Source organism: Exiguobacterium sp. TNDT2 (genome assembly GCF_003331145.1).
Lineage (GTDB): Bacteria > Bacillota > Bacilli > Exiguobacteriales > Exiguobacteriaceae > Exiguobacterium.
Window position 1 is genome coordinate 1 of sequence record NZ_QLVE01000005.1, and the last position, 57,671, is coordinate 57,671.

At 52.9% G+C, this 57,671-nt stretch carries 52 protein-coding genes (1 of these 52 running past the window's edge); 12 read left to right on the forward strand and 40 right to left on the reverse strand.

All coding sequences use genetic code 11. The features are described from left to right. Positions 1-106: 106 nt before the first annotated feature. Complete coding sequence (gene adhE, locus DPV68_RS04545; RefSeq protein WP_114165627.1) at positions 107-2,698, reverse strand: bifunctional acetaldehyde-CoA/alcohol dehydrogenase; 2,592 nt, start codon at positions 2,696-2,698, stop codon at positions 107-109. A gap of 385 nt (positions 2,699-3,083) precedes the next feature. Between adhE and DPV68_RS04550 the strand changes: the two genes are divergently transcribed. The 3 genes from DPV68_RS04550 (at position 3,084) to DPV68_RS04560 (ending at position 5,788) form a co-directional block, all read left to right on the forward strand. Next, a complete protein-coding gene (locus DPV68_RS04550; protein WP_114165628.1) occupies positions 3,084-3,530 on the forward strand; it encodes a MarR family winged helix-turn-helix transcriptional regulator in 447 nt (148 codons plus the stop codon). Positions 3,531-3,609: 79 nt separating this feature from the next. Beyond that, entirely contained in the window at positions 3,610-4,323 is a 714-nt protein-coding gene (locus DPV68_RS04555) for a YebC/PmpR family DNA-binding transcriptional regulator (protein WP_114165629.1), read from the forward strand. A 145-nt stretch (positions 4,324-4,468) separates the two neighbouring features. Continuing rightward, complete coding sequence (locus DPV68_RS04560) at positions 4,469-5,788, forward strand: Na+/H+ antiporter family protein (protein ID WP_114165630.1); 1,320 nt, start codon at positions 4,469-4,471, stop codon at positions 5,786-5,788. 149 nt (positions 5,789-5,937) lie between these two features. On the opposite strand, the gene DPV68_RS04565 is transcribed toward DPV68_RS04560, so the two are convergent. The 6 genes from DPV68_RS04565 to DPV68_RS04590 form a co-directional block, all read right to left on the reverse strand. Then, positions 5,938-7,389: a glutamate synthase subunit beta gene (locus DPV68_RS04565; RefSeq protein WP_114165631.1), complete on the reverse strand. Its 1,452-nt coding sequence runs from the start codon at positions 7,387-7,389 to the stop codon at positions 5,938-5,940. Beyond that, positions 7,386-11,825 (reverse strand): glutamate synthase large subunit, encoded by a 4,440-nt coding sequence (gene gltB / locus DPV68_RS04570; RefSeq protein ID WP_114165632.1) that lies wholly within the window; start codon positions 11,823-11,825, stop codon positions 7,386-7,388. The genes DPV68_RS04565 and gltB overlap by 4 nt, the downstream gene beginning before the upstream one ends. A gap of 271 nt (positions 11,826-12,096) precedes the next feature. After that, entirely contained in the window at positions 12,097-12,846 is a 750-nt protein-coding gene (locus DPV68_RS04575) for a TspO/MBR family protein (RefSeq protein ID WP_114165633.1), read from the reverse strand. 223 nt (positions 12,847-13,069) lie between these two features. Further along, positions 13,070-13,882 (reverse strand): aldo/keto reductase, encoded by an 813-nt coding sequence (locus DPV68_RS04580; protein ID WP_114165634.1) that lies wholly within the window; start codon positions 13,880-13,882, stop codon positions 13,070-13,072. Positions 13,883-13,948: 66 nt separating this feature from the next. Continuing rightward, complete coding sequence (locus DPV68_RS04585; protein ID WP_114165635.1) at positions 13,949-14,746, reverse strand: ABC transporter permease subunit; 798 nt, start codon at positions 14,744-14,746, stop codon at positions 13,949-13,951. Next, positions 14,747-15,619, reverse strand: coding sequence for an ABC transporter ATP-binding protein (locus tag DPV68_RS04590; protein WP_114165636.1), 873 nt, complete (start codon positions 15,617-15,619; stop codon positions 14,747-14,749). Positions 15,620-15,740: 121 nt separating this feature from the next. On the opposite strand from DPV68_RS04590, the gene DPV68_RS04595 reads away from it, so the two are divergent. Beyond that, the gene (locus tag DPV68_RS04595) at positions 15,741-16,304 is read left to right on the forward strand and encodes a TetR/AcrR family transcriptional regulator (RefSeq protein WP_114165637.1); all 564 of its coding nucleotides are present in this window, start codon (positions 15,741-15,743) and stop codon (positions 16,302-16,304) included. A gap of 42 nt (positions 16,305-16,346) precedes the next feature. Here the strand turns inward: DPV68_RS04595 and DPV68_RS04600 are convergent, their stop codons facing one another. The 4 genes from DPV68_RS04600 to DPV68_RS04615 all read right to left on the reverse strand — a co-directional run bounded on the left by DPV68_RS04600 (position 16,347) and on the right by DPV68_RS04615 (position 19,839). Next, entirely contained in the window at positions 16,347-17,456 is a 1,110-nt protein-coding gene (locus DPV68_RS04600) for an NAD(P)/FAD-dependent oxidoreductase (protein WP_114165638.1), read from the reverse strand. Between the two features lie 80 nt (positions 17,457-17,536). Then, positions 17,537-18,271, reverse strand: a complete 735-nt coding sequence (locus DPV68_RS04605) for a Bax inhibitor-1/YccA family protein (RefSeq protein WP_114165639.1) — start codon at positions 18,269-18,271, stop codon at positions 17,537-17,539. Positions 18,272-18,297: 26 nt separating this feature from the next. Beyond that, positions 18,298-18,822 (reverse strand): type 1 glutamine amidotransferase domain-containing protein, encoded by a 525-nt coding sequence (locus DPV68_RS04610; protein ID WP_114165640.1) that lies wholly within the window; start codon positions 18,820-18,822, stop codon positions 18,298-18,300. A 96-nt stretch (positions 18,823-18,918) separates the two neighbouring features. Then, the gene (locus DPV68_RS04615) at positions 18,919-19,839 is read right to left on the reverse strand and encodes an NAD(P)-dependent alcohol dehydrogenase (protein ID WP_114165641.1); all 921 of its coding nucleotides are present in this window, start codon (positions 19,837-19,839) and stop codon (positions 18,919-18,921) included. A gap of 240 nt (positions 19,840-20,079) precedes the next feature. On the opposite strand from DPV68_RS04615, the gene DPV68_RS04620 reads away from it, so the two are divergent. Then, positions 20,080-20,874 carry a thymidylate synthase gene (locus DPV68_RS04620; RefSeq protein WP_114165642.1) on the forward strand — a complete coding sequence of 265 codons (795 nt, stop codon included), beginning with the start codon at positions 20,080-20,082 and terminating at the stop codon, positions 20,872-20,874. Further along, a complete protein-coding gene (locus tag DPV68_RS04625) occupies positions 20,871-21,350 on the forward strand; it encodes a dihydrofolate reductase (RefSeq protein ID WP_114165643.1) in 480 nt (159 codons plus the stop codon). Before DPV68_RS04620 ends, DPV68_RS04625 begins: the two co-directional genes overlap by 4 nt. A 15-nt stretch (positions 21,351-21,365) precedes the next feature. Here the strand turns inward: DPV68_RS04625 and DPV68_RS04630 are convergent, their stop codons facing one another. The 6 genes from DPV68_RS04630 to DPV68_RS04655 form a co-directional block, all read right to left on the reverse strand. Beyond that, positions 21,366-22,856 carry a GGDEF domain-containing protein gene (locus DPV68_RS04630; protein ID WP_114165644.1) on the reverse strand — a complete coding sequence of 497 codons (1,491 nt, stop codon included), beginning with the start codon at positions 22,854-22,856 and terminating at the stop codon, positions 21,366-21,368. Between the two features lie 169 nt (positions 22,857-23,025). Next, the gene (gene fumC, locus DPV68_RS04635; RefSeq protein WP_114165645.1) at positions 23,026-24,426 is read right to left on the reverse strand and encodes a class II fumarate hydratase; all 1,401 of its coding nucleotides are present in this window, start codon (positions 24,424-24,426) and stop codon (positions 23,026-23,028) included. 106 nt (positions 24,427-24,532) lie between these two features. Continuing rightward, positions 24,533-24,922 carry a reverse transcriptase-like protein gene (locus DPV68_RS04640; RefSeq protein WP_114165646.1) on the reverse strand — a complete coding sequence of 130 codons (390 nt, stop codon included), beginning with the start codon at positions 24,920-24,922 and terminating at the stop codon, positions 24,533-24,535. Continuing rightward, positions 24,903-25,685 (reverse strand): 5'-3' exonuclease, encoded by a 783-nt coding sequence (locus tag DPV68_RS04645; RefSeq protein ID WP_114165647.1) that lies wholly within the window; start codon positions 25,683-25,685, stop codon positions 24,903-24,905. The genes DPV68_RS04640 and DPV68_RS04645 overlap by 20 nt, the downstream gene beginning before the upstream one ends. Further along, a complete protein-coding gene (locus DPV68_RS04650) occupies positions 25,685-26,617 on the reverse strand; it encodes a CobW family GTP-binding protein (protein WP_114165648.1) in 933 nt (310 codons plus the stop codon). Before DPV68_RS04650 ends, DPV68_RS04645 begins: the two co-directional genes overlap by 1 nt. Before the next feature lie 15 nt (positions 26,618-26,632). Further along, positions 26,633-27,811 (reverse strand): DNA-binding protein, encoded by a 1,179-nt coding sequence (locus tag DPV68_RS04655; RefSeq protein WP_114165649.1) that lies wholly within the window; start codon positions 27,809-27,811, stop codon positions 26,633-26,635. 156 nt (positions 27,812-27,967) lie between these two features. Between DPV68_RS04655 and DPV68_RS04660 the strand changes: the two genes are divergently transcribed. Further along, complete coding sequence (locus DPV68_RS04660; protein ID WP_114165650.1) at positions 27,968-28,480, forward strand: hypothetical protein; 513 nt, start codon at positions 27,968-27,970, stop codon at positions 28,478-28,480. Positions 28,481-28,521: 41 nt separating this feature from the next. Here DPV68_RS04660 and hfq read toward each other — a convergent pair whose 3' ends face one another. The 7 genes from hfq to DPV68_RS04695 all read right to left on the reverse strand — a co-directional run bounded on the left by hfq (position 28,522) and on the right by DPV68_RS04695 (position 35,269). Continuing rightward, positions 28,522-28,770 carry an RNA chaperone Hfq gene (gene hfq, locus DPV68_RS04665; protein WP_021067304.1) on the reverse strand — a complete coding sequence of 83 codons (249 nt, stop codon included), beginning with the start codon at positions 28,768-28,770 and terminating at the stop codon, positions 28,522-28,524. A gap of 12 nt (positions 28,771-28,782) precedes the next feature. After that, positions 28,783-29,733 (reverse strand): tRNA (adenosine(37)-N6)-dimethylallyltransferase MiaA, encoded by a 951-nt coding sequence (gene miaA / locus DPV68_RS04670; protein WP_114165651.1) that lies wholly within the window; start codon positions 29,731-29,733, stop codon positions 28,783-28,785. Positions 29,734-29,970: 237 nt separating this feature from the next. Continuing rightward, positions 29,971-30,570, reverse strand: a complete 600-nt coding sequence (locus DPV68_RS04675; protein ID WP_232819503.1) for an AmiS/UreI family transporter — start codon at positions 30,568-30,570, stop codon at positions 29,971-29,973. A gap of 105 nt (positions 30,571-30,675) precedes the next feature. After that, positions 30,676-31,536 carry a PPK2 family polyphosphate kinase gene (locus tag DPV68_RS04680; RefSeq protein WP_114165653.1) on the reverse strand — a complete coding sequence of 287 codons (861 nt, stop codon included), beginning with the start codon at positions 31,534-31,536 and terminating at the stop codon, positions 30,676-30,678. A gap of 112 nt (positions 31,537-31,648) precedes the next feature. Next, positions 31,649-33,178: a M4 family metallopeptidase gene (locus DPV68_RS04685; RefSeq protein WP_114165654.1), complete on the reverse strand. Its 1,530-nt coding sequence runs from the start codon at positions 33,176-33,178 to the stop codon at positions 31,649-31,651. Positions 33,179-33,357: 179 nt separating this feature from the next. Beyond that, complete coding sequence (locus DPV68_RS04690) at positions 33,358-34,356, reverse strand: ABC transporter permease (RefSeq protein WP_114165655.1); 999 nt, start codon at positions 34,354-34,356, stop codon at positions 33,358-33,360. After that, on the reverse strand, positions 34,349-35,269 hold the full coding sequence (locus tag DPV68_RS04695) for an ABC transporter ATP-binding protein (protein ID WP_114165719.1): 921 nt from the start codon (positions 35,267-35,269) through the stop codon (positions 34,349-34,351). The genes DPV68_RS04690 and DPV68_RS04695 overlap by 8 nt, the downstream gene beginning before the upstream one ends. 117 nt (positions 35,270-35,386) lie before the next feature. Between DPV68_RS04695 and DPV68_RS04700 the strand changes: the two genes are divergently transcribed. Further along, complete coding sequence (locus tag DPV68_RS04700) at positions 35,387-36,136, forward strand: GDSL-type esterase/lipase family protein (RefSeq protein WP_114165656.1); 750 nt, start codon at positions 35,387-35,389, stop codon at positions 36,134-36,136. A gap of 35 nt (positions 36,137-36,171) precedes the next feature. Here the strand turns inward: DPV68_RS04700 and DPV68_RS04705 are convergent, their stop codons facing one another. Next, entirely contained in the window at positions 36,172-36,843 is a 672-nt protein-coding gene (locus DPV68_RS04705) for a hypothetical protein (RefSeq protein WP_114165657.1), read from the reverse strand. Continuing rightward, the gene (locus tag DPV68_RS04710) at positions 36,830-37,960 is read right to left on the reverse strand and encodes a mandelate racemase/muconate lactonizing enzyme family protein (RefSeq protein ID WP_114165658.1); all 1,131 of its coding nucleotides are present in this window, start codon (positions 37,958-37,960) and stop codon (positions 36,830-36,832) included. The genes DPV68_RS04705 and DPV68_RS04710 overlap by 14 nt, the downstream gene beginning before the upstream one ends. A gap of 78 nt (positions 37,961-38,038) precedes the next feature. Between DPV68_RS04710 and DPV68_RS04715 the strand changes: the two genes are divergently transcribed. After that, positions 38,039-39,229: an HTH domain-containing protein gene (locus DPV68_RS04715; RefSeq protein WP_114165659.1), complete on the forward strand. Its 1,191-nt coding sequence runs from the start codon at positions 38,039-38,041 to the stop codon at positions 39,227-39,229. A 17-nt stretch (positions 39,230-39,246) separates the two neighbouring features. On the opposite strand, the gene nhaC is transcribed toward DPV68_RS04715, so the two are convergent. The 14 genes from nhaC to DPV68_RS04785 all read right to left on the reverse strand — a co-directional run bounded on the left by nhaC (position 39,247) and on the right by DPV68_RS04785 (position 55,764). Then, positions 39,247-40,647: a Na+/H+ antiporter NhaC gene (gene nhaC, locus DPV68_RS04720; RefSeq protein WP_198662243.1), complete on the reverse strand. Its 1,401-nt coding sequence runs from the start codon at positions 40,645-40,647 to the stop codon at positions 39,247-39,249. Between the two features lie 161 nt (positions 40,648-40,808). Next, positions 40,809-41,906: an amidohydrolase gene (locus DPV68_RS04725; RefSeq protein ID WP_114165661.1), complete on the reverse strand. Its 1,098-nt coding sequence runs from the start codon at positions 41,904-41,906 to the stop codon at positions 40,809-40,811. A 20-nt stretch (positions 41,907-41,926) separates the two neighbouring features. Then, positions 41,927-42,271 carry a DoxX family protein gene (locus DPV68_RS04730; protein ID WP_198662240.1) on the reverse strand — a complete coding sequence of 115 codons (345 nt, stop codon included), beginning with the start codon at positions 42,269-42,271 and terminating at the stop codon, positions 41,927-41,929. A gap of 55 nt (positions 42,272-42,326) precedes the next feature. Next, positions 42,327-43,589 (reverse strand): S1C family serine protease, encoded by a 1,263-nt coding sequence (locus DPV68_RS04735; RefSeq protein WP_114165662.1) that lies wholly within the window; start codon positions 43,587-43,589, stop codon positions 42,327-42,329. Positions 43,590-43,710: 121 nt separating this feature from the next. Continuing rightward, a complete protein-coding gene (locus DPV68_RS04740) occupies positions 43,711-44,529 on the reverse strand; it encodes a fumarylacetoacetate hydrolase family protein (RefSeq protein ID WP_114165663.1) in 819 nt (272 codons plus the stop codon). Positions 44,530-44,583: 54 nt separating this feature from the next. Then, the gene (gene nrdG / locus DPV68_RS04745; protein WP_114165664.1) at positions 44,584-45,039 is read right to left on the reverse strand and encodes an anaerobic ribonucleoside-triphosphate reductase activating protein; all 456 of its coding nucleotides are present in this window, start codon (positions 45,037-45,039) and stop codon (positions 44,584-44,586) included. Beyond that, on the reverse strand, positions 45,017-46,861 hold the full coding sequence (locus DPV68_RS04750; RefSeq protein WP_114165665.1) for an anaerobic ribonucleoside triphosphate reductase: 1,845 nt from the start codon (positions 46,859-46,861) through the stop codon (positions 45,017-45,019). Before DPV68_RS04750 ends, nrdG begins: the two co-directional genes overlap by 23 nt. A gap of 189 nt (positions 46,862-47,050) precedes the next feature. Continuing rightward, positions 47,051-47,893 carry a formate/nitrite transporter family protein gene (locus DPV68_RS04755; RefSeq protein ID WP_114165721.1) on the reverse strand — a complete coding sequence of 281 codons (843 nt, stop codon included), beginning with the start codon at positions 47,891-47,893 and terminating at the stop codon, positions 47,051-47,053. Between the two features lie 210 nt (positions 47,894-48,103). Next, complete coding sequence (locus tag DPV68_RS04760) at positions 48,104-48,772, reverse strand: 50S ribosomal protein L25/general stress protein Ctc (RefSeq protein WP_114165666.1); 669 nt, start codon at positions 48,770-48,772, stop codon at positions 48,104-48,106. Between the two features lie 163 nt (positions 48,773-48,935). Continuing rightward, positions 48,936-50,738, reverse strand: coding sequence for a DNA mismatch repair endonuclease MutL (gene mutL, locus DPV68_RS04765; protein WP_114165667.1), 1,803 nt, complete (start codon positions 50,736-50,738; stop codon positions 48,936-48,938). A gap of 4 nt (positions 50,739-50,742) precedes the next feature. After that, positions 50,743-53,268 carry a DNA mismatch repair protein MutS gene (gene mutS / locus DPV68_RS04770; protein WP_114165668.1) on the reverse strand — a complete coding sequence of 842 codons (2,526 nt, stop codon included), beginning with the start codon at positions 53,266-53,268 and terminating at the stop codon, positions 50,743-50,745. Positions 53,269-53,322: 54 nt separating this feature from the next. After that, complete coding sequence (locus DPV68_RS04775) at positions 53,323-53,754, reverse strand: YlbF/YmcA family competence regulator (protein ID WP_114165669.1); 432 nt, start codon at positions 53,752-53,754, stop codon at positions 53,323-53,325. A 101-nt stretch (positions 53,755-53,855) separates the two neighbouring features. Further along, on the reverse strand, positions 53,856-54,284 hold the full coding sequence (locus tag DPV68_RS04780) for a GNAT family N-acetyltransferase (protein WP_114165670.1): 429 nt from the start codon (positions 54,282-54,284) through the stop codon (positions 53,856-53,858). 16 nt (positions 54,285-54,300) lie between these two features. After that, positions 54,301-55,764: a phytoene desaturase family protein gene (locus DPV68_RS04785; protein ID WP_114165671.1), complete on the reverse strand. Its 1,464-nt coding sequence runs from the start codon at positions 55,762-55,764 to the stop codon at positions 54,301-54,303. Between the two features lie 141 nt (positions 55,765-55,905). Between DPV68_RS04785 and DPV68_RS04790 the strand changes: the two genes are divergently transcribed. The 3 genes in view from DPV68_RS04790 to DPV68_RS04800 are tightly spaced (at most 27 nt apart) and all read left to right on the forward strand, a layout consistent with a single transcriptional unit that may run on beyond the window. Continuing rightward, on the forward strand, positions 55,906-56,406 hold the full coding sequence (locus tag DPV68_RS04790) for a hypothetical protein (RefSeq protein ID WP_114165672.1): 501 nt from the start codon (positions 55,906-55,908) through the stop codon (positions 56,404-56,406). A gap of 27 nt (positions 56,407-56,433) precedes the next feature. Then, positions 56,434-56,955 (forward strand): DNA topology modulation protein, encoded by a 522-nt coding sequence (locus DPV68_RS04795; protein WP_114165673.1) that lies wholly within the window; start codon positions 56,434-56,436, stop codon positions 56,953-56,955. Further along, positions 56,952-57,671 carry the 5' portion of a nucleotidyltransferase domain-containing protein gene (locus tag DPV68_RS04800; protein WP_114165674.1) on the forward strand. Its footprint extends 3 nt past the window's final position, so the window shows 720 of its 723 coding nt (coding positions 1-720); the start codon lies at positions 56,952-56,954; the stop codon falls past the right edge of the window. The genes DPV68_RS04795 and DPV68_RS04800 overlap by 4 nt, the downstream gene beginning before the upstream one ends.

Genomic DNA, 57,671 nt, shown 5'->3' on the forward strand with positions numbered 1-57,671 from the left:
TGGTTGTATTATCCTATTATATTAAGTGATCTGACAATTGTATATTTATTTTTCAAGAAAAAACGGCCTCCCTCTTAGGAGGGAAACCGTTTAGATATTGTAAGACTTATACGCCTTCGTATGCAGCGTACATGATCTCTTTCAATTCTTCGACGAGCGGCATTTTCGGGTTGGCCGTCGTACATTGGTCTTCGAACGCGTCGACTGCCATCTTGTCGATTTTCGCGTCGAGGTCCGCTTTCTTGATGCCTTGAGCTTTGAACGAAAGCTTGATGTTCAAGCGCTGACCGAGCTCGATGATCGCTTGGATGAGCGACTCGACGCCTTCTTCCGTCGTGCTTGCTGGAAGTCCGAGGTAGCGCGCGATTTCAGCGTAACGCTCGTCGGCGATGAATGACTCATATTTCGGGAACGCCGCGAGTTTCGATGGGCGTGTCGCGTTGTAACGGATGACGTGTGGCATAAGGATCGCGTTCGTCCGTCCGTGTGGGACGTGGAACTCGCCACCGATTTTGTGTGCGATCGAGTGGTTGATACCGAGGAACGCGTTCGCGAACGCCATACCCGCCATTGTCGATGCGTTGTGGACTTTCTGACGCGCTTCGGCGTCACTGCCGTTCTCATACGCTTTCGGGAGGTAATCGAAAATCATCTTCATCGAACGAAGCGCGAGTCCATCCGTGTAGTCGTTTGCCATGACCGAAACGTACGCTTCGATGGCGTGTGTCAACACGTCCATTCCTGTATCGGCCGTGATTGATGCTGGGACCGTCATGACGAATTCAGGGTCGACGATGGCGACGTCCGGTGTGATCGCGTAGTCAGCGATCGGGTATTTGACGTTACGTTTCTTATCCGTGATGACCGTGAACGGTGTCACTTCAGAACCCGTACCTGATGTTGTCGGGATGGCGACGAACATCGACTTGTTGCCGAGTGTCGGGAACTTGTACGTCCGCTTGCGGATATCCATGAATTTTTGGCGAAGGTTCGAGAACTTCTCTTCTGGGCGTTCGTAGAAGAGCCACATGCCTTTCGCGGCATCCATCGGTGATCCACCGCCGAGTGCGATAATCATGTCTGGTTGGAAGTGACGCATCGCTTCGGCACCACGCATGACCGTCTCGACCGATGGGTCTGGCTCGACTTGGTCGAAGATGCGATACTCGACGCCAGCCGGCAAGTTTTTGACGACTTTATCGGCAAATCCGAGTTTGACCATCATTTCATCCGTGACGATCATCGCCCGTTTTTTCGATGTGAGCGATTGAAGGTATTGGACCGAGTTTTTCTCAAAGTAAATCTTTTCAGGGACTTTAAACCATTGCATGTTCACGCGACGTCTCGCCACCTTTTTCACGTTGAGTAGATGTTTCGCCGTCACGTTCTCAGAGACGGAGTTTTTACCGTACGACCCACACCCGAGTGTGAGCGATGGTGTCATTTCGTTATAGAGGTCACCGATCCCGCCGTGTGCCGTTGGCGAGTTGACGATGATGCGGCAAGCTTTCATCCGGAGTCCGAATGCGAGGATGGCGTCGTCGTCTGTCGAGTGGATGGCTGCCGTATGACCGAGACCACCGATTTCAAGCATCTTCTCAGCGATCGCGAAACCTTCTTCACGCGATTGGACTTTGTAGGCTCCGAGTACTGGGCTAAGTTTCTCGTGTGAGAGTAGTTCTGTCGCGCCGACCGTCTCGAGTTCGGCGATCAAGATTTTCGTGTCGTCTGGAACGCTAAGTCCAGCTTTCTCGGCGATCCATGCTGCAGGCTTCCCGACGATTTCAGGGTTTACCGCACAAGAGTCTGTTTTAATGACGAGTGTCTCGAGTTTTGCTTTCTCTTCTGGTGAGCAGAAGTAGCAACCGAGCGCCGTCATTTCGGCTTTCACTTCTTCGTAAACTTCTTGGTCGACGATGATCGCTTGTTCAGATGCACAGATCATCCCGTTATCGAACGTTTTCGACAAGATGACGTCCGAGATGGCACGTTTTACTTTTGCCGTCTTGTCGATGTAGGCTGGAACGTTACCAGGACCGACACCGAGGGCCGGTTTACCAGTCGAATAGGCTGATTTGACCATCGCCGCACCGCCTGTTGCGAGGACCATGGCGACTCCTGGGTGGTTCATAAGCGCTTTCGTCGCGTCGAGTGACGGTTTTTCAACCCATTGGATCAAATGTTCTGGTGCGCCGGCTTCGATGGCTGCGTCACGAAGGATGCGGGCCGCTTCACTTGAACACTGTTGTGCCGACGGGTGGAAGCCGAAGATGATCGGGTTACGTGTTTTGATGGCGATGATTGCTTTGAACATCGTCGTTGATGTCGGGTTCGTGACCGGTGTGACCCCGGCGACGACACCGACTGGTTCCGCGATGTACGTGATGCCGTTTTGCTCATCGTCTTCGATAACGCCGACCGTCTTCTCACCACGGAGTGAGTTATAAATATATTCTGTCGCAAAGATGTTTTTGATCATCTTATCTTCAAACACACCGCGACCAGTTTCTTCATATGCATGTTTCGCGAGTGCGACGTGTTGTTCGAGACCGGCTAGCGCCATCGCTTGAACGATCGCATCGATTTTTTCTTGATCAAACGTCATTAACGTGTCGAGCGCTGTATGTGCTCGTGTGACGAGCGTGTCGACCATCTGTTCTGCTGATGTTTCCACTACTGCTTTCTCTTTAACTGCCATGTTGGGTTCCTCCTCATGAATGAGAGCTTATACTGTTGACTTGATGGAGAGCACGGGGCGATCAGTGGTTTGATAAGAGTTTGTGCTTTCCTTCACATTCATAGAATACAACGTTTCCGACAATTTGTGCGTGACAACAATGTGAATTCTTTCACAATATTTTTTTGAAGAATGAGGATAGGTCTTGCTTTTTGATAGGACGCTCAGTAAAATCGTATGCGTTTTCATGAAAAGATGAAGTCTTACAAATGTAAACGCTTACATATATTATGTCGGTCGTTTGTCCGATGTGCTGTGTGATTTGTCACGGGATGAGGATTGGTCGTCCACCCCGCTCTCGGTCGTGTATAATGAAGAAAGAATCTAATTAGGAAGTGACATGACTATGCCGAGACAAGACGCAGCCGATCAGTTCGTAAAACTGATCCCATTAATCCGCAGGAAGTTGTTACGCCGTTCCGACCTCCCGCAAATCCCAAACTTGAACTTTTCCCACTTTCATCTCCTCATGTTGATTGAGGATGAAGGCGCCGTGACGAACGGACACATCAGCGAGACGCTATCGATCGCCCCGCCAAACGTGACGCCGCTCATCACGAAGCTCGTCGATGAGGGCTATATCACCCGCGTCCCGGACGAACGCGATCGCCGCGTCATCTGGAATCAACTGACCGAAAAGGGCGAACTCGTCCTCCGCGAGCGTCGCGATTCGTTTCGTCGCCTGTTCGAGGACCGTCTCGCGTTTCTGAACGAGGAAGAGACGAATCGATTGATCGACAGTTTGAAGACGTTGACAGAGATCGTCGAGAAGATGGATAAGAGCGAGGGATGATTTTTACTCGTCAACATCTACGTCTTCTTATATAATCGAGGATGAATCAATCGAACAATGGAAAGAGAGATGACATGTAATGGGTCGTAAATGGAACAACATTAAAGAGAAAAAGGCGTCAAAAGACGCCAATACGAGTCGCATCTACGCGAAGTTCGGCCGTGAAATCTACGTAGCCGCCCGTCAAGGGGAACCAGATCCAGAATCAAACCAAGCGCTCAAATTCGTCGTTGAACGAGCGAAAACGTACAACGTCCCGCGCGCCATCATCGACCGCGCCATCGACAAAGCAAAGGGCGGCGACGAAGAGAACTTCGATGAGCTCCGTTACGAAGGGTTCGGGCCGAACGGCTCGATGCTCATCGTCGACACGCTCACGAACAACGTCAACCGGACGGCCTCTGAAGTTCGCGCCGCTTTCGGTAAAAACGGTGGCAACATGGGTGTCAGCGGGTCGGTCGCTTATATGTTCGACGCGACGGCTGTCATCGGTGTCAACGGCATGAGCGCCGACGACGTACTCGAACTCATGATGGAGCACGACCTCGACGTCCGTGATGTCATCGAAGAAGATGAGACGGTAATCGTCTATGCGGAGCCAGAAGCGTTCCATGCCGTGCAGACTGCTTTCAAAGCTGCAGGCATCGAGACGTTCGAAGTCGCCGAGTTGACGATGTTGCCACAAAACGAGATCGCCCTCGATGACGAGTCGAAAGAACAGTTTGAAAAACTACTCGACGTCCTCGAAGACCTCGAAGACGTGCGCCAGGTATACCATAACGTTGAAGGATAACGAACGAGCGATAACTTTTCGGAGTTATCGCTTTTTTTGAACAATCGATTTGACAACCCGAAACACGTATGTTAAATTTCAAAAGTCTTTATCATATTAAAGTGATAACATGAGAAAGAGTTTTGAAAGAAAGGTGTTGGAAATGATGAATGCTGTCTTATTAGCTGTTATCGTATTATTTGCTCTCGCAATCAGTCGAGTTCACATCGTCTTGTCGCTCATCCTCGCCGCAATCGTCGGCGGTCTCGTGGGAGGTCTCGGTTTCAACGACACGTTGACCGCCTTCAGTGACGGTCTTGGCGGAGGGGCTACCATCGCCCTCAGTTATGCGCTACTCGGCGCGTTCGCCGTCGGTCTATCAAAAACGGGGCTCCCAGACGTCCTGGCGGAAAAGTTGATCAGTATGTCAGGTCGCGACGTTACCGGTAAGAGCGTGGCGCGCGTCAAAGCGCTGTTGCTATCGTTCCTCTTATTACTAGCAATCAGTTCGCAGAACGCTTTACCGATTCACATCGCGTTCATCCCGATCGTCATCCCGCCGCTCCTCGTGCTGTTTAACGAGTTGAAGCTCGACCGCCGGCTCGTGGCGACGATTCTCACGTTCGGTCTTGTCACGCCGTATATGTTACTTCCGGTCGGATTTGGCGGCATTTACTTGAATGAGATTTTGTTGCCGAACGTGGAAACGAACGGCATGGCCGTCGGTGATGTCAATATTGTCAGCATCATGGCCATCCCGGCCCTCGGGATGCTCGTCGGTCTCGTCACCGCCTTCTTCCACTATCGGAAGCCGCGGACGTACGATACGATCCAACTCGGGCCTACTGATTACGAGATTCGGACGTTGAGCCCGCTCAAAATCTGGCTCACGGCTGCCGTCGTCCTCGTCGTCCTCATCGTACAGCTTCAGACCGAATCGATGATCGCATCGGCCGTCTCAGGACTCATCCTGTTGACACTGCTTCGCCTCATCCCTTGGTCAGAGGCAGACGACATCTTCACGAGCGGGATGCGCATGATGGCTTTCATCGGCTTCGTCATGATCGCGGCTAGCGGGTTTGCCGCCGTCATCCGCGCGACCGGTGCCATCGATCCGCTCGTCAATGGCGCAAGCGGCATCATGGGCGACTCACAATTTGTGGCCGCGCTCGTCATGCTCCTCGTCGGACTCGTGATCACGCTAGGAATCGGTTCGAGTTTCTCGACGATTCCAATCATCGCGGCCATCTTCGTCCCGCTTTGCATCCAATACGGTTTCTCGGTCGAGGCGACGATCGCCATCATCGGGACGGCCGGTGCGCTCGGTGACGCCGGTAGCCCAGCGAGTGACTCGACACTCGGACCGACGAGCGGTTTGAACGCCGACGGTCAACACGACCACTTGCGTGAGACGGTGTGGCCGACGTTCCTCCACTACAATATCCCGCTCATCATCTTCGGCTTGATTGCCGCCATGGTGTTGTAATCACTTCCGATTGCGCCGCGCGTAAATCGTGCCGAGCAAGACGAGCACGAGTAAAAACCAAATCCCGGTATACATGAGGATTTCGATAATCATTGCTGACTCCTCCTAAATATCCATCATAAAAAGGAGCGACATCGCGTCGCTCCTTTTTATGATGAAGTTTTTAGCTGTTGTTGACAAGTGTTCAAGTATCCGTCGACGGTATCCGCGACTTCGCGGCCTTCCCGGATCGCCCAAACGATCAAACTTTGTCCCCGTCTCGCATCCCCTGCGACAAACACACCTTCGACGTTCGACGTATAATCATGATTCGCTTCGATGCCGACTTTCCGGAGTTCACGTTCCGGTCGTTCGAACCCGATGGCGACAAGCACGAGATCGGCTGGATACGTCTCGATCGACCCGTCGACGACGAAGAATGTCGCCTGTCCGTCCGGTTTGACGATTTTCTCCATCCGTTCCGTCTCAATCCCGACGACACGGTCTCCATCTTTGATAACCCGGTTCGAACGAATCAAATATGTGCGCGGGTCGTGGTCGAAATGTTCAATCGCTTCCGCATAAGCGTAATCGGTCGATAACGTGTCCGGTTGGAGCGGCCATGGCCGCTCCGGCGCCCGGAACACACCTTTCTCCGGATGTTTCCCGAACTGCGTCACTGACTTGGCGCCTTGACGAATCGCCGTCGCCACGCAGTCCGCGCCTGTGTCCCCGCCACCGATGACGATGACGTCTTTTCCGTTCGCGTCATATCGAGCGTCGAGCGATTTCCCGCCGAGCGTACGCGTCGACTCCGTCAAATAATCCATCGCCGGCTCGACGCCTGTGGCATCATCCCCATCGATGCCGAGCGTCCGTTGTTTCTGTGCTCCCGTCGCGAGAATGACGGCATCGTACGTGTGACGGAGTGACTCGATGGTCACATCGGTCCCGACGTTGACGCCCGTCTTGAAACGGATCCCCTCCGCCTCGAGCAGACGTACACGACGCCGGACGACGTCTTTCTCCAGCTTCATGTTCGGGATGCCATAGAACAACAGCCCGCCCGCCTCGTCAGCTTTCTCATAAATCGTGACCGCATGGCCGAGCTGGTTCAATTGATCGGCCGCCGCGAGTCCGGCCGGCCCGCTACCGATGATGGCAACACGGTGTCCGGTCCGTTTCTTGATGTGACGAGGTTTGACCCATCCTTCCTCGAAGGCGCGGTCGATAATCGTCCGCTCGATCGATTTGATTGCGACCGGGTCCTCGCTGATGCCGAGCGTACACGAGCCTTCACACGGGGCTGGACAGACACGACCCGTGAACTCCGGGAAGTTATTCGTCTCCATCAACCGCTCATAGGCTCGATACCAGTCCTGATCCGAGACGAGCTTATTCCATTCGGGAATCAAGTTGTGAATCGGACAGCCGATCGTCTCTTGACCGATCATGTCCCCGACGTGACAGAACGGGGTGCCGCAATCCATGCAACGCTCGGCTTGTTTGACGATCGGTCCGTCTTCCATCCGTGAAGCGTATTCACTGTAATCATGAATCCGTTCGAGGACGGAACGTTCTGGCAATGTCTCCCGTGGGATATCGATAAATTTATGTCTCATGCTCCCCCTCCTTCAGTCACGACGCGAAATAGTTCGAGGGCGCGGTCGGCGTCACTCAATTCCGGACGCGTCGCCTCGATGTGACGCATGACGTCAAGTACGTTCGCATAGTCACGCGGTACGACTTTGACGAAGCGTTTTCGTTCTTGCTCGAACGCCTCGAGCACGGCTCGCGCTTTGACACTGTCCGTATGGAACTGGTGCATCTCGAGCAACGCGTAAATCTGTTCGGCATCCTCGTCGGTCAACTCACGGTCGACCGAGACAAGCTCTTCGTTGACGAGTTCCTCGTACGCTTGGTCCCCGTACAGGTAGGCGACCCCGCCCGACATCCCGGCCCCAAAGTTACGACCGACCGTACCGAGGACGACGACCGTCCCACCGGTCATGTACTCACAGCCGTGATCGCCGACGCCTTCAGTTACGGCGACCGCACCCGAGTTACGGACGGCAAATCGTTCTCCGACATGACCGTTGAAGAACGCCATCCCGGACGTCGCGCCGTAGAGACAGACGTTCCCCGCGATGACTTGTTCGCTCTCTTCAAACGGGGCATGTTTCTCGGCGATGACGGCGAGTTTTCCACCGCTCAAGCCTTTCCCGACATAATCGTTCGCGTCGCCGATGACCGAGATGGTGATCCCGTTCGGCAAAAACGCCCCTAAACTTTGGCCAGCCGATCCGCTGAGGCGAAGTGAAATCGTGTCCTCGGCGAGTCCGACGTTGCCATGCACTTTCGTCACTTCATGCCCGAGCATCGTCCCGACGGCTCGGTCCGTATTACGGACGCGGCCGACGAAAAACGTCGGTTGGAGCGACTTGATGGAACGTGAGACGGCCGGAATCAGTTTTCGGTGATCATATGACTGATAGGCCGGATGCGGTAGTTCCTCTTTTTCCGGCAACGCTGTCGGAATCGACAACATCGGAGTCAAGTCGAGCGTTTTTGCTTTCGGATGTTTTTGTTTCCATACGCTTTCCTCTAACAAGTCGGTCCGGCCGATGACGTCACGGAGCGATTTCGCACCGAGCGAGGCTAAAATCTCTCGCACGTCTTCGGCGAGGAACGTCATCAAGTTGACGACGTGTTCGGGTTTGCCCATGAACTTTGCGCGCAAGGCCGGGTCTTGTGTGGCGACACCGACCGGACACGTGTCAAGGTGACACGCCCGCATCATGATACACCCGAGCACGACGAGCGGCGCCGTCGCGAACGCGTATTCTTCGGCGCCGAAGATGGCGGCGAGGACGATATCACGCCCGGTCATGAGTTTACCGTCGGTCTCGAGCGTGACGCGACCCCGGAGTCCGTTCAAGGCGAGCGTCTGGTGCGTCTCGAGCAGACCGAGCTCCCATGGGAGTCCCGTATGCTTGATCGATGTCCGAGGTGACGCCCCGGTCCCACCGTCATAGCCGCTGATGACAATCGTGTCTGCGTTCGCCTTGGCGACACCGGCCGCGATCGTCCCGACACCTGATTTTGAGACGAGTTTGACGCTAATTTTCGCGTTCGGATTGACGTGCTTCAAGTCGAAGATCAGCTGCGCCAAGTCTTCAATCGAATAGATATCGTGGTGCGGCGGTGGCGAGATGAGTCCGACACCTGGGACGGAGCCGCGCACTTCGGCGACCCATGGATATACTTTGTTCCCCGGCAATTGTCCGCCCTCACCCGGCTTCGCCCCTTGCGCCATCTTGATTTGAATCTCATCGGCGTGATACAAATATTCGGCCGTCACGCCGAAACGACCGCTTGCGACTTGCTTGATGCGACTGACGCGTTCACTGCCGTCCTCATCAGGGGTGAACCGATTCCGGTCCTCCCCGCCTTCCCCGGAGTTGCTCTTGCCGCCGATTTGGTTCATGGCGATGGCGAGCGTCTCGTGCGCCTCTTTCGACAAGGAACCGAACGACATCGCTCCCGTCTTGAAGCGGCTGACGATCGAAGTGACCGACTCGACTTCATCAATCGAAATCGCATCTTGTTGTTTAAAGGCGAACAATTGACGTAAGAATTGGCCTGACGACTCGTGAAGTTTGACATAAGCGTCATAATACCGGCGCTCGTTCTCGCGGCAGGCCCGCTGGAGCAAATGAATCGTCTTCGGGTTAAAGGCGTGCTCTTCCCCGTCGGCGCGCCACTGAAAATCGGCTCCGGCCTCGAGCGGTCGTTCCCGCTTGTAGGCAGCTTCATGCTGGCGGCGCGACTCTTCTTCGAGTTCAGTGAAACCGACACCGGACAACTGTGATGTCGTCCCGCGGAAATGGCGTTCGATCAAGGCTCGGTCAATGCCGACCGCCTCAAAGATTTGGGCCCCACGGTAACTTTGTACGGTCGAGATCCCCATCTTCGACATGATTTTGACGATGCCATCGACCGATGCCGTCTGATAGCGGCGAACGGCTTCTGTGAACGAGTATGGCAGTTGACCGGCCTCGACCGCCTCGGCAATCGTCGCATAGGCGAGATACGGATAGACGGCGTCGGCGCCGTACCCAATCAAGGCGGCCGCTTGATGGACTTCACGCACTTCGCCACTCTCAGCGACGAGACTGCACGACGCGCGAAGATTGACGCGAATCAAATGTTGGTGGACGGCGCTCAAGACGAGGAGCGACGGCATCGCCAACAGGTTTTCGTTCATGTCACGATCCGACAAGACGATGACTTCAGCCCCGTCGCGGACGAGCCCTTCGACACGCTCGAACAATGTCTCAAGGGCAGCCTCGAGGTCGTGAACGTATGTCGTCTCGACCCGTTCGACGCGAAGCGTCTCGTTCACTTGTTCGACCGCGGCCGCATCGAGGAACGGATGTTTGAGCCAGACACGACGGGCGTGACCGCGACCGGTGTGGACCGGGTTCGCGAGTGGTCCGAGCCACGTGAACGTGGCCGTGACGATCTTCTCACGCAATGCATCGATTGGCGGGTTCGTGACTTGGGCGAAGTGCTGTTTGAAGTAATGGAACAATGAGCGTGGCCGTTCAGACAAGACCGCGACCGGTTGGTCATGACCCATCGAACCGATTGGATCTTTTTTCTCGAGGATGAGCGGGACGAGATATTGTTCGATATCTTCTTTCGTGTAACCGAACGCACGTTGCTTGCGATGCAGGTCGGCGACGAACGGCTCTTCGACCGGAGACTCTTCAAGCTTAGTCATCTGCTTCAGCCATTTACCGTATGGCTCGGCTCGCGCAATCGTCTGTTTGATTTCCGCGTCCGGGATGAGTCGCTTCGACTCCAGATCGATCAATAGGAGCTGGCCTGGGCGAAGTCGCTGTTTCGACTTCACGTTTTCGGCTTGTACGGGAATGACGCCGCTCTCAGACGACAAGATGAGTTCGCCATCAAGCGTCTCGATATAACGCATCGGTCGCAGTCCGTTCCGATCCAAGATGGCGCCGATTTGACGACCGTCCGTGAAGACGACGCCAGTCGGTCCATCCCAAGGCTCCATGATGGATGAATGATATTGGTAGAAGTCTTTTTTGAACGGATCTATTTTCACTTCTGTGAACGGCTCCGGGATGAGCATCATCGCCGTATGGGCGATGGAACGTCCGGTCCGTGTGAAGAACTCGAAGGCATTGTCGAGCATCGACGAGTCGCTGCCGGTCTCTTGAAGGACCGGGAACAGCTGATTGACGTCCTCGAACAAATCGGTCGACGTAACGCCTTCGCGGGCCCGCATCGCATCGATATTGCCGCGGAGCGTATTGATTTCCCCGTTATGCACGATCATGCGGTTCGGATGCGCCCGCTCCCATGATGGGAATGTGTTCGTCGAGAAACGAGAATGGACGATGCCGAACGTGCTCTTATAGGCCGGCGCCTGCAAATCGAGATAAAACCGCTCAATCTGTTCAGGCGTCAGCATCCCTTTATAAACGATCGTCTTCGTCGATAGACTCGGCATGTATAGATTCAAGTCCTCGGTCTTCTCAATCGTCCGTCTGAGTTGATAGAGTGTCCGCTCGTTCGAGTCGTAATCGGCGAACGGGCACGAGACGAACCATTGGTAGATGGTCGGTTGCGTCACCCGAGCATGCTCACCTATTGCGTTTGGATTGACCGGTACCTCACGCCAACTGATGGTCGAAAAGTCGAACTCGTCGGCGATCGCTTCCATTTGACGTTGCTTGTCCTGCAGTCTCGACTCATCCGGTTGGAAAAAGACCATTCCGACCGCATAGCGACCTGGCGTCGGCAAATTCATCGTCTGGAGGAACAGTTCGTGCGGTAGCTCGGTCATGATTCCCGCGCCGTCTCCGGCATCGATGACGCCTTGCCCGCCCCGGTGTTCTAGCTTACAGAGCATCGATAGCGATTTACTGACAATGTCGTGTTTCTTCTCTCCGTTTAGGTTGACATATAGCCCAATGCCACATGCGTCTTTTTCGAATCGTGAATCGTACAAGCCTGTTCGCTTCATCGAATCAACCCCTCTCTCTCGATCTTGTTTCGTAAATTTTATTTTGTTCTAAATATTCTGATAAATCAAGGGGGTTGTATACTATTCTGCATAATCCAACTCAGTGAATATCTTTTTGAAAACGTATTCATCAGCGTTATCAAGCAATTTTCAAAAACATGTTATAATGCATAAAGAATAATTATCCATAAAATATATTGGTATATAGGTTCATAAGAACTTAAATAAACTCACAAAAAAAGCGGTAGCCTATGAGCTACCGCTTCTGACCTTATTCAACCGTTTTTCGTGAGTGATGCAAGAATGCCCGTGGTTTTTTCCAAATAATCAAGCCGACATAACCAAGCGTGAGCAAAATCAAGGCACTGACGAGGACGACGTAGAGCGTCGCATTGTCAATTCGTGCGAAGATGGCGATGTATGCCCAGACGAAGACGAGCGGATAGATGAAGTCACGATGCCACCACATGAAGACGAGCGCGAGGACAACCCCGACCATGAGCATGAGCGATGTCCAAGCCAGTTCGTCGAGCCCGAGCACGGTCGTGACCCGTTCCCGATTCATGACGACGAACACGTTGACGATTGTCGCAACGGACACCCAGCCGATATAAATCGAGAATGGGAACCGGTCGAGCCAACTTGTCGACGTCCGGAAGGCGATGTAATAGAGCCAGGCGAGCGTCGCGAGAAATGCGACCATGACGACGAGCGAAGTGATGAACCACTCGTTCGTGAACGTGAGCAACCAGAGGCCGTTCAAGATACACGAGACGAGAAAGCCCGCTTTCATCCGGTTCGCCTGTCGGTTCGCAACCGACCCTTTCTTCAATTGCAAGACAAGCCAAACGGCGAGCGCGATATAAATCACGCCCCAAATCGAGAACGCGTAGCCGGCCGGTTTGAAGTAAATGTCGATTCGGTCCGACACGGCCGCGTTTTCGCCACTCGCAAAATAGTTGATGACGACCGTCGCTAAAAATGCCAGCCAGTTGATTAAAGGCCATTTTGATAAGTCCATAAGTAGGATCCTCCGAAGAAGACCTGACACCTCCTTTATTAACATAGTTTTCTATACCCATGTGCCAACGCTCATACACATCTTGACGAGCTCCTGCAGAAATCGCTGGACACATAACAAAACGACCCCGGCCTTAACCGGAGTCGTCTCGAAGAAGCGGCAGTGTCACCGCATTTGGTATTTTAGTCGTCCACCTAAGTAGATGGACGACAACATCAATTGTTTAGAAGTCGATCTCATCCGGGTCCGGACCAATGCGTTCATGAGTCGCCACGGCGTCGATCTTCGCCAAGTCGTCCGCATCGAGCGCGAAGTCAAAGACTTCGAAGTTCTCTTGAATGCGGTGCGGCGTAACCGATTTCGGAAGCGCGACGTTCCCCGTATCCAAATGCCAGCGAAGCACGACTTGAGCCGGCGTCTTGCCGTGTTTCTCCGCGACCTCAGCGAAAGTCGGGATATCGAGGAACTTCCCTTGCATGAGCGGGCTCCAAGCCTCGACTTGAATGCCCTCGTCTTGGCAATACTCGACGAGGTCCGGTTGCGGCAGTTGCGGGTGCAACTCGATTTGATTGATGAGCGGCGTCATGAGACCCGCTTCTTTCAACGTTTCGAGATGATGTTCTTTGAAGTTCGACACGCCGATCGCCTTGATTTTCCCGGCCTCATAGAGGTCAATCAAATCTTTCCATGCCTCGACGAACCCGTCGACTGGCCAGTGGAGCAGACAAAGATCTAAATAGTCAGTCTCGAGTCGAGCGAGTGATTCGTCAAACGCTTCTTTCGTTCGGCGCTGGCGGATATCTTCGTTCCAAATCTTCGACGTCAAAAAGATATCTCCGCGAGCGACGCCTGATGTTTGAATCCCTTTGGCGACGCCTTCTTCATTCTTATAGACGGCTGCCGTATCGATATGGCGATATCCGACTTTCAGGGCCTCGGCGACAGCCTGTGGCGCCTCCGTCTCGTTGTCGACTTGCCATACCCCAAAGCCGATCATTGGAATTTTGACACCGTTGCGTAACGTTGCGAGTTGCATACAATCATTCCCCTTTCCAAACTGTTCGAGCTGATTGTATCATACCCGTCATTCTATTTCGAAAAACTAAATCGTCAAATCTTTTCGGGTAAAACGTCCATAAGACAACAGCATTGCGACGATGAGAAGTCCCCCCAACCAGATGAAAGAACGTAACGCTGATTCCCCTTGGATTTGAGCGTTGGCGTCAAACAACGAGAAAATCGATAACGTATTCAACCAGTCGAGCTGGTCACTAAATCCCGAGAAGACGTTCGCCATCAAGAAGAGCGCGAAAATCCCACCTGTGACCATATAGGACCGTGTGCTATCGTCGAACAAGCTTGCGAGCACATAGGCGAGCGCCCCGAGGACGACTAAAATCAGTCCTGCGTTCAACTGAAGCGCCCACAATAAGCCGATGTCAATTTGTAAATCAAATAAGACGTTGGCGAGCATGAGACTGAGCCCGTTCAACCCGACGAGCATGCCGCTCGCGATCACAAGCAACACCATACTGGACGTCACGTAACCGCTGCGCGAAATCGGTGCGGCCAAATAAAGCATGACCTCGCCCGAGTCGACCGGTTTAGCCATGAGCCGTGAGGCGAACGTGAGCGCGAACAAGATGGCCAATACGTAAAAGATGAGCCCATAGTAATTGCCCGCGAGTAGATTGATGACGTTGTCCATCGCCAAGTTCGGGTCGATTTTGAACACTTCTAGCAACTCGGGTGGCAACGAATCCAACTTTCCTTCAATCAACCCCGTCTCTTGGATAGATGGGAACACCGCCGCCAAAAAGAACAAGTAGAGACTCGTCCCGAGCGAGTACCCGAGAATCCAGCTCCGGTTTTGTTTAAACAGTGCCGAGATGAGAACCATTTATTTCGCCTCCCCATAATATTGTATGAACAGGTGCTCGAGTTCGTCCGTGCCGCTCGACAACGACTGGACTTCGTGACGGGCGAGTCGATGAATCAAGTCGTTCAACTCTTCGACCGTCGATAAAGTGACGGTGACGACCACACCGTCACGCGAACCGATTTCTTCGCTCAACCGCATTGCTGCCGCCTCGTCCTTCAATTCGATCCGATACGTCTTCTGACTATGCCGTTTTAACTCTGACATCTCCGCTTCGATAATCATCCGGCCATCACGGATGAGTGCGGCCCGGTCACACGTCTTCTCCATCTCCGGGAAGTGGTGGGAACTCATCAAGACCGCCTTGCCAGCCGTTTTCTCAGCAATGACCCAATCGACGAACCGTTCCTGCATGAGCGGGTCGAGTCCGCTCGTCGGTTCATCGAGAATATAAACCGGCACATCTTTCATGAAGCAGGTGACGATGGCAAGTTTTTGTTTCATTCCTTTCGACATCTTGCGCACTTTGAGTGACGTATCGAAGGCGAACACGTCACGCAACGTCCGTTCGCGCTCCGCGCTCGTCACATGAAGTTTCCGAGTCAGTCGGATGACATCTTCCCCAGTCATGTCCTGTGGATAATTGATTTCGCCAGGCAAATAGCCGACAAGCGCCTTCACCGTCTCACTCTCGTTCCAGCAATCATGTCCCATGACGGTCGCGACACCAGATTCAGCGTGGAGCAACCCCATCAAGTGACGAATCGTCGTCGATTTCCCCGCCCCGTTCGGTCCGATAAAGCCGAACACGGTTCCCGGCTCGACCGTGAACGACACATCGAAAATACCGTGTGACGCATCGAACCGTTTCGTCAATCCTTTCAATTGAATCACCGATCTCACTCCTTAGTTTTGAAATATATTATACATATGATTACAAAACTAGTATATCACGTTATTTTTTGAAATGGAAATGGTATATTGATTACAAAACATCAGAGAAGCGAGGGTCATCATGGATGGATTCATAAAACGAACTGAAACGAAACGACGCGCAATCTTAGACGCAGCCTTTCGGCTAATGAACGAGAAGCAGTCCCGTTTCACGGTGAGTGAGCTCGCTCGCGCCGCCTCGGTCTCACCGGTATCGATTTATAATTATTTCGGCTCCAAAGAACAAGTGATTGTCGCCGTCTTGACCGAAATGACAGAGGAACAGATGCGTTGGATTGAGTCACAAATCGCTGACCATGTTCCGTTCGATCAATTGCTGATCGAGATTTTGTCTCGTAAAATCGAGACGGCTGCGCTGTTCGACGAGACGATTATGACGATGATTCAAGCGGACGCATCGTGGCAACAGTTGGCAGGACGAGGCTACGCCGCGTTCCGGCAACTGATCGAGTATGGGAAGACGAGCGGTGCCATCGACCCGGAGCTGTCGACCGATTCGTACTTACGGTACGTGCAACTCGTACAGCAGGCGATTTTGTCCGACCCGTCCTTCCCGTCAGGCGACATGGGCACATTGATGCAGGACTATTTTCATTTCTTCTTGAACGGAATCATGAGCCGTTGACGACAAACAAGCGACCACCGAAGAGGATGGTCGCTTGTTTTTTCATGTCAGATAGATGAAATCTTCAATCGGATAAAGCGACATGTCGAGCTCGCAGTCCCCTGTCAGAACAAGGTCGGCGAGCACTTTCCCGATGAACGGGCCGACCGTTAAACCGGATGACCCGAGCCCGTTGGCGACGAGCAACTGCTCCGCTCCCGGCACGCGGCCAAGAATCGGGATCGAGTTCGGGGTGACCGGACGGAAGCCGACCCGCGTCTCAATCAGTTCGGCCTCAGCGAGTCCCGGGGCCGATTCTAGCCCTTTCGAAAGCACTTCATGAATTCCGATCGCCGTCGGCCGTGCGTCGAACGCCTTGTCCCGCTCGTGCGTCGAGCCGATGACGATTCGTCCTTCTTCAAATCCGAGCAAATAGCGGCGCCGCGGCGGCATGACGACTGGCCAGTCGGACGCGTCCGTATCCGGGAGCTGTACGTGAACGATTTGCGCTTTCTCGCCAGCGACACGGGCCGTGTAGCCAATGGGCTCTATCAACTCGGGCAACCACGCCCCGCAAGCGAGCACGATCTCATCCGCCTCAAAACGGATACCGTCGCACTCGACATGATAACCATCCGCTTCAACGAGCACGGCCGAACCGTCAACCAAGGTCACGCCGCGTTTTACCGCGACCCGTTCAAGCGCCGCTCTTAACTTCTCCCCATCGACGCGTGCCCCGCCTTCGACGAGAAGAGCGTCATATTCGTCCGAGAGCGGCGGGAACAGTTCTTTCGCTTCTTGCGCCGTCAGTCGACTCAAGTCCCCGATTTCCGGTGCTTCCTCTCGGCGTAGCGCCGTCCGTTCTTGCATCTCATTCAACTTCTTCTCTTCATGTAAGGCGAGCGTGCCGACGCGTTTATAACCGGTCTCCGTCTCGCCTTCTCGCTTCAAGTCGTCGACGACGGTCGCATAGTAGTGCGCACCCCCTTTGGCGAGCGCGTACCATGCCTTGTTCCGGCGCTGGGCGATCCACGGGCAGACGATGCCCGCCGCCGCGTCGGTCGCACGTCCCTTCTCTTTCCGGTCGATAACAGTGACGTCGGCTTTCCCGGCCAAATGATACGCGGTCGAGATGCCGACGATTCCTGATCCAATCACAATCACTTTTTTCATAACTTTAGCGCCCTCATCGGTTCGATGACGGCTTCACATCCTTTCCTTTCATAAAAAATCACCGGCCCGAAGGCCGATGATCAGTCGCGCATGGCGAGGCGATACAATAAATCGAGTAGTTCAATATAGAGCCAAATGAGCGTCACGATCAACCCGAACGCCGCGACCCATTCGAGCTCTTTCGGAGCCCGACTCTCGACTTGACGAGCGATATAGTCGAAATCAAGCACGAGCGCGAGTGAGGCGATGATGACGATCACAAATTGCACGCCGATGGCGAGCGGTGACGAGCCCGTCATGAACGGGAGTCCTGAACCGAAGAAACTCATCCCGATTTGAACGAGATAAAGCAACATGACCGTAAAGATCGCGGCCGTGACACCGGCGCGGAACTTTTGCGTCACTTTGACGAGACCCGTCGAGTAGACGAACCACATCGCGAACGCGACGATGAACGTCGTCAAGACGGCACGGCCGACGATGCCCGGAAGCATTGCTTCGAAGAAGTACGAGATCAACCCGACGAACACTCCTTCGACAATGCCATAGAGTGGCGCGACGATCGGCGCCGTTCTCGGTTTGAACGTAATGACGAGCGCCAAAATTAAGCCGAGGATGAGCGAACCGATCATGAGCGGGAACAGCAATGCCTCCCCAATTGTCGGCACGAGCATCCACGTCGTTCCGGCGGCTGCCGTGACGAGCAAGAGTAGCGTGAACACTTTGGACCACGTGCCCGCTTTCGTCATCGGCGTGGCGCTATAAGCTGTTGACTCCATTGATTTACGGAGAACTGGGTTAGATTTTAAGTTCAACTGGGACTAGCTCCTTTATTTTGTTTTTAGTTTTTAGCCATGACTTTGATGAATTCTCGCATGTAGTCAGGCAGGTCAGGCGGACGGCGACTTGAGACGATATGGCCGTCGACGACGACCGGCTCATCATGCCAAATCGCACCCGCGTTTTCCATATCATCTTTAATGCCAGGAGTACTCGTGACATTGACGCCATCGAGAATATTGGCTGAAATCAATACCCAGCCGGCGTGACAGATTTGACCGATCGGCCGTTTCTCGTCATGCATATAACGGACGAACCCTTTTACCGAATCAAAGCGGCGCAACAAGTCGGGTGACCAGCCACCTGGGACGAGCAGCGCGTCGTATGATGAGATGTCGACGTCATCGAACGCGATGTCTGACTTGGCCGGAACGCCATATTTGCCGATATAAGCGTGATCCGCCTTCTCGCCGGCCAGGATGACGTTTGCGCCTTCCTCACGTAACCGATGGACCGGATACCATAGTTCTAAGTCTTCGAAGTCGTCGCTGACGATTTGCAAAATATTTTTACCTTGTAATTGCATCGAATCCCTCCCTTTATTTGTCTTTCACAAGTATACCCTATAAGCCACCGGGCGAAAACAGGGACGATAGACGAAACGCACGTCGCTTAACTTGAATCAATTTATTTGTGTCACAGTCACAATCACATTTCCAGCCTTTCCTCCGGCATCAACGTATCGGTGCGCCGCGACGATGTCCTCGAGCGGATAAATCGAATCGATGACGGCCTTTACTCGGCCGGCTTCAAACAGTTCGTTTAAGAAAGTCAGATCCTCTTTCCGTTCACTCGCAGGTCCTTGTCCGGCGACAGAACTAAATTTCCCGTGTTCGGCGACATGCTTCCGGGCCATCTGCTTATCGATTTTCCCGGCCGCATCGAATACGGCATCATACGTGGTCAGTTTCTTATCATAGCCTGCTTTCGTATAATCAATCACGACGTCTGCGCCAAGACTTCTGACGAGTTCGAAGTTTCGCTCTCGACAGACTGCCGTCACGTGTGCCCCGTAATATTTCGCGATTTGAACGGCCATCGAACCGACTGCCCCGGAAGCCCCGTAAATCAAGACGGTCTTCGCTTGTTCGATGTTCATTTTACGCAAAAAGTGAAGGGCCGTCGTCCCGCCGAACGGCAAGCTGGCCGCCTCGATAAAACTAGCGTTATTCGGCATGCGCTCGACACACTTACGCGCTCTGACACACGTATATTCGGCATAGCCGCCAAAGCGGATCCCGGTCAGCGCATAGACACGGTCACCGACCTTGAAGTCTTCAATGCGACTACCCGTCTCGACGACCTCCCCTGCCAAGACGACACCGAGAATCGGTTGGCGCGGCGCCTTGAAACCGATGACGACTCGCATCGGTAGCTTACCTAGAGTCGGTACATCGAGAGCCCGTAATCGACGGTCGCCTGAATGGACGGCAGAGGTGTGAACTTTGATCAACAATTCGTCCGATTTTGGCACAGGCTTGTCGACTTCTTGGAGCTGCAACACGTCAGGTGGTCCATATGCGGTACAAATCACTGCTTTCATCATGTACCTCCTCACAAAACCAGATCAGAACGATGGTATGCTGCCGCAAACGATTCTTACGCAAACGATTCTTACACGGTTATTTCTATTATTGTCCCATCTTCAACAAGTGAAACATCAGTGTTCTCAAATCGATATTTAGAAGACAACTCTGCTGAATGACCATCATTTTATCAATATATTGTGTTATAATGATGGCGTCTTTTTGTAAATTGTTGAACGAGAAAGGGGACTTCCCACATGAAACAATACCATGATTTATGCACCCATATCCTCGAGAACGGGGTCGTCAAAGAAGACCGCACCGGGACCGGGACGACGAGCGTGTTCGGCTACCAGATGCGGTTCAATCTTCAGGAAGGCTTCCCCCTGATTACGACGAAAAAATTACATACGCGCTCCATCATCCATGAACTGCTCTGGTTCATCACCGGCGATACGAACGTCAAATACCTTCAAGACAACGGGGTCCGCATTTGGAACGAATGGGCCGACGAGGACGGTAATCTCGGTCCTGTCTATGGGGCGCAGTGGCGCTCGTTCCCGAAACCGGACGGCACGAGTGTCGACCAGATCGCGCAAGTGATTGAGCAGATTAAGACGAACCCTGACTCGCGTCGACTCATCGTCTCGGCATGGAATCCAGGGCAACTCGAGGATATGGCGCTACCACCGTGCCACTTGTTGTTCCAATTTTATGTCGCGGACGGCAAACTATCATGCCAGCTCTATCAACGAAGCGCCGACACGTTTCTTGGTGTCCCGTTCAACATCGCGTCTTACGCCTTGCTCACACACATGGTCGCCCATGTGACGGGTATTGAAGTCGGAGACTTCGTCCATACGCTCGGCGACGCCCACATTTACCATAACCACCTCGAACAAGTGAACCTTCAATTGACACGTGAGCCACGCCCACTCCCGACATTGAACATCTTGCGTGATGTGACGTCCATCGAGGACTTCCGGTTTGAAGACTTCGAGATCGTCGGCTATGACCCGTACCCGCACATCAAAGGAGAAGTGAGCGTATGATCGTCCACGTCGTCGCCTTCGGAACGAATCGTGAAATCGGGAAAGATAACGCCTTGTTGTGGCGTCTGCCCGATGACTTGAAGCAGTTCAAAGCCATCACGACGGGCCAAACGGTCGTCATGGGTCGAAAGACGTTCGAATCAATCGGTCGACCGCTTCCGAACCGTCGCAATATCGTCGTCACGTCGGACCGTACCTTCTCCGCTGACGGGGTCGACATCTGGCACGACCTCGATTCAGTCAAGACTGAGACGACAGACCTTTACATCATCGGCGGCGCGACGCTCTATGAGCAGACGCTCTCGATGACGGACCGGTTTTATGTCACTGAAGTCGACGGCACGTTCGAGGCGGACACGTATTACCCGTCCCTTCCGGACGGCCTCGTCGTGACGGATGAACAGTTTCATCCGGCCGATGAGCGGCATGCCTATAGCTTCACTTTCCGCCAATACGACAAAACGGACATCGATTGAATCGATGTCCGTTTTTTAGTCCGGCAACTTCTCGAGCCACTGCTCGATTTTTTCAGTAATCGCGTCGTGATGGTCCTGCTCGGACAAGTCATCGCACAGCATCCCGAGCTCGAGCGCGTTTCGTTTCGAGACGGCCAAGATGTGGCTATATTTGCCACGTTGTTCTTTGACAGCCGATAAGGTCCCTCTCGTTTCGCTCGTGCCCGAGTCGTCAAGGATGAACATCTCCATATGGTCGTTGCAGGCATAAAGCTCGTAAGGGCGATAAATGATCTCGTAGCGCCTGTGTTGTTTCGGTAACCGTTCGGCAAGTAGCGCGTACTTCTCAGGGCTCATCGTCACATACGCGAGACGTTTCTCTTCCCGGACGGCGGTTGAGTATCGGATAATTCGATTACGTCCGTCACGTTTTGCCTTATAGAGCGCCTCATCCGCGTAGGCACACCATTCCCCGAGCGTCATCCCAACCTCGCAGACACGTGTATATCCAATTGATACGGTAACGTGATGCTCATATGTAAACGCCATCTCTTCAATGCGACTGCGGACGCGTTCGAGCACCGCATCGACAATATGACGATCTGACACGTTAAGAATGATCAGAAATTCTTCGCCACCATAACGAATCAGTTCATCACTCGAGCGAATCGCCAAACGTATCTCCTCGGCGACGCGATGTAACACCTCGTCCCCATAAGCATGACCGAACGTATCATTTAACTGTTTGAAATGGTCGATGTCGAGCAGGGCAAGCGTAAAGCTCTCACCCGAACGCTCAAGCCGAGACATGAATCGACTGAACGTCGCTTTCAAGTATTTTCGATTGAAAGCGCCCGTCAATTCGTCGACAAGGAGCGCGTTTGAGACAAGCCGCGCCTTCTCGATATGATGGCCAAGACGAACGAGCCGTTCCTCCATCGGCACCCACTCTTCCCAATAGTCGTCAAACCCATAAGAATAGGCTGCTAGACGATAATGTTCGTTCGTTCCGATCACGATGAGCGGGACGTATAACTTTTTCATCTTACTGACGAACGATTGAATCGCCCGCTCCGGGAAGCGGGCCCATAGCTCGACGTCCATGATGATGGCTTTCGGGACATCTTCATAGTCATATTCGACGGCCTCTTCTAACGTCTGCAAAAAGACAGGTCGTGCCCCGAGTTTTTCGACACGCGGCTTATAACGGCTAAACGTTGAAAAACTATTCGATAACACTAAGACGAGATCTTCATCTTCTTGCTCGATACCTAGAATCGTGTGAATATAACGTTTTACTGGGGCAATTAAAGCCATGGCCTCCGCTTGTGTCAAGACTGGTGGCAACTCACGGACGTCTGATTCCACACGGCTGAAAATCTCAAGCAAATGCATCAATCGACGACGTTTTACTTCGTGCTTCATCCAATCTAATAAAAACTCGATTTCAGTTGTTTGAATCTGTCTCGCGTTCGTGATTTGCGTTAAGATGCTATGTATACGATCTGTGAGTTGCTGTTGCTTCATTCCCGACCCCCCAGTTTCGCTCTCCCTTTGTTCTCTTCTGCTTATGATTATGCGACTTCCTTTTCAAAAATACAACTATTTACTTATTTATTGCCTATTGTTTGCCAGTAAGATGGTCCTTACGGCCTATTAGACAACAGTAAAAGAGCGGTCAAAGACCGCCCTTTCCTTATTTTCCAACTTTTAGGTTAGGTGAAGTCATCTCTTCTGGACGAATCCACTCATCGAATTGTTCTTCCGTCAATAACCCTGTCTCGAGCGCCGCTTCTTTTAACGACGTCCCATTCTTATGTGCTAGTTTTGCGATTTTAGCCGCATTCTCGTAGCCGATATGCGGGTTGAGCGCTGTCACGAGCATGAGCGAGCGATCGACGTTGTGCGCGATGACGTCCAAGTCTGGTTCGATGCCGACGGCGCAATGCACGTCGAACGAATGAAGGCTGTCCGTCAACAGGCGGCACGTCTGGAGGAAGTTGTACATGATGACCGGTTTGAACACGTTCAACTCGAAGTTTCCTTGGCTCGCCCCGAATCCGATTGTCGCATCATTCCCGAGCACTTGGGCCGCGACCATCGTCAACGCCTCACTCTGCGTCGGGTTGACTTTACCAGGCATGATCGAGCTGCCTGGTTCGTTTTCCGGAATCAAAATCTCGCCGATACCGGCTCGCGGGCCGGATGCAAGCCAACGGACGTCGTTGGCAATCTTCATCGCGTCCATCGCGAGCGCTTTCAAGGCACCGTGTGTGAACACGAGCTGATCGTGGCTCGTGAGCGCATGGAACTTGTTGACGGCCGTAATGAAACGTTTGCCCGTCTCTTGCGAGATTTTCTCAGCGACGACTTCGCCGAACTTCGGATGAGCGTTGATGCCGGTCCCGACCGCCGTCCCGCCGAGGGCGAGCTCTGTCAACGGTTCGAGCGTGCGCTCAATCATCTGTTTCGACAGCTCGAGCATCCGGACCCAACCGCTGATCTCTTGACCGAGCGTGACTGGCGTCGCGTCTTGCAAGTGTGTCCGACCGATTTTGACGATGTCCATGAACGACTCGGCTTTCTTCGAGAGCGTCGCGTGGAGCGCCTCAATCGACGGCAACACATGGTCCTCGACAGCTAAGATGGCGGCGATGTGCATCGCCGTCGGATACGTGTCGTTCGAGCTCTGTGATTTGTTGACGTCGTCATTCGGATGAATCGTGAGCGTTTGACCACGCTCTTTCAACTTATCGTTCGCCAAATGGGCGATGACTTCGTTGACGTTCATGTTCGACTGTGTCCCTGAACCCGTCTGCCAGACGACGAGTGGAAACTCGGCGTCATGTTGTCCAGTGACGATCTCATCGGCGACTTCAGCGATGACGTCGGCTTTCGCTTGCTCCAACACACCGAGCTCGGCGTTGGCGAGTGCGGCACCTTTCTTCAAAATCGCGAAGGCATGCACGACCTCGAGCGGCATCTTTTCCGTCCCGATTTTAAAGTTCTCAAGACTGCGCTGTGTTTGGGCTCCCCACTTGGCTGAAGCCGGAACGTTGATTTCCCCCATCGTGTCCCGTTCGATCCGATATTCCATGAAAATTCCCCCTCTTTTTTTGACTACGCTTTCATTTTAGCGAAACTTTTGCAAAAAAGAAATCTTTCCCCTGTAATTGACAAAAAGTCGGGCCAAAGCCCGACTCTCATCCGATCAACAATGCCTGTTTCGCCACGTCATGGGCCCGGTTCTCAGCCCGCGGAATCCATTTAATGAACTTATTTGGCAATTCGTCATACAGTGTCAGCGCTTTGACGAACAACGGACGTACCGATTGATCTTTCAGGAAACGCTGTTCGAGTGCCCGCACGACCGTCTCGGCGTCCGAATAGAACATGAACGTCGATTCGTCCGTGAACGTATGCGCTTGTTCGAGGGCGAACGTGAGCGCGGCGAGTTCGGCTTGAACGCTCGTCAGCCCGATACGTTTTGTGATGTACGTGGATACGGTGCCGTCCGTCGCCTTGACCCAGACACCAAGACCGTTCTCACCCGTCACTTGGTTCGTCGCCGCATCAAAATAAATGTGAACCAAAGCGGTACGCCTCCCAATCGGTCTCAACCGGTGCATGGATATCGATAAGCGAGAGACGTTTTGATAGAAGCGCCACTTCTTCTTGCCCATCGAGCTTCTTCGCAAACTTCCGATGCGCCTCTTGGAGTGCTTCTTGTCTCAAGATGTCATACAGCGCTTCGACCGTGTCATACGACTGGACAAGAATCGTCGCCGTCTTTGGTCCGATGCCGCGGACGCCTGGAATATTGTCCGAGGCATCACCTTGGAGCGCCTTCACATCGACGAACTGTCCGGGCCGTATTCCATAAGTCGTCTCGAATATGTCCTGGTTCATCATCATCTCTTCCCCTTTTTTCGGGACGATTTGAAACACGTTCGGGGAAAGCAGCTGGTGCAAATCGCGGTCCGACGAATACATATATGATTCGCCCGGGAAGGCGGTCGCGACCGCCCCAATCAAGTCGTCGGCCTCGTACCCGGCGAGCTCGGACTGAAAAATCCCGCGCTCGGTCAACGCGGCCCGCAACTTGACGTAATCGTGGAACAACGGTTCCGGCAAGCCGGTGCGGGTCGCTTTATAGTCCGGAAATAAAGCATAACGGTGCGTCGTCTCACGTGGTCCATCCCAAAAGAAGGCGATATGCGTGAAGTCGTTCGTCCACCCGTCAACTTTTCGGAGCAGACCTTTCAGCGTAACATCGGGGTCGAGGGCTCGACGACGTTCTGTGGCAAAATAATAACGCGACAGGAGGTTAAACCCGTCGACCAACATCAATTTCATCACACGTTCACCTCACAAGCTTGGAGTCCGCGCGCGAGCGCGTCCCGGTCGAGATTCTTCCCAATCCACACGAAGACGGAACGCGAGTCGTCGCTCGGTTCGTTGGCGAACGTCGCGCCCATCAGTTGATTCGTCGCTTGGACGACGAATTTTGACGTTTCTCCGTTTAAACGGACAATCGCCTTCATGCGGTACACATCATCTTCATAGTGCATGAGCACTTCTCGTACGTATTGAGTCACACGTTCACGTTTTAATGGCACGTCCGTCGTGAGCGTGATGGCCCGAAGCGAGGAAACCGAGGAGTGTCCGTCCGTCAGTTGACCGAGGAGCTGTTCATCGACTCGCGACAGCTGAAACGTATTCTCCGTCAAGTCATAGTCCCCAACCGTCTGGATCGTCTCGATGACCCGAACGGTCGGATTTAGTGCTTTAATCCGCTCATGCGCTTGTTCGAGCGCATCCGCATCGACAAGATCGACTTTGTTCATTAGAATCACGTCCGCATAGGCGATTTGATGAATTCCTTCTATAAACAATTCGCGGTCCAATTGACTGGCGTCGACGACCGTCAAAATCGCCGTCAGCTTGAACCGTGTCCGTAAGTAATCATCGTAATAGATCGTCTGGATGATCGGTGCCGGGTCGGCGACACCGGTCGTCTCGATGACGATGCGGTCAAACGTCTCCTGTCGCGAGGCAAGTTGATAGAACGTCTTGCTTAAATCACTTTGAATCGAGCAACAGATGCAACCGTTCGATAGCTCAATCTGTTCTTGGTCCATGTTGACGATCAACTGTTCGTCGATATTGACCGAGCCAAGCTCGTTGACGATGACGAGCAATCGCTCGTCCGTCGCTTCTAACAAGCGATTCATGTAGGTCGTTTTTCCGGCGCCTAAAAAACCGGTCACCAATTGCACGGGAATCATGTACTGCACCTCACCTTATAAATTTTCGTGGACCCGCGCCCATTTCTCATAGCGCGCATCCAGCAAGTCGATCAAATGAAGCATCCACGCCTCTGTCGTGACCGGTAACACGCTCGAACCCCACTCGCGCTTGCCATGGTGGGATAAAATCATATGCCAAATCCGGTGATGGGCGTCGAGCGGCAACGTGACGCTTGCGGCTTGTTGACTCTTCTCGAACAGCAGACCGCCATATGGCATATGTCCGATCAAGCTTCCCATCGGGTTGATTGAGATCCCGGTCGTCTCACTTGTGCCTTTGACCGAGAACAGTTGCTCGAACCGGTTCGGGGATGACAGCAAGTGACTGTACTCGAACAACTTGCCGATATCATGGAATAAAATCCCGAGCGCGAGCTCGTCCCAACGGAGCGGCGCTTTCAACTCGGCGATGGCCTCACAGGCCGCATAGAGCGACTCGAACGTGCCCCGGAACGCCTGTTCAACTTTTACACCGTTCATCGTATTCCATACGTCTACTTTGTGCAACTGCTCGGCTTCTTTGATGACCCGGAACGCCATCGCCAAATGGTCGTCCTGTTCTTGGATGCGATAACCGAGGCGAAGCATGCAAACCGTATGCTTCAAAAGACCACCAACATAGTTGTGATGATGGTACAGCGCGGCCGGTGCAAGGACGAAATCGTCCCAATAGCGGTCGAGCAGCGACATCGCAATCGCTTGATAGTCAGGCGAGAGCGTCGACAGAATCGCAAACAGCTCATCGGCGTATTGTTCCATCGTCTCGTCTCCAGGAAGACCTGGCAACAACGATACCGCTTCGTCCCGGGCAATCGGTTTGGACCGGTCGATGGTGATCGACTTGGCGCCGTCCGGTTTCGGGTAGACATCGATTTTCCCTTCAAGCTCTATGACGCCTGACTCGTAAATCGGCAATAACTGGTCTTCGTTGCCGCGCAACCATTGCTTCGCACGGATGAGTCCGCTTGATGTCGTCAAATTCAATTGCAACCACTTCGCGCCGGACTTACCCTCGCGTACTTCGACCGTACTGACGAGCGCTTTCGTCTGGACCGGCGTCCCGTCTGTAAGATCGGATAACCGTGTCGACGCTTTTTCGACGGCCGGAAGTTGGAACCGGGTCCGGTCGAAGCCGCTCCCCGCTATCGGATCAATCTGTTGGTAATAGTTCATGTGCAATGCCCTCCTTCTTCTCTTTGCCCATTGTATCGTGTTTTTCGCTTCGAGGCGAACATACTTTCGTGATAGGTCATGAAGTTTCCTAAATCATATTGAAAGCGCTTACTAGAATTGTTACGATAAAGGTAGCTAGATAAAGGGGGAACTCACATGATTTCATTGGTAGATACGTACGAACGGTTGATCGCAACAGGGGAAGCGACACGTTACGCCACTACGCACTCGACAATCGGCAGCATTTTACAGGCATCGACTTGTCCGGTCTCGCATCACGAACTCGTCACGGCGGTCTCGGGGCATGCCGGAAACCCATATACGCCAGACCAACTCGTCGACTCGGTCATCGAGCACGAGATGAAAGGAGCGATGGCCGTTCTCGTCGTCGCCGGTTATCCGATTCAAACACCGCTCGCCAAAGCAGTCGTTTTATCGGCATTCGCCCGGACGAACCGGATGAATATCGATAAACTGAAAGAACTCGGTCATGCCGACCTGCTCGTACGCATCCAGTCGGCCGAACGGTCATGGAAACGGACATATACCCACTTGTATCGATCGGCACCGACACAGCTCTGTGACCAGCTCGACTCGCTGCTCGGCGGTTGCGCCATCCATCGTGTGATCGAAGCACTCGATCTCGATCCGAACGTCAAAACGGCATAAAAAAAGAGCGGTCCCCGGGCCGCTCTTTCTTATGCCTTAAATTAACCTTCTGTCACTTCGACCGCTTCCGGTTCGAACAACGTGACGTTCCGCGCTGGTGAGAACGTTGAAATCGCATGTTTATAAATCAACTGTTGGCGACCTTCTGATTCGACGATGACCGTGAAGTTGTCAAACGATTTGATGACTCCCCGAATTTGAAATCCGCTGACTAAAAAGACGGTCGTCGGCACCATTTCTTTTCGTAATTGATTCAAAAAATGGTCTTGGATGTTATAGCTAGCCTTCATGTTGCATTCCCCCTAGTCTATGTCTCTTTTAAATAATCGGAATTTTCGAAAAAACTCCTCAACTTCATCATAAATATTTTGATACGATAGTTCAAATGATTTTCGTCCCATATCGACCCAAATCCCATCAAATTGATGACGGAACCATGTTAATTGACGCTTTGCGAATTTGCGCGTGTGCTGTTTGAGCGTCTCGGTCATCCGTTCGTGCGTCGTCAATCCATCGAGGTACGGGACGACTTCTTTATAACCGATGGCCCGCATCGCTTGCGTATCTCGATAACCAGTTGCGAGCAAACGTTCGACTTCCTCGATGAGACCCGCTTCGAGCATCAAATCGACACGTTGGTTGATACGCTCATAGAGTACGTCCCGGTCGGCGTGGAGCACAAACAATTTGTAGGCGTAATGCTGGGATGGAAGGCTATCCATCGCTTGAGCATCCCCTTGTAGTGCGACTTCAAGAGCACGGATGACCCGACGCACGTTGTTTCGATGAATGCTCTCGGCCCGTTTTGGGTCGAGCGACTGCAGGCGGGCGTGCAGTACTTCAGGACCATCCGTCTCTGCCTCTAACTCGAGCGATTTGCGCAATGCGTGGTCGACCGGTCGCTCCGTGAACTCATAGTCATATAAGATTGCTCGGACATACAGACCGGTGCCACCGACTAAAATCGGCAATTTCCCGCGCGCGTAGATGTCATCGATCGCCGCCCGGGCCAACGTCTGGAATTTGGCGACGCTCATCGCCTCGTCCGGGTCACAAATATCGATCAAATGATGCGGAATCCCTTCCGCCTCCTCGACCGTCACTTTTGCCGAACCGATATCCATCCCACGGTACACTTGGACCGAATCGCCCGATACGATTTCACCGTTGAACGCTTTCGCGAGCTCGATTCCTGTCTTCGTCTTCCCGACAGCGGTCGGTCCGACGAGGACGATGACTGGTGTTTGTTCCATCCTTGTCACTCCTCAAACGAAAGACCGTTCCAAAAAGGAAACGGTCCGTTAAATTCTTCTTTTAATTGTATCATCAAACACGACCGCAAACAGCATCCATCCGCATAATAATAGTCCCATCAGTAAAATTAAGCCGTCACTCATCCGTGGTTGCCTCCTTTACGTACCTCATTCCCACTTTTCACATTTTAGACACAAATGAATGCGCAAAAAAACGACGCTCACGAGGAGCATCGTTCAATGTGTCACTTCTACTAAACGGCGCTGGCGCCACATCGTCAATCCAAAATAAAGGATCGCGGTGCCGCTCGCGGCCCACCACATAACGCCATAGAGCGGCGTCATCAAATTCGCGAGACCGAACAGTGCCGGAATAATCAAGGTCAACCAGGCGAGCACGAATGCGACCCGGGCCGTCAAGCCGTCAATTTGGCGCCCAAGACCCATTCCTACATAGAACAGTCCCCATAGGAACGACCAGAACAACCAGGTTACGGCGCCCATCACATCGCCCGTCGTGAACGAGATGGTAGCATAAAAAACGGCTGAAATCGATACAAAGAGCGAGAACCATCCGACGCCCCGACCGTCCAAATTGAACAGGAACGTCACACCGACATACAAATAAGTGAACGCGAACAAATAGATGCTCGCATAACCGAACACTTCCGCCGAACTCGCCCCGATGACGAGCCATGTCGCGATGAACGTCTGTAACAGACCAGTGAACAGGCTAAATACTCCAGCACTTTTGACGTCTACTTTTCCGAACAAGACGAGACTATTGATGAATAGGGCCACGCCTCCAAATAACAAACTAATATTTCCCACACTCATTGCTCCTTCATAAAGATGTCTGACGTCTTATATCACTTGTACACTTTATCCTGAATTTGCTTCTAGTGCAAGCGGGGAAATAGACGATTATGGACTTGATAAACGTTACTCATTTTCAAGTGTTGCAATCGCCTCATCAATTCGTTCTTGTTCATCATCTGAAAATACCGGAAATTGGGGATCAATGCCCTCTAGAACGTCAATCATGACCGTCGAGACGATATATCGAGCGTACCATTCATCATCTGCCGGCAACACATACCATGGGGAACGTTCCGTCGCCGTGTTCGACAACATATCTTCAAAAATAGCTTGGTAATCGTCCCAATGTTTTCGCTCTTCGACATCATTGAACGAAAACTCCCAATTCTTGCTTGGGTCTTTCAGCCGCTCAAGCAAGCGGTCACGTTGGACTTCTTTGGACACGTTAAAGAAAAATTTGATGACTTTGAAACCGTTCTCATCTAAATATTGTTCAAAGTCATTAATTTGACGGAAACGAATTTTCCAGATTGAATCTTTGTCCTCCGCATCAGGAATCACCTCATCCCCGAGGAGATCATGGACACGCGGGGCAATCACTTCTTCATAATGCGACCGGTTCAAGATGCCGACTTGCCCCCGTTCTGGCATGAGGTCGTGCATCCGCCATAAATAATCGTGTTTCTTTTCCGTGTCTGACGGTTTTTGGAACGCGTTCGTCTTCAATCCTTGCGCGTTTAAATTCGAGAAGATGTAACTGATCGCCTCATCCTTGCCGCCGGCATCGAGCGCCTGCAGAACAACGACGATACCTTTTTTGGCTTCGGCATATAATTTCCAATGCAACTCTTTTAACCGTTCGACACTCTCCGGAATCAGCTCGTTTTGCAACGTCTCGTCCGATGGCCGGTCCTTGATCGTCGTCGGGTAATCGTCCAGACGAATCCCGTTTTTATGGTCAATACGAAATGATTGAATATCCATATGTCCTCCTTGATATGATCGAATTTTAAGTACATCTCATATTTACCCTCTTTTCAAAAAAATAGCCGTTCAAAAAATCCTTTCCGCTGTGGCGAAAAGGATTGGGTCCCGCTTAGTTAATTCCGACCGCGTCGAACGACTTGGCAGCAGCAACCGCTTGAGTACTCGTTGCGCCGTGCAAGTCTTTAGCTGATTGAACGACGGCTTGCCGAAGGCTCGAGAAGTTCGAAGTCGGTGTCAAGTAGACCGTGAGGGCACGGTAGTAAATGTCACCCATCTCTATGACGCCGATGCCTTGGACCGAGACGCCATAGTGCGAACCACCGCTCGCTAAGAGATAAGCCGCTTTGTTGACGATACCTGAGTTAATGTGGACGCCACCGTTATCCTGCGTCCCCGTGTAACGGACCGAGTAGTGGTCCGGGTCACCATATGCTGCCGGATTCGACATCGAGCGGAGACCGTCCCCAGCCACGCCAGGCGTGTAGATGTCTTCCCCGACCAACCAGTCGAAGTTCGAGCCGACGCTATACTCCGCGACCGTACCGAAGATGTCGGATACCGCCTCGTTGATTGCGCCCGATTCGTTCTGATAAATCAAACCTGCCGTGTACTCTGTGACCGCGTGTGATAATTCGTGAGCGACGACGTCAAGTGCACCAGAGAGGTACGTGAAAGTTTGCCCGTCCCCGTCACCGTACACCATCTTGCTGCCATCCCAGAACGCATTGTTGTAGCTGCGGCTATAATGGACCGTCGAGTTGAGGGCTGCGCCGTTGTTGTCATAGCTGTTACGACCGTACGTGTTCTTGAAGAAGTCATACGTCTTCGTCGCGTTGACGTGGGCGCTGACCGCGGCCCGGTCGTATGTCGTGTTCAAGACGTTATCGACATCGGCCCATAGTGATCCAGGAAGTGTCGTCCGGTTTTTGGCATCGTACGTGTAGATGCCTTTGCCGCGTGTCGAGTCTTGGAGATAGTAGTATGAACCGCTCTTCGTCGTCTTGAACGTTTGACTTTGACCAAGGACGTCGATCCCCGTTCCCGTATACGTCGTACCTGTGACACCGTTCGTCGGTTTGGCATGCGCCAATTGGTTGTATTTGTTCAATACTTTCCCGCTTGCCGCATCGATGAAGTATGTCCAACGTGACGGCTCATTCGCGTCAAGAATCGTCCCGGTCACTACATACGCATAGGCTGCCTCTTCTCCGTTCGGATAGACGACGAGTTCAGCTGCCGGCTCAAGCTCGTATGCGCCTTTGTGGCCGACAAGCTCTTTATAACGAGCGACCGCTTTGTGCTCATTCAGCTTGATCGATTTATGTAATCCTTTAAGTTGTTTCGTGTCATCGACGACCGTTTTCAATTGGCCATTGTTGTCGACGACACCGACGACGATTCCACCGAAGACCGGCACTTCGTCGACCGTCTGTTGCAATTTGACGACTTGTCCGACTTTGTCACGCTTCGATTCGAGCGTTTTGAATTCGCCTTTCGCTTTCGCATACTCTTTGACGATGGTGTCCGGGGCATCGTTTGATGGTTTCGTCAACGTGCCTGACTTGAGCTCCGCTGCGCCGACGAGTTGCGGCACGAGCAAGACGCCTGCAATGAGTGATGTCGATAAAATTTTTTTCATATGTGTTTCCCTCCTTATGTGGTGTCTCCTACTTTACATAGTTTCCCACAATGAAGGTATCCAACTATCTAATTATTTTGACAATTCAAATTATTAAGACATTTGGACTAACCCGTCTTCTTCTCTAGTCGGTTCAGCCGTAACAAAAAAAGCGTCACCATGGAAGGTGACGCTAGTCATCAATAGACATCTTTTTGAGTGAAATGGTAGAACGCATACGCGAGAGCCGCTAGCGACCAGACGAATATAACGATGAGCGAGAACGGTAACGTCATCCCATCGATCGGTGGGGCTTGCCCCTCGAGATAGGTATGAAGACCGAAGTTGACGTTGACCAAATATTTCGAGCTGTCCCAATTCGACCCGAGCGACGTGAGGAGCGGTCCTGAAATAAGGACGGCCATCATGATCCCAATCCCGGTCGCCGTGTTTTTGACGATGACCGAAATCATGAGCGTAATCGTCCCGACGGCTGCGACGACGAACCAAGATAGTCCGACTGACATGAGTAAGTATTGCCACATCGGCAGCGTATGGACGAAGTCGGTCGAGAACGTTCCCGTCGACGAGGCCTGGAAGCCGGTCAAAATCGGGGCGGTCCATCCATCCCAACCGAGCACGATGCCAGAGATGGCATAACTGACGAGCGCCGTGATGAAGATGAGAATCGACGTATAAAGCAGTGTCGTCATCCATTTAGCAAGCAAGATTTTGAATCGCCTTACGGGCCGTGACAACAGTGTCTTGATCGTCCCGTCATTGTGTTCACCGGAGACGATATCCGCCATCAGGACGATGATGAATAGCGGCAGCACGAGCGTCGTCCCTTGCGAGAAGAAGACTCGCATGAACGTCGGAGCCCCCGGATAGTTCGGATTGATGTCGTTATCTAAGTAATATTGATTCTGTTGGACCTGGAACTCCAAGATTTGACGGAACTCGTCCTGAACGTTCGCTGAGGCGAGCCGGTTTTGCGTATCGACGATCTCTTGCTGCAAGTCGACGCGCCAATCGATCGTTCCTTGCTCTTCACGCTGCTTCTCGATTTGACGATAGTTCGCATACGTGAACATCGAGACGAGCACAATCAAGATGATCGAGACGACGAGGAGTCGTCGCTTCTTATGGATTTTTAAGACTTCGTTCCGAATAAGGCCAAGTATTGACGGATTAGACAATATGGTCACCCCCGGTCAATGAAATGAATAATTCCTCGAGCGTCTGGACGCGTCGTTCAAGCCCGAATACGTCGACTCCCCGGTCAAGCAAATAGCGGTTCAAGCGGGCCGTATCTTCGAGATTCATTGACACACGAATCGTGCGCTCGTCGACGACGTCGGCGTGCTCAATCGATTCGAAACCGCGTATGATCGACAAGACTTCAAAACTGTCGGCCACATGGACATCGACAGTCGACGCCAACTCATGAATCAATTCGTCAACCGTCCCGACTTTGACGATTTTCCCATGCGACATGATGGCGACGCGGTCCGCGAGCAGTTCAATCTCAGCCAAAATATGGCTCGAGACGAGGACGCTCAGTCCAGTCTCTTCAACGAGACGGCGGATAAAGAGACGAAGATCGCGAATCCCCATCGGGTCGAGCCCGTTCGTCGGTTCATCAAGAATCAAGACGCGGGGATTGTTCAACATCGCCTGGGCGATACCAAGCCGTTGCCGCATTCCGAGCGAGTAGGTCTTCACTTTATCATCGATCCGCGCCGTCAAATCGACAAGATCGATCACTTCTTGAATCCGGGCCTCATCGACGCCGGGCAACATCCGAGCAAAAGCGTTCAAGTTTTCACGCCCGCTCATGAACTTATACAGCTCCGGATTCTCGACGATGGCCCCGATTTGGTTCATCGCCTGAACGAATTGTCGTTCGACGCTAAATCCACAAATCGAGACGGTCCCTTTCGTCGGCTTAATCAACCCGACAATCATCCGGATCGTCGTCGTTTTGCCGGCCCCGTTCGGACCTAAAAATCCGAACACCTCACCTGGGAACACATCGAACGAGATGTCATCGATGATTGTTTTCTTGCCGATTACTTTTGTCAAATGGTCTATTTTCAATGTTGGTTGCATCATCTCACCTCTCCTACATTCTATCGGACTCGAAGCCATCTGTCCTATTCGAACATTCACATAGGGCAGGTTCAAACTTATTTGATATGATAGTCTCATAGAAAGTGAGGGAATCACATGAAAAATGGGAAATGGTATTCGTTTTTAATCGGTTCTGTCTTCTTGACGGGCATCGCCTTATACGGTTTATGGATCGGCTATCAAGATATCGTCAATCCACCGGAACGCACACTCTCGATTAGTGAAGATTCGAGACCCGAACCGGTCGGTGACGTTTACGTCGCTTTAGGCGACTCCCTGACACGCGGCGTCGGGTCGACGTCAGGTGCTGGCTACGTTCAGCCGGTCGGTGAAACGCTCGACGAAGACGGCATTCGTACGCAGAACTTGGCCGTCTCCGGTGCCCGGACTGAGGATTTGTTGGCCCAGCTCGAACAACCGGAAGTACGACGGACGATTGAGAACGCCCGCTACATCACACTCACGATTGGCGGCAACGATCTGTTCAATCGCGGTGAGAACGTCGATAATTTCGAATCGGTCGATATCACCCAAGTCGTCGCCGACGCCAAGACGAACTTAGAAGACATCTTCGCCCAAATCCGTGGTATGAACGACACCGCCCAAATCGTCTACATCGCTCTTTACAACCCGTTCCCCGAAAATGAGAATGGTGAGGCGTTCAATCAACTGATTCTCGATTGGAACGCCTCGGCCGCTACGTTTGGCAACACTTATCGCATCGACGTCATCGACCCGTTCGCATACGTATCTGACGTCTCGCGTGACCTCGCGACCGACCAGTTCCATCCGAGCGACCGGACGTACGAGAAGTTAGCCGAGGACGTTCTGTTCATCCTCGAATAAATAAAACGGCCTGATCATGGCGATCAGGCCGTTTTTCATCGTTCATATTTAACGAGCCAGCTCTCCCCGTCGCGCATCATGGACGTTCCGTACCAATCCGCCTTCAACAAGGCGACCTGTTGCTCCGTCTCGCCCATCTCGAGCCATGTCGCTTCTCCGGCCGGTCGCCAGTCGCTGTGCAGTTCCTTCATAAAGATGTAGCGCAACTTCCCGCCATACTTCGGTTTAAGGGCACCGATGCGAAGCCCGAGGGCAAACTTGTCTTTCAAACTCGGGATGTTGAATGGTGCCACGGTCGCACAGACGAGGTCGAACCGACTGTCCTGTTCAAGCTCTTTCATGAGGAGCTTCCCGAGATGCTGTTGCAGGCCGTAGCCGCGGTAGTCCGGATGGACGTTCGTCACTTCTTGATAAATGATACGCTCCAGCCCCTCTGGCGGATAACCGATATCATAGCCGAGATGCTCGTCATCGAGCGGCGGGATGAGGAGCGCACGGAACGCGATCAACGTTCCCTTGTGATACGCACCGATGAGCGTCCGATCCGTCAACAACTTCACGAACTCTTCCGTCGACAGGGACTGGTACTGACTCCCTTCCGTTAATGTGTCCATGACGGCTTGTTGCACCGCCTCGATTTGTTCGAGCTCGGTCATCGTTAAATAGGTGACCTCGATATCGAGGCCGTTACAATCACCGCGCCACATGATCGGCCCCTCCGACGACGTACGTCGCGGTCGTCAGACGTGATAGGACAGATTCATCGACGTCGACGCCAAGTCCTGGTCGTTCAGATAATCGAATGAACGGAAGGTCGTACGTCAAATTGCCGATGTCTTCTGCGAAACGGAGCGGCCCGGTCAATTCGACCGATTGGACGATTTTGCTCGAGAACGCGACGTGGAAACCTGCACTCGAGGCGACCGACGACTCGACCATCGACCCGATTTGGCACTCGATGCCTGACATCTCGGCCATATGGACAAGTTTTTTCGCTGGATAGATGCCGCCGCACTTCATCAGCTTAATGTTCACTTTGTGGGCGGCCTGCATCATCGTCAATCGACGCATCTCCGTCACGCCGCGCACGCCTTCGTCAATCATGAGCGGGACTGAGATCTTTCCTTTCACTTCGACCATGCCTTCAAAATCGTCAGCTTTGACCGGCTGTTCGACCCAATCAATATGGAATGTCTCGAGCTGCTTCATCGCTTGAAGCGTCTTGGCAGCATTGACCCAGCCTTGATTAACGTCGATCCGAATCGGCACGTCCGACCCGACGGCTCGACGGACCGCCTCGACACGGCGTACGTCAGACGCGACATCGACGCCGACTTTCATCTTGACGGCTGTGTACCCTTGCTCGATTTGTTCGAGCGCCTCGGCCGCCATCGCCTCGGGTTCGCCGATACTGAGAACGTGCGTGACTGGGAAGGCATCGTGATAACGGCCGCCAAGCAACTCATACACAGGCAAGCCAAGTTTTTTCCCAACAACGTCGTGGCAGGCAATATCAAGCGCCGCCTTCGCCGCCGGCACGTCCCGGATGGCTCGGTCCATCACGTCATGGATTCGTTCCATCTGCATCGGGTTTTGTCCGATCAAAAGAGGTCCTAGCACATGTCGGATGACGCTAATCGTACTGTCGAGCGACTCACCCGTAACATGCTCATCAGCGACGGCCTCACCGTAACCGACATATCCGCATTCAGTCGTCAGTTTCACGATCACCGACGGCATGTCGTCGTAGCGGTGATAACTGACGACGAACGGTACTTTCAGTGGCAGATGTATCGCAAACAACTCGATTTTCTTTATTCTCATATCCATTCCCCTTTACTTTTCACATATCGTTAGCTATATTGTCGTTAAATAGTCGTTAAATTGCAAGGAGGAGTTTCGATGTCTATTCATATTGCCATCGTCGGGTCGCACGAGTTCGTGGCGACCATCCGTACCCTCGGTGCCCCAGAGGATGTTCGGTTCGCGTATCACCCTTATGAGCATCCCCATGAAGCAGCCGTTATCGCCCAAACGCTCGGCTCGTTCAATGGTGTCTTTTTTTCTGGGTCGTTCCCGTTCACTTATGCGGCCCCCTACCTTCAAAACGTGGCGACCCATCACGTCGTCCAAGACGAGACTGTCCTATTGACGACGCTTCTCTATGCGACGCTCACCCACTCAGTCCATCTTGATCAACTGACCATCGATTTGGTCGAGCCAGAACGGCTGACGTCAATCCTCGACTCGTTCCCGAACCGTGCCTCGACTCCTGCTGTTATGAAAATCGAACCGAGTATCGCTTTCAAAGACGTGATTGCTTTTCACACGGAGCATCGGGACAAGCAGGCGAAACTGGCCGTGACGAGCATCGAACAAGTTTATCGTCAACTCGTCCGTGATGGTTATAATAGTCTATTGATGATTGAGCCGCGGACCACGGTCGAGCGCCATCTAGATATGTTGATTCAGCGAATTCGACGCCAGTTCGCGGACGACGCCCAGTTCGCCATCATTCATTTCGAGACCGTTGACAAGGCATTATTCGAACATTTGAAAGTGGTCCGCTACCTTGGCGGACATATCGAATCGACCGACGATGGTCGTATCACGCTACTTACGACACGAGGCGAGACGAACAACGCCCTCGATACAAGTACGCTCAGCCCAACAGGTGATTATCGAATCGGAATCGGCTATGGCACGCAGTATCAACAAGCATACGAACATGCTGAGATCGCACTATCGGCCGCGAGCAAGGAACGCATTCGAATCGTCGACGATTCAAAACGCTTGTCCTTCCCGAATCGTGAGGACCGCATCCCATATCGAGTGACCGAAGTAGCGGTCTTTGACGTCATCAAGCAAGCCGGGATCAGTCCGGTCAATATCGGTAAAATTATGCAGTTCTCGAAGCACCATCTCGAATTCACGGCAAAAGAGTTGACCGAATATCTTGACGTGACGCGACGGACGACGGAGCGACTCATTAAAAAATTACATGACGCGCAACTGATCGAAGTGATTGGTGAGGAGATGAGTTACAGCCAAGGACGACCGCGTGCCGTCTATAAATTCAATTTCCCGACCTGAATAGGCCGGGAAATTTTTCATTGTGCTGCTTGTTTTTCGAGTGGCAGTTCCACACTCTGCACAGCAATCCGTGTAATCGTGAAGCCTGTGAACGCATAGATGATCGAGATGACCGGAACGATGAAGTTCAAGATTGCGTATGGCGCATATTCGAATGCCCCGACGCCGAGCGTCCCGAGAATGAACACACCGCACGTGTTCCATGGGATGAAGACCGACGTCAGTGTCCCGCCGTCCTCGAGTGCCCGGGATAAGTTTTTCGAGTGAAGCCCCATTTTCTCATAAGCACCGGCAAACATACGAGATGGAACGACGATCGAGATGTATTGTTCGGAACACGTGGCGTTCGTTGCTACCCCGGCGAGAATCGTCGACGCAATCATCGAACCGGCCGTCTTCGCCAGTTTGACGATTTGATTCATGATCGATTGCAGCATCCCCGAATATTCTAAAATCCCTCCGAACGTCATCGCGACGATCGTCATCGAAACGGTGTACATCATTGCGTCGAGACCGCCCCGACTGAACAAGTTGTCGACGAGTTCATTACCGGTGTCAATCACATACCCGCTCTGTAGCGCCACGACACTGTCGGCAAGCGTTCCGCCTTGGACGATGATTTGGGCGAGAAAGCCGAGCGCGATCCCGACGACGAGTGCCGGAATGGCCGGTACTTTCCTCGCGACGAGGACGATGACAGCAAGTGGAATCAATAGGAGCCACGGCGAGATGACGAAGCTGTCCTGTAAAATACCGAGTGTTTGGACGATTTCTGAAGAGTCCGTCGTCGTCTCACTGAACCGTCTGCCAAGCCACCAATAGGCGCCGAGCGCGATGACGAGCCCTGGAATCGTGGTGTAGAGCATATGCCGAATATGTACGAACAAGTTCGTATGCGTCAAACCGGCCGCGAGGTTCGTCGTATCTGACAATGGCGACATCTTATCCCCGAAATATGCCCCTGAGATGACCGCACCGGCGACCATCGGTGCTGGTATCCCCATACTCAGCCCGATACCCATCCCGGCGACACCGATCGTTCCCATCGTCGACCATGAGCTGCCGATCGAGAGCGCGACGACCGAGCAGATGATACAAATCGTCACCAAGAAATAGGCCGGTGAAATAATCGTCAATCCGTAGTAAATCATCGTCGCGACAACGCCTCCCCCGATCCAGGCACCAATCGTCAAACCGACCAAAATGATGATGACGACAGCCGGTAGTGCGAGCCGAATCCCTTTGTACATCATCTCTTCGATCTCTTTCCACTTGTATCCGTGTCGCCAGGCGACGAGCGACGCGACCGCCGTCCCGACGATGAGCGGAATGTGCGGTCCTTGTTCTAGTCGGACGATGGCTACGAGCATGACCCCGATCATGACAAGTAGCGGCAACACCGCCCAGCGAAGCTTCATGTCTACCTTGTTCCCCTGTTGTTCCATGTGTCTTCCTCCCCGATAGCGAAAGATTCTGAATTGTCGTTATATTGTCGCTAATAAGATGATGATAACGCTTACATTCGAGGAAGGCAATAAAAAAATGAACGGAAGCGAAGTCGCCTCGTTCATTTCGTCAATCATGTAGCGTGTGCGGCCCGTCGCAACGTATCGGCGAGTAAGGCGGACGCTTCCGGTAATACGTCACGCTCGAACGTCATGTGAGGATGATGAAGCCCTGGCGTCAAGTTGGCCCCGATTCCAATCATCGTCGCATCGAGTCCCGGTTGCTCGACCGTATAAAAATGAAAATCGTCGCTACCTGACGTGATGATGCGATCGACGAGCGCATCATCACCGAACCGCTGACTAATCGCTTCAGCCGCATGTCGGCTCGAGCGTTCGCCGATTTCCGCACCCGGTGTGAAGTCTTGCCAGTCCCAGTGGATGGTGACATCATGAAGGACGGCGATTTGCTGCAACAGCGTCTCGACGCGGTCACGTAACGCAAGCAACTCCTTGTTCTGTTGAGCCCGGACGTCGAGTGAGAACGTCGCGTTCCCTGGGATGATATTCAAATTATCGCTACCGGCCTGGACGCCCGTCAACTTGATCGAATGGGGCTCGAACGGCGACACGTAGATGCTTTTGAGCATCTGTTGAATCGTAAAGATGACATCTAACGCGTTTTGACCTTGATGCGGACGCGCGCCATGGGCATCGTCGCCGATAACGCTTCCTCTTAGAAAGACTGCGGCACCGTGCTGAATTGCAGCCGCATATTGTCCGCGCTGCAATTCCTCGAGCGGTCGCAAATGGATGCCGTACAGCTGACTGACATCCTTTAATGCCCCGTGTCGAATCATCGCGAGCGACCCGTTGCCTTGTTCTTCGGCCGGTTGGAAAATAAACCGGACTCGTTTCGGCAAGTGTTCGTGTCGCAACTCATCAAGTGCGCCGAGCACCATGCTGATATTGGCATCATGGCCGCACGAATGGTTCGCTTGGAACGTCCCGTCGACTTGTTGCCATAAGGCGTCGATATCGGCCCGGACAGCGATGACATCGTCTCCTTCGCCAATCTCGGCGATGACGCCGGTCACGTCCGCAAACGTCTCGTGACGGACTTGCCATGACGTCAAGATGTCGGCAATCGTCCTCGTCGTCTCAACCTCTTTCCAGCTCACTTCCGGATGGGCATGAAAATGCTCAAACCAGTTCAATACGTTCGTCGTCATAAGCAATCCCCCATATGTACTTATATTTTTTTGACCCCTTTAATCAAGACCCATTGCAGCGGCAATCGACCCCACGTGACCCATTTCGGGAGCGGCATCTTGCCGAGTTTTGACGGTTTGAGCGCCATGTTGATATTGGCCGGGAACACCGCGATTAAAAATGCGGGTAACGTCCCTTTTACGAAGCGTGTCCCTTTGTTCATGAGCAACAACACCCCGTAGACGACCTCGATGACCCCACTTGCCTGCACCATGAACCGTTTAAATGGCCATGACTTCGGAATGATCGATATGAACGCCCGTTCTTGAACGAAGTGCATGATACCTGCGCCGAGAAATAACATCCCATATAGTTTACGAATCAATTGAACCCCTCCTTTTTTCTAAGCATAACAAAAAAGATGGGCTGCGTGCCCATCTTTACAGTGCGTTTCCGTTTGTGTTTTGAATCTCGACATCGACCGTCTCGGTCTTTCCGTCACGAACGTATTCAATCGTGACCGTCCCGTCGGTATCCCGAATCAATTCACTTCGCAAGTCGATGAATGACGAGACAGCCCGATCATTGATTTTCACGATGACGTCGCGTGCCTCAAGTCCTGCCCGTGCGGCCGAACTATTCGCCTGTACTTCGACGATCAGTGTGCCTGCTGTTACTGACTCCGGCAAGTTGATTTGCTCGGTCAAGTACCCGGGTGGGAATTCAGATACGTCACGAAGCGAGACACCGAGTGACGGGTGGTTCACTTCGCCTGTCTGTTCGATTTGATTGATGAGCGGCAAGGCGATGTCGACCGGGATCGAGAAGCCGACCCCTTCGACCGATTCGGTCGCGATTTTCATCGAGTTGATCCCAATCAATTGGCCCGCTTCGTTAATCAACGCACCACCCGAGTTACCAGGGTTGATGGCCGCGTCCGTTTGGATGACTTCGGCGTTGAAATCGGCTTGTCCGTTCTCATCCGTATCGACCGGCACGAGACGTGACGTCGATGAGACGACGCCGCGTGTGACCGAGTTCTCAAACTGGCCGAGCGGGTTCCCGATCGCGATGACAGTTTGCCCCGGTTTCAACTCGCTCGACTTCCCGATTGAGATGACGGACGAGACTTTGTCCGCATCCACTTCGAGCACGGCCAAGTCGTATGTGGCATCGCTACCCATCAACTTGGCGTCCGCTGTCGATCCGTCATTGAATGTCACGGTCAAACGGTCAGCACCGTTGACGACGTGATGGTTCGTGACGATGTAGGCCGAGTCGCCGTCTTTCTTATAGATGACACCCGAACCGACCCCGGCTTCGACGGCTTCATTTGAAAAACCGTTTGACGCGAAATTGTTCACCGTCACGACCGCAGGCTGTGCGGTCGCGACCGCATCGGTGACCGAACTGTCCGTTGTCGTAGACGTCGTCTGGACCGGCGACCCTTCCGACGTCACGTTCGTATCAGACACATTTGTCGGCACTTGATCGATGAACGGAAAAGCGATGGCGCCAGTCAAGACGGCACCAATCACACCGCCGACAAACCCAGGGAACATCCGGCCGACGAACGATGGTCGGGCCGGTTGCTCTGCGCGCGACGGTTCTTGTCGTTGTTCTGACGAGCCGAGCTCGGTATCGAGCCAATCCTCACGGTGATTTTGTTTATTTGATTCTGTTGGACGATCATTGCGTTCCATGTGTAATCATCTCCTATATGATGTTTCCTCTTTGTTCTACCCTTAGTATAAGAGGCATAGTCATCGTTTTGCGGAAATGAAGCATCGATTACAAGATTCTTCACAATTTGCGTCAATTGGGTCAGACGATCACGTTACGGAGCGTCCCGAGTCCCGTGATGCTCACTTCGACCGTGTCTCCTGATTGGAGATAGACGGGCGGCTTCATGCCGTGGCCGACCCCGGCCGGTGTCCCGGTCGCGATGATGTCTCCTGCTTCAAGTGTCATGCCTTTTGACAACGTCCGAATTAACTCTTCGATCGGGCGAATCATATCCGCCGTCGACCCATTTTGACGTGTCTCGCCATTGACGACCGTTTGAATCGTGAGTGGGAACGAGAGTTCATCCGGTGTGACGATATACGGTCCCATCGGACAGAACGTATCGAACGATTTACCACGGAAAAACTGGACGTGTTGTTTTTGCACGTCCCGGGCCGTGATATCGTTTAAAATCGTGTAACCGAAGATATGGGCATCGACGTCGTCGATGTCTCGTCCTGATTTCCCGATGATGACGGCGAGTTCGCCTTCATAGTCGAGCTGGTCGGTCAATTCGGGGTGACGTTCGACGACAGCCTCAGGCCCGACGACCGAGGTCGGCGCTTTCGTGAAGATGACGAGCTTACCGGCCCCCGCCGTATCCATCTCTTTCACGTGCTCTTCATAGTTCTTGCCGATACAGATCACGTTTTTGAGTGGTCGGTATGGCGCGACGAGCGTGACGTCGTTCAATGCGGACCGAGGCGCGACGTCCAAATCGACATCCGGTTCAAACTCACGCGCGATAACTTCTAACAGCGAAGTCGTATGTAATTGATCACTGACGTCATAGACGAACACTCCTGCCACGACACCGACCCTTTGCTCTCCGTCAACTTGAAAACTACACCATTTCATCAAAATTCCCCCTTTTTTGCTAGTATACAAAAAATCGGGACGCGACGGTCCCGATTACGCTTTGTTCAAGAAAATAATTCGCTGATTGCTCGACCCCCGAAATCGGAGCGACCGGTCCATGAGCGACTGTTCGAAACGACCATCGACAAGGACATCGGCACGATCGAGCACACTTGTGACGTACTCATCGTCCATATCTTGTAACTGTTCGAATGTATAGCCTGTATACACCCATACGTTTTTCTGGAGCGCCTTGCACCCGTCGACGAGCCTGGCCAATGCTTCCGGTTGCAGGAACGGCTCTCCGCCCGAGATGGTGACACCATCCCATCCGGATCGTTCGACACGGGTGAGCAAGTCCTCGATTGCCACTTCTTCTCCGCCGCGTGGATTCCACGATTCCGGATTGTGACATCCAGGGCATCGATGAGGGCAGCCTGCCATAAAGATAACCGACCGAACACCTGGACCGTCGACGACCGATTCGTCAATTACGGATAGGACGCGCATGATGCTTCACCCTCGCTCGTTCTTCTTCTCGCTTCGCCGAGTTCCATCGGTCCATCGTGCCTACCAAATAGCCGGTGATGCGACGAATCCGTTCAATCTGCTCGCGCTCACCACACGTCGGGCACGCTTCGTCGATGATGCCTTCGAGACCGCAGTTGCCGCAACGGTCGACCGGATGGTTGATCGACCCGTAACCGACGTCCTCGGCGCGCATGAGCCGGACGATCGCTTCGACCGCCTCCGCATTATGGGCGAGCGATCCGTCGACTTCGACATACGTGATATGTCCCGCGTCACAGAGCGCATGGTATGGCGCTTCCAAGCGGACTTTGTCCCGAATCGACACCGACTGATATACCGGCACATGAAACGAGTTCGTGTAAAAAGCGCGGTCGGTCACACCTTCGATTATCCCGAACGCCTGCTGATCCTTTAAGACGAACTTCCCAGATAATCCTTCGGCCGGGGTGGCCAACAGCGAGAAGTTCAAGTCGTGCCGCTCCGCCGCCTGTCTCATCCGATCACGTAAATGCGTGACGATGTCGAGCCCGAGCCGTTCCGCCTCTCTCGACTCGGCATGCGTGCCACCTGTGAGTACACGAAGCGCTTCAGCGAGACCGATAAATCCGACCGAGAGCGTCCCTTGCTTCAGTACCTCGCGAAGATCATCCTCTGGACCGAGCGTCTCTCCGCCCCGCCAGACGTGTTGGGCATAGAGAAACCGAAATTCGTCGGCGTGTCGCTTCGCTTGATAGTCAAATCGTTCGAGTAATTGATCGATGGCGACATCGACGTAAGTGTCGAGCGTCTCATAAAAAGTATGAATGTCCGAGGAGACGAGCGCCATCTTGACCAAGTTCAACGTCGAAAAGGATAAGTTGCCGCGTCCAATCGACGTCTCAGCTCCATGCCGATTCCCCATCACCCGTGTCCGACAACCCATGTAAGCAACTTCCGAGGCGTGCGTCCCGTCGTAGTATTGCAAGTTGAACGGGGCATCGACGAACGAGAAGTTCGGGAATAGCCGTTTGCCCGTCACGCGACAAGCGAGTCGGAACAAGTCGACGTTCGGATCATCCTCATGGAAGTTGACCCCTTCTTTCACTTTGAAGATTTGAATTGGAAAAATCGGTGTCTCCCCGTTGCCGAGCCCCCGCTCGGTCGCATGTAACAACTCTCGAATGAATACCCTGCCCCAACGACTCGTGTCGGTCCCGTAGTTGATGGAGACGAACGGTACTTGTCCACCACCCCGTGAATGCATCGAATTGGCGTTATGGATGAACGCCTCACATGCTTGATATGTCGCTGAAACCGTCTCAGCTTCGGCGACTTCTAGGAGTTGCTCGGACGTCCATTCAACCGGCAGCTTTTTGAGCCGCTCGATTTGACGTTCGTACGTCTTTTCAACGTATGGCGCGAGGTCGACATCAAACATCGGGAACGCTTGACCCCCGTGTTGCATATTCTGGTTCGCTTGAAGAATAATCGATGCGAGAGCCATCGCCGAGCGGATATCTTGGGGTGGCCGAATCGTCCCGTGTCCGGTGTGAAATCCGTTCGTCAGCAAGTGGCCGAGCGGGATTTGACAACACGTCGTCGAGCCTGTCACGTAGTAATCGGCGTCATGGATATACAAAAAGTTGTCCGCGACGGCTTGTCGTGAACGTTCTGATAATAGATATGTCGTCGACAACTGTTTTGATACTTCTGAGGATAATCGTGCTAGTTTTCCGAGTGGTGATTTCCCGTCGACGTTGGCGTTCTCTTGGATGAGATCTTGGTCTGGGAGAACACAGACATCTTCATAAAGCTGGAACATATTCACTTCATATCACCTCACTATATATTGATTTTTATCAAGATAATCGTTTGATAAAAACCCATATATAGATTATGTCACGTTTAATCAATAAGATGTGAAGTCTAAATTGTGAGCGTTGATTGTGATATAAACGCAAAAACAGTCGAGCCCTCATCTGGACTCGACCGTTTCTTCATGCGGACCAGCTCATACTTTTTCGGCCGGCTTCACGATTTTCAACTCAATTTCTTCTTTTTCTTCTGACTCTTGGGCTTCCCGCAAGCCTTTCGCATTTAACCATGTATAAATCGCACCCATGAACAAAGCACCACCGATAATGTTACCGAACGTTGCCGGAATCAAGTTGTGGATCGCACCGGCAAAGCTGATTGCCTCAGGATGTGGGACAACGAGCGTGAGCGCAAACAAGACGAAGTTGGCTATGACGTGATCAAACCCTGACGCAAAGAAAACAGCGACGAGGAAAATCATTGAAAAGATTTGAGCGAACTCGTTTTTCATTTGCTTCGGCAAGAAGATGGCAAGACAAACCATCCAGTTACAGAAGATGGCGCGGAAGAAAATCTCAACCGTCGTGTGATGCATCTTACTCTCGACGACAGCAAACAACCAATTGTCCATCCCGAGTTCTTGGATGACGCCGGTCGGTGCGAGCAACAAAGCGAACAAAACGCCGCCGAGCGCATTCCCGACGAAACAAAGCAACCAGACGAGCATCGTGTCGCTGAGCGTCGTGTACCCTCGCATCGTCGAAGTCGTGAAGTACATCGTATTTCCAGTGAACAGTTCGGCTCCGCCATAAATAATCATAACGAGCGCAATTCCGAATGAGAATCCGCCGATGAGTGTCGTGAACGGGGAATCGATTAAATACATTCCGTTTACGACTTTTAAAGTAAAAATTGAAGCGAATCCGATAAAAATCCCCGCGAGCATTGCTCGTAAAAAGTACTCCATTGGCCGATAATGAATCATTTGGGAAGACGCCTGCGCTTTCTTCCGCAACGATTCGAGTGCATGGATTTCCATTGATGCCATGTCACAAACCCTTCTTTCTGTTTGAATAAACCCATTTTAAATAAGAACAAATATGTGAAATCATTAACAATATAAGCCCGAATCCAATAAATTGCAATCGACCTTTGGCCATGTTGACATACTTTTCACATCGTAATCGTTTACATTTGTCGGATTTGTGACGAAAAAAACGACCCTTTGCAAAGGGTCGTTCGATCATGCTTATTCTTTGTCTTCAGACTTCTCGTCAGACTCTTCAGAAGATGCCTCAGCCGACTCTTCTTCAGTTGATTCGGCTTCACTTTCTGTCGTCGTGTCTGTGTCTGCCTCGAGCTCTTCAAGAGAGACCGGCTCGTTCACAGATGCGACTTGGAGCTCGCCATCTGAGACGATATCATAGTCTGTATGTTCAGGAATATCGGCTACCGTGACCGAGTCACCGATACCGAGCTCAGATACATCGAGTTCGATGCGTTCTGGGATGTTGGCCGGTGTTGCGGATACCGTAACTTTATAAAGCGTTTGTGCCAAGAAGCCGCCTTCTTTAACACCTTTTGCATCGCCGACGAGTGTGACGTCCGCTTCGACTTCTGTCGCTTCGTCCATCTTCACTGCCATAAATTCGACGTGCTTGTACTCGTTCGTGAATGGGTCCACTTCTGTCCCGTGAACGAGCGTGTTCACTTTTTTCCCATCGATATTGAGTTCGATTAAAGCGTTATCACCGTGTTCACGTAGAATTTTACGAAGTGCCATCTCCTCGAATGCGACCGGTGTGCTTTCAACTTGATAGCCGTAGACAACACCTAACACTTTTCCTTCTTTTCGCAAGTTAGCGCGGACCGAACGTGGTCGTAATTCTCGTTTCGTTACTTTAAGCGTGTCTGCCATAATCTTTTCCCCCTACTGGTTTATCGATCATGTCTACATCTTGAGGGTGAGGCAGTGAAAAAGCCACCTCTCAACCTCGATGCGTTAAGTGACATGTGTATATTGTTCCCATAGGTACAACTCAATAAACGTTACAGGCGGTTAAAATAAGATTACAACCGTGTCACATGACACGTTTAAATAACTTTTCGAGTTCGTACGTGCTCCATTTCACTAAAATCGGACGTCCGTGGGGACACGTATACGGAGACGTCGTCTGATTCAAATCGTGAATCAATTGCTGCATCATCTCATGGTTCAATGGATGGTTCGCTTTAATCGATCGTTTGCACGCCATCAAAATCGACGCATCTTCTCGATATTTGGCGAGATTGACAGAGCGGTCCCGAATTGCCATTTCAATCAAATCGCGGACCGTCCCTTCTAAATCGTGTTGCGGGTACCACGTCGGAATTTCACGGACGAGGAACGTGTTGCCACCGAACGGCTCTAATTCGAGACCCGCTTCTTTCAAGAGCGGAGCGACTTCCTCAATCGCGAGCGTTTCCTCTTGCGTGAACTCGAGCGTGAGCGGGAGCAGCAACAATTGATACTCTTTGTCAGGATTCCCGAGCTGCTCGTAAAACAACTCATATTTGATTCGTTCCTGGGCCGCGTGTTGGTCGATGACATACATGCCGTCCTCGGCACCACAGACGATATAGCTCGCATGCAGTTGACCGATGACATCAAGCGGAGGCAAGCGCTCCCCTTTCGTCTCGACCGCTTCCGATTCGACAATCGAGTCAATCGGTTCGGGCGCTTCGTTGACGAGCGGCGTCGGCGACCACCGGCTCGGGGACGTGACGGGCTCACGTGGAAGCGGATAGTTCCACGTCGGCGCCTCATCCGTAACGGGAATTCGCTCGACCGTGAAATCAAGTCGCTCTTGTTCGGTCCGCTGGGCCGGGCGCTCCTTCGGCTTGACCGACGGAATCAACCGTTGTTCCCGAAGCGTCAGTTGGACCGTCTCGCGAATCAACTGGCACAGCTCTTTCTCTTTCGATAGCCGAACTTCCCGTTTCGTCGGATGGACGTTGACGTCAATCAACATCGGGTCCATGTTCACTTCGAGAACGGCAATTGGATAACGACCGATCGGGAGTAGCGTGTGGTAGCCTTCGAGCACACTTTGGGTCAAGGCAAAGTTTTTGATGCTCCGTCCGTTCAAAATGAGTGTCACGTACTGTTTGTTCGACCGGGTCACTTCCGGGCGGACGAGATGGGCGCTCAAGCTATAGTCGTTCGTCTTGCTTGACGCCGTGACGATTTGCGCCGCGACTTGACGACCGTAAATGGCGAGCATGACTTGCTTGATGTCGCCGTTGCCGCTCGTCCGCAGGAGTTCCTTGTCTTCATGGAACGCCGTGAGGCGAACTTCCGGATGGGACAAGGCGATTCGGTTCAACGTATCGGTGATGCTCGCGAGTTCGGTCGCCGATGTCTTCAAGTATTTGAGGCGGGCCGGTGTATTATAGAACAATTGACTGACCGCAATCTCGGTCCCGACGTTCGCCGCGGCCGGTGTTTGCGCCGTAACGACGCCGCCTTGGAGCGTCATCTCAAATCCGTCCTCCTCGGTTCGCCGTGACTTCAAGGTCACATGACTGACCGAGGCGATCGAGGCGAGGGCCTCCCCACGGAAGCCGAGCGTGCGAATCCGGAACAAGTCGTGCTCGTCCCGAATTTTACTCGTCGCATGACGTAAAAAGGCGCGCGGGGCGTCCTCTTCATAAAACCCGTGCCCGTTATCGCGGACTTTAATGAGGCGGATGCCCGCTTCCTCCAAATCGACTTCGACTTTGGTGGCGCCGGCGTCAATCGCGTTCTCGACGAGCTCTTTCACGACCGAGGCCGGCCGCTCGACGACTTCGCCAGCCGCGATCCGGTTGGCCAGTTGTTCCGGTAACTCCTGTATGATTCCCATCGAATCACCCCTTCTTCGCGGATTGTTGGAGCGCATAGAGCGCTTGCATCGCCTCGATTGGGTTCATCGCCAACAAATCGAGTTCGAGCAATTGTCGTTTAATCTCGTCTTCCGCCTCAAAGAGCGATAGTTGGGCCACGGGTTCTGCCGTTCCCGGATGTTCAACAGCTACCCGTTCCGGTTTCGAGTCCGTCTCAAGTTGAGACAAGATGGTCCGCGCCCGCTCAATCAAATCACGGGGCAATTCGGCGAGCTCAGCGACATGAATCCCGTACGACTTATCGGCCCGCCCCGGATGAACTTCATGTAGAAACACGACACGCCCGTCTCGCTCGATGGCGCGGACGTGCACGTTCTCAAGAGCAGGGATCGTGTTTTCGAGCACGGTCAGCTCGTGATAGTGGGTCGAGAACAACGTCTTCGCTCCAATTGTCGAAGCGATGTATTCAACGATCGCCTGGGCGAGTGCCATGCCGTCATACGTCGACGTTCCCCGACCGATCTCATCGAGCAAGATGAGGCTGTGTTCGGTCGCCTCTGTCACCGCTTGGCGTGTCTCCGTCATCTCGACCATGAATGTCGACTGGCCGCTCACCAAGTCATCGGCCGCACCGATTCGGGTAAAGATTCGATCAAACAATGGAATCTCAGCCGCTTCGGCCGGTACGAACGATCCGATTTGATGCAAGATGGCGATCAAGGCGAATTGACGCATATATGTCGATTTACCGGACATGTTCGGTCCCGTGATCAAAAGCATGCGCCGCGTGTCGTCGAGCGTCAAATCGTTGGCGACGTATTCACCGCGTGCTAGCACCGTCTCGATGACCGGATGGCGGCCACGATCGATTTGGACGTGCTTCGACGTAGTCGGCCGGACATAGTCACGATTTTCGGCGACGATGGCGAGCGCGAGCAAGACGTCGAGCTCACTGAGCGAGCGCGCCAGTTGCTGAAGTGGTTTCGTTTCTTGCTTGACTTGGTCACGTAAGGCGACGAATAAGTCATACTCGAGCGTACAACTCTTCTCTTCAGCCCCGAGAATGAGCGCTTCTTTCTCTTTTAGCTCGGGTGTGACGTAGCGCTCGGCGTTCGTCAGCGTCTGTTTCCGTTCGTAACGTCCCTCTTCGAGCAGGCGGGCGTTCGCTTTCGTTACTTCCAAGTAATAGCCGAAAACGCGGTTATAACCGATTTTTAATGATTTGATGCCGGTCGCGAGCCGCTCTTGTTGTTCGAGGTTAGCAATCCACGTTTTCCCGTTCGCTTTCGCCTCGAGCAGTTCGTCGAGTTCGGCCGAATAACCTGAACGAATCATGCCGCCTTCTTTAATCGAGATGGGTGGTGTATCGACGAGCGCTGCTTGTAGCACACTTGTCAAGTCGTCGAACGTGTCGAGCGTGGCATCGATGTGATGCAGTCGCGCTGCCGTGACATTCGCGAGCAACTCCCGTACCGCCGGGATGCGCTCGAGAGTGTTCCGGAGTTGGACGAGGTCACGGGCGTTGGCCGTCCCGTAACCGACTTTGGCGACGAGCCGTTCGATATCGTAGACGTGACGTAGCTGTTCACGCAACTGGTCACGCAGCATGAAATCATCGACTAAATTTTCAACGGCATCTTGCCGGTCGCTAATCGCCTGTTCCGAATACAGGGGCTGTTCGAGCCAACGCTTTAACAGTCGTCCGCCCATTGCCGTCGTCGTCTCATCAAGCAGGGCGAGCAGCGACCCTTTCCGTTCCCCGGACCGGGCCGACCTGAACAATTCCAAGTTCCGGGCCGTGTTGGCGTCGAGTTGCATATGGGCCTCGACTTCATAGGCGACGGCCGGTTGCAGGTGATCGAGGGCGCGTTTTTGCGTCCGCGTCAAATAGGCGAAAAGGAGTTCAAACGCACTTACTTGCGCCTCGTCGCGGGCGCCGCTCGACAACGGGCTCGCCAATCGCTCCGTCTGTACCGACAGCGGAATACCGAGTGATGAGAGACGGTCTGCCAACTCGGCGTCACCAACGATGATCTCGCTTGGGACCAACCCTTCGACTTCGCGTAGGACGGCCTCGCACGACGGTAAGGTCGTCAACCATGATTCACCTGTCGTCACGTCGCCGCGGGCGATCCCAAAGCGGCCTGCTACGTTCACGACCGATAGCAAATACCGGTTCTCTTTCTCACCGAGCGCGGCCATATATGTACCCGGCGTGATGACTTGAATGACTTCACGTTTGACGAGTCCTTTCGTCGCTTTTGGATCTTCCATCTGTTCACAGATGGCCACGTTGAACCCTTTTTCGATCAGCTGTTCAATGTAGATAGCGGCAGAGTGATGTGGTACGCCACACATTGGAATCGGGTGCTCAGCGTTCTTCCCGTTTTTCGCGGTCAATGTCAACTCGAGTTCTTTGGCGACGATTTGGGCATCTTCAAAGAACAGCTCGTAAAAGTCACCGAGCCGGTAGAAGAGAAAGGCGTCTGGATAATCGGCCTTGATTGAGAAGTATTGTTTCATCATCGGGGTTTGATGTATCGTTTCCATTCGTGTTCACCTCTAGAAATTAGAACAGCTGACCAAAGGCCAGCTGTCTGTTTGTTAGTATCCGCAGCCGCCGCGTGATTTCTCCGCTGCCATGCCGCTTCCTGTTTTACCGGCGAGAACGTCACCGTCCGTCGACTCGATAATGCGATCTGTCACCGAGTTGGCGAGTGTGACCGTCACGTATTGAAGCAGATCGTTCACTTCGACTTGCGTCTCTTGGAACGCCTGGACGACCGGAATCGAATCGAGCTCGTCCATCGCCTTATCGATTTTCAGCTCAACTTTGGCGAGCGCTTCCGTCTTCCCGTAGTGCTTGCAGTTGACGGCTTCTTTTTGTAAGTATTTGATACGTTTGATCAACGTTTGAACGCGTTCACTTTCGTTCACCTTCGTTTCCGCTTCCTTGAAGCGGGCCACTTCCGGCGTGCTCGCCAATAAGTCGGCTAATTCTTTCGCTTTTTGAATCACAGTTTGATCAGTCACCATCGTAAACCCCTTTGCTCTCTATGATTGAACGCACGTCTGGACGCACGCAAGTATTCCTCATCATTCTACCACGAACTTATGGCAAACGGTACCGCATCGATTCACTTCGAGACGGTCGCCGTCCGAACCATATCGACGTGAGGAATCCCGTCCTCTAAGTACTCCTCGCTCGTTCGTGTGAACCCGAAGCTCGCATAGAACGGCTCCACGTATGTCTGTGCTTGCAAGTACAATTCGCAATCGCCAAAGTCAGTTACGGCTTCTTGCATCAAACGCCGCGAATGGCCTTGTCCGCGATGCGTCGATTTTGTGACGACACGGCCGATGGCGACCGGCGACTCCTCCTCGAGGACACGTAGCGCCGCAATCGGGCGACCATCAGCCTCAATCCAGTAATGGACCGCCGCCACGTCTTTCCCATCGACTTCTTGATATGGGCAATCTTGTTCCACGACGAAAATTTCGGTCCGGAGCGCCAATAAATCATAGAGTTCTCTCGTCGTCAATTCGTCAAACCGTTTTTTCTGCATCTCCACTTGTCTCCCCTCATAACTTCGAACCGAGCGCTCGGGCGACATGAAGCCCGCTCGTCATCGCCCCGATTGTGCCTGCCCCCGGAAATACTGTGTCCCCGCAGACATACAGGTTCGGCAAGGTTGTCCGGTAGCTCGCCGCATGGAACAAAGCTTGTTGCGGTGTTTGGGCATAACCACCGACCGCGCCGTGCGGACGTTTCGTATATTTCACCCACGCCCCTGGTCCCCCGGGCAACATGACAGACGATTCGCCGTTCCAGTCCGGGAACGCTCGACTCACGACCGAGACGAGGCGCTCGGTCCAATCTGTCTCTAGTTTCTCATACGTCACCTTGTCTTTCCAAGCCTGCCACTCCGACAAATCGATATGGGTCGAGACGGTGACGGTCCGTTCCGGTCGCTCGGTCCGGAGCGAATCATCTGCGGCTGACATCGAGATGAAGGCGTGTCCTGACGGCAAATCGTCACTATACACTTGTTGGAACAGCGGACGTCCCTTGCACGCCACTTCAGGTAACGTGACGTACAGACTGAACGTTCCCCATTGCGCCCGTTCCAATTGACGACCGTACTGTCTTTGGAACTTCCGCGCCGCTTGTCCCGTGACCAACTGCGCGGTCGCCTCGAGCGGAATGGCCGACACGACAACATCGACGAGGTCGAGCCGGCCCCGCCGATCGGTCAACAACCAACCGTCCGCGACTTGCTCGATTTTCACGATTTGCCGTCCGAGGAGCGTCGTCCCGCCGTCTTTTTGAATCGAGCGCTCTAAGGCGTGAGCGAGCGTATACAAGCCGCCGTCGACGTAAAACGCCCCTTCATGGTAAATCGATAACGCGACGGCCGCGAGCAAGTGACTCGCTTCGCGAGCTCCGGTCTGAAGACTATCGAGCAAAATCCCGTCGATGACCCGTTCGAACGCCGTCCCGTTCAATCGATGCCGTTTTAACGTTGTACCGAGCGGCCGGTATAACTTCCTAAACGCACGTAGTTGCGTCGGTCGAAAACCACGTATCGCAACCGATGCGTCACGAATCGTTCGAAATGGCAACGCCGGTAACGTCTCAAACAAAGGACGAATCGTCTCAAAATCGGTCCATACTTCATTCAAGAAAGCACGAATCCGCGGAGCGAGCTCGGGAAACGTCGATTCAAGTTCAAGTAAAAAACGAGTCGGGTCTTGATAATAGCGGACCGTTTTCCCGTCCACATGAATCTGCATCACTTCCTCTAACGCCCGAACGTCGATTGACTCTCCCAAGTACGTCAACACTCGTTCGTGTAGTCCGCCGGGTTCAAATCCCATCCCGAGCGTCGCCCCGGCCGGGAATCGATAGTCCCCACGTTCGAATTTTCCGGCGCAACCACCCCACTCCCGCGATGATTCAAACACCGTCACGTCATGACCAATTCGGCTCACGAGCGCGCCTGTCGTCAATCCGGCAACTCCCCCACCGATAATCCCGATTCGCATATAAATCCCCTCCTGCCTTCATCATACATGCCTTCCCGAAATCCGAGACATTTCAACGTGTAGCATAAACATATTTCATCTGCCAGGCAGGGTTCTGCCGGAAGATGGCGAAAAAAATCGATAAAGGACAGGTGAAACCATATGCGAAGTCGGGTCATCATTTATCTGCTCATTCCGATCTTGATTTTTATCGGTATTTTAATCACACCGCCATCTGAAGAATCACAAAAAGTCGCCACCATGACGGCTGTCAACATTCAAGAGATGATTCCGTATGAACGAGAGTACACAGCACAAAAAGTGTTACTCGAAGAAGTGAACGATGGTCACGAGGCGATTATCGAGGAATGGCGGCTCGAACGCGGCGCCCGGACGACATATAGTTACGTGTTGCGACTCCAAGGGTTCGAGACGGTGATTCAAGTCGATGCCGGGGCGGCCAACACACGCTCGGACGGTTATTATGCCATGCAGGCGCACAGTCCCGTGTTCGAAGCGGACGAACCGCTATCGACCGGTTATCCGATCGTGCTCTTCGCCACCGAGCAACGGCTCGTTTTAAACCAGATGGAAGTTCGTGTTCTTTATGAAGAAGACGGCAAGATTGAAAAATGGCGCATCCTAGAATCAGAAGAATCATGACATTCAAAATGCGAGAGGTAATTTCCTATGCAAAAAATAATTCTCATCGGCTCTGGCGGTTCGGGCAAATCGACGCTCGCCCGCGACTTAGGAACCCGACTCAACATCGACGTCCATCACTTGGATGCCTTCCTATGGAAACCGAATTGGACACCCGCCACGAGACAAGAACAAATTACCATCCAGTCCGAGTTGATTGAACACGAGTCGTGGATTCTCGACGGCAATTACGGTGGGACGCTCGACTTACGCCTGAGTGCGGCCGACACGATTATATTTCTCGACTTGCCGAGGACAGTCTGTACATACCGCGTCTTGAAGCGCATGCTTAGCCATCGTGGCAAGACACGTCCGGACATGGGGGACGGTTGTGAAGAATGGTTTGATTTGAAATTTTTGAAATGGGTGTGGGATTATCCGAAGTCGCAACGCCCGGATGTGATCCACCGATTGCATGGCCTTCCTGATGATAAACGAGTTATCATGTTGCATTCACGGACAGAGGTTCGCGACTTTATAACGCGCGTCGGTACGGAGCAACAACTATGATTCCTAAACTCGAACCAATCATAGCGGCCAAGACGTTCGTGACAACGCATTTTCCCCACTGTCGGGCCGCACTGCTCGCCGGGAGCGTCGTCCGTGGTGAGGTGACCGAGACGTCGGATTTAGACATCATCATTTTCGACGACACGCTCGTCTCGTCTTATCGGGAATCGTTCATCGAGGCAGGATGGCCTATCGAGCTGTTCGCCCATAACTTGACGTCGTATCGGACGTTCTTTGAGCAAGATTGCCGGCGCGCCATTCCATCGTTGCCGAGAATGGTCACTGAAGGCATCGTCTTGAAGGACACGAATATCCTCGAAGACATCAAGCGTGAAGCGAGCGCCTTGCTCGACAGCGGGCCAGAGGCTTGGACGGACGAGACGATCGAGATGAAACGATACTTTCTGACCGATGTGCTCGATGACTTGATCGGATGCACAAGTCGTGCAGAGGGCTTGTTCATCGCGAGCACCCTCGCCACGTTAGTCTGCGAGTTCATCCTGCGCACGAATCGACAATGGACGGGGTCCTCCAAATGGACGTACCGCGCTCTCGAACGCTACAATACGTATGCAGCCCGAGAACTCGTCGCTGCCCTTGAGGCGTATTATCAAACAAACAAAACCGACGCGCTCATCCGTTACGTCGATGAGACACTCTCCCCGTTCGGCGGCCGGTTGTTCGCCGAATTCAGCCGCGGGAAATCAAACGAAACG

What these genes read in the sequence shown, in the direction of transcription:
- DPV68_RS04655 (WP_114165649.1), bottom strand. Translation starts at nt 27,811, where the DNA reads ATGAACTATTACCAACAGATTGATCCGATAGCGGGGAGCGGCTTCGAC.
- DPV68_RS04705 (WP_114165657.1), bottom strand. Translation starts at nt 36,843, where the DNA reads ATGTGGCGCGGTGATTGTAACGGCCTCGATATCGAGGTCACCTATTTA.
- mutS (WP_114165668.1), bottom strand. Translation starts at nt 53,268, where the DNA reads ATGGAAACGATACATCAAACCCCGATGATGAAACAATACTTCTCAATC.
- DPV68_RS04695 (WP_114165719.1), bottom strand. Translation starts at nt 35,269, where the DNA reads ATGCAACCAACATTGAAAATAGACCATTTGACAAAAGTAATCGGCAAG.
- nhaC (WP_198662243.1), bottom strand. Translation starts at nt 40,647, where the DNA reads ATGAAGCTTCGCTGGGCGGTGTTGCCGCTACTTGTCATGATCGGGGTC.
- DPV68_RS04735 (WP_114165662.1), bottom strand. Translation starts at nt 43,589, where the DNA reads ATGGAACGCAATGATCGTCCAACAGAATCAAATAAACAAAATCACCGT.
- miaA (WP_114165651.1), bottom strand. Translation starts at nt 29,733, where the DNA reads ATGGAACAAACACCAGTCATCGTCCTCGTCGGACCGACCGCTGTCGGG.
- DPV68_RS04550 (WP_114165628.1), top strand. Translation starts at nt 3,084, where the DNA reads ATGCCGAGACAAGACGCAGCCGATCAGTTCGTAAAACTGATCCCATTA.
- DPV68_RS04795 (WP_114165673.1), top strand. Translation starts at nt 56,434, where the DNA reads ATGCAAAAAATAATTCTCATCGGCTCTGGCGGTTCGGGCAAATCGACG.
- DPV68_RS04600 (WP_114165638.1), bottom strand. Translation starts at nt 17,456, where the DNA reads ATGAAAAAAGTGATTGTGATTGGATCAGGAATCGTCGGCATCTCGACC.
- fumC (WP_114165645.1), bottom strand. Translation starts at nt 24,426, where the DNA reads ATGGAATATCGGATCGAACGGGACACGATGGGGGAAATCAACGTTCCG.
- DPV68_RS04725 (WP_114165661.1), bottom strand. Translation starts at nt 41,906, where the DNA reads ATGACGACGAACGTATTGAACTGGTTTGAGCATTTTCATGCCCATCCG.
- DPV68_RS04675 (WP_232819503.1), bottom strand. Translation starts at nt 30,570, where the DNA reads ATGAGTGTGGGAAATATTAGTTTGTTATTTGGAGGCGTGGCCCTATTC.
- DPV68_RS04685 (WP_114165654.1), bottom strand. Translation starts at nt 33,178, where the DNA reads ATGAAAAAAATTTTATCGACATCACTCATTGCAGGCGTCTTGCTCGTG.
- nrdG (WP_114165664.1), bottom strand. Translation starts at nt 45,039, where the DNA reads ATGCGCGTCCTATCCGTAATTGACGAATCGGTCGTCGACGGTCCAGGT.
- DPV68_RS04585 (WP_114165635.1), bottom strand. Translation starts at nt 14,746, where the DNA reads ATGGTTCTCATCTCGGCACTGTTTAAACAAAACCGGAGCTGGATTCTC.
- DPV68_RS04625 (WP_114165643.1), top strand. Translation starts at nt 20,871, where the DNA reads ATGATCGTCCACGTCGTCGCCTTCGGAACGAATCGTGAAATCGGGAAA.
- adhE (WP_114165627.1), bottom strand. Translation starts at nt 2,698, where the DNA reads ATGGCAGTTAAAGAGAAAGCAGTAGTGGAAACATCAGCAGAACAGATG.
- DPV68_RS04680 (WP_114165653.1), bottom strand. Translation starts at nt 31,536, where the DNA reads ATGGATATTCAATCATTTCGTATTGACCATAAAAACGGGATTCGTCTG.
- DPV68_RS04630 (WP_114165644.1), bottom strand. Translation starts at nt 22,856, where the DNA reads ATGAAGCAACAGCAACTCACAGATCGTATACATAGCATCTTAACGCAA.
- DPV68_RS04775 (WP_114165669.1), bottom strand. Translation starts at nt 53,754, where the DNA reads ATGGTGACTGATCAAACTGTGATTCAAAAAGCGAAAGAATTAGCCGAC.
- DPV68_RS04580 (WP_114165634.1), bottom strand. Translation starts at nt 13,882, where the DNA reads ATGCAACTCGCAACGTTACGCAACGGTGTCAAAATTCCAATGATCGGC.
- DPV68_RS04785 (WP_114165671.1), bottom strand. Translation starts at nt 55,764, where the DNA reads ATGCGAATCGGGATTATCGGTGGGGGAGTTGCCGGATTGACGACAGGC.
- DPV68_RS04650 (WP_114165648.1), bottom strand. Translation starts at nt 26,617, where the DNA reads ATGATTCCCGTGCAATTGGTGACCGGTTTTTTAGGCGCCGGAAAAACG.
- DPV68_RS04700 (WP_114165656.1), top strand. Translation starts at nt 35,387, where the DNA reads ATGAAAAATGGGAAATGGTATTCGTTTTTAATCGGTTCTGTCTTCTTG.
- DPV68_RS04620 (WP_114165642.1), top strand. Translation starts at nt 20,080, where the DNA reads ATGAAACAATACCATGATTTATGCACCCATATCCTCGAGAACGGGGTC.
- DPV68_RS04560 (WP_114165630.1), top strand. Translation starts at nt 4,469, where the DNA reads ATGAATGCTGTCTTATTAGCTGTTATCGTATTATTTGCTCTCGCAATC.
- DPV68_RS04790 (WP_114165672.1), top strand. Translation starts at nt 55,906, where the DNA reads ATGCGAAGTCGGGTCATCATTTATCTGCTCATTCCGATCTTGATTTTT.
- DPV68_RS04760 (WP_114165666.1), bottom strand. Translation starts at nt 48,772, where the DNA reads ATGGCAGACACGCTTAAAGTAACGAAACGAGAATTACGACCACGTTCG.
- gltB (WP_114165632.1), bottom strand. Translation starts at nt 11,825, where the DNA reads ATGAAGCGAACAGGCTTGTACGATTCACGATTCGAAAAAGACGCATGT.
- mutL (WP_114165667.1), bottom strand. Translation starts at nt 50,738, where the DNA reads ATGGGAATCATACAGGAGTTACCGGAACAACTGGCCAACCGGATCGCG.
- hfq (WP_021067304.1), bottom strand. Translation starts at nt 28,770, where the DNA reads ATGAAGGCTAGCTATAACATCCAAGACCATTTTTTGAATCAATTACGA.
- DPV68_RS04565 (WP_114165631.1), bottom strand. Translation starts at nt 7,389, where the DNA reads ATGAGACATAAATTTATCGATATCCCACGGGAGACATTGCCAGAACGT.
- DPV68_RS04575 (WP_114165633.1), bottom strand. Translation starts at nt 12,846, where the DNA reads ATGGACTTATCAAAATGGCCTTTAATCAACTGGCTGGCATTTTTAGCG.
- DPV68_RS04595 (WP_114165637.1), top strand. Translation starts at nt 15,741, where the DNA reads ATGGATGGATTCATAAAACGAACTGAAACGAAACGACGCGCAATCTTA.
- DPV68_RS04750 (WP_114165665.1), bottom strand. Translation starts at nt 46,861, where the DNA reads ATGTTCCAGCTTTATGAAGATGTCTGTGTTCTCCCAGACCAAGATCTC.
- DPV68_RS04555 (WP_114165629.1), top strand. Translation starts at nt 3,610, where the DNA reads ATGGGTCGTAAATGGAACAACATTAAAGAGAAAAAGGCGTCAAAAGAC.
- DPV68_RS04645 (WP_114165647.1), bottom strand. Translation starts at nt 25,685, where the DNA reads ATGAAATTGATGTTGGTCGACGGGTTTAACCTCCTGTCGCGTTATTAT.
- DPV68_RS04660 (WP_114165650.1), top strand. Translation starts at nt 27,968, where the DNA reads ATGATTTCATTGGTAGATACGTACGAACGGTTGATCGCAACAGGGGAA.
- DPV68_RS04740 (WP_114165663.1), bottom strand. Translation starts at nt 44,529, where the DNA reads ATGAAATGGTGTAGTTTTCAAGTTGACGGAGAGCAAAGGGTCGGTGTC.
- DPV68_RS04755 (WP_114165721.1), bottom strand. Translation starts at nt 47,893, where the DNA reads ATGGAAATCCATGCACTCGAATCGTTGCGGAAGAAAGCGCAGGCGTCT.
- DPV68_RS04710 (WP_114165658.1), bottom strand. Translation starts at nt 37,960, where the DNA reads ATGAGAATAAAGAAAATCGAGTTGTTTGCGATACATCTGCCACTGAAA.
- DPV68_RS04715 (WP_114165659.1), top strand. Translation starts at nt 38,039, where the DNA reads ATGTCTATTCATATTGCCATCGTCGGGTCGCACGAGTTCGTGGCGACC.
- DPV68_RS04780 (WP_114165670.1), bottom strand. Translation starts at nt 54,284, where the DNA reads ATGCAGAAAAAACGGTTTGACGAATTGACGACGAGAGAACTCTATGAT.
- DPV68_RS04615 (WP_114165641.1), bottom strand. Translation starts at nt 19,839, where the DNA reads ATGAAAGCAGTGATTTGTACCGCATATGGACCACCTGACGTGTTGCAG.
- DPV68_RS04610 (WP_114165640.1), bottom strand. Translation starts at nt 18,822, where the DNA reads ATGCAATTACAAGGTAAAAATATTTTGCAAATCGTCAGCGACGACTTC.